At 59.0% G+C, this 57,671-nt stretch carries 47 protein-coding genes and 1 pseudogene (2 of these 48 running past the window's edge); 24 read left to right on the forward strand and 24 right to left on the reverse strand.

Annotated elements, in window-relative coordinates:
- Positions 1–241 carry the 5' portion of a putative Ig domain-containing protein gene (locus ASD01_RS07270; RefSeq protein ID WP_082584587.1) on the reverse strand. The gene continues 6,275 nt to the left of window position 1, outside the view, so 241 of the gene's 6,516 nt are visible here — the first part of the coding sequence; its start codon is at positions 239–241; its stop codon lies off the left edge, out of view.
- A 240-nt stretch (positions 242–481) separates the two neighbouring features.
- On the opposite strand from ASD01_RS07270, the gene ASD01_RS07275 reads away from it, so the two are divergent.
- From ASD01_RS07275 to ASD01_RS07290, 4 genes are read left to right on the forward strand one after another with little or no spacing between them, the layout of a single operon-like run.
- The gene (locus ASD01_RS07275; protein ID WP_060643771.1) at positions 482–1,003 is read left to right on the forward strand and encodes a phage tail protein; all 522 of its coding nucleotides are present in this window, start codon (positions 482–484) and stop codon (positions 1,001–1,003) included.
- Between the two features lie 21 nt (positions 1,004–1,024).
- Positions 1,025–1,555 carry a phage tail protein gene (locus ASD01_RS07280; RefSeq protein WP_060643772.1) on the forward strand — a complete coding sequence of 177 codons (531 nt, stop codon included), beginning with the start codon at positions 1,025–1,027 and terminating at the stop codon, positions 1,553–1,555.
- A 33-nt stretch (positions 1,556–1,588) separates the two neighbouring features.
- A complete protein-coding gene (locus ASD01_RS07285; RefSeq protein WP_060643773.1) occupies positions 1,589–2,125 on the forward strand; it encodes a phage tail protein in 537 nt (178 codons plus the stop codon).
- Complete coding sequence (locus ASD01_RS07290; protein WP_082584588.1) at positions 2,122–2,688, forward strand: GNAT family N-acetyltransferase; 567 nt, start codon at positions 2,122–2,124, stop codon at positions 2,686–2,688. The genes ASD01_RS07285 and ASD01_RS07290 overlap by 4 nt, the downstream gene beginning before the upstream one ends.
- Positions 2,689–2,703: 15 nt before the next feature.
- Here the strand turns inward: ASD01_RS07290 and ASD01_RS07295 are convergent, their stop codons facing one another.
- The 7 genes from ASD01_RS07295 to ASD01_RS07325 form a co-directional block, all read right to left on the reverse strand.
- Positions 2,704–2,997: a DUF6916 family protein gene (locus tag ASD01_RS07295; RefSeq protein ID WP_060643775.1), complete on the reverse strand. Its 294-nt coding sequence runs from the start codon at positions 2,995–2,997 to the stop codon at positions 2,704–2,706.
- A gap of 184 nt (positions 2,998–3,181) precedes the next feature.
- A complete protein-coding gene (locus ASD01_RS07300) occupies positions 3,182–4,093 on the reverse strand; it encodes an NAD-dependent epimerase/dehydratase family protein (RefSeq protein WP_060529404.1) in 912 nt (303 codons plus the stop codon).
- Between the two features lie 724 nt (positions 4,094–4,817).
- On the reverse strand, positions 4,818–6,776 hold the full coding sequence (gene asnB / locus ASD01_RS07305) for an asparagine synthase (glutamine-hydrolyzing) (protein WP_060643776.1): 1,959 nt from the start codon (positions 6,774–6,776) through the stop codon (positions 4,818–4,820).
- Between the two features lie 722 nt (positions 6,777–7,498).
- Positions 7,499–8,722, reverse strand: a complete 1,224-nt coding sequence (locus ASD01_RS07310) for a glycosyltransferase family 4 protein (protein ID WP_060529406.1) — start codon at positions 8,720–8,722, stop codon at positions 7,499–7,501.
- Between the two features lie 39 nt (positions 8,723–8,761).
- Positions 8,762–10,972, reverse strand: a complete 2,211-nt coding sequence (locus ASD01_RS07315) for a polysaccharide biosynthesis protein (RefSeq protein WP_060529407.1) — start codon at positions 10,970–10,972, stop codon at positions 8,762–8,764.
- 696 nt (positions 10,973–11,668) lie between these two features.
- Complete coding sequence (locus tag ASD01_RS07320; RefSeq protein WP_244495206.1) at positions 11,669–12,949, reverse strand: HlyD family type I secretion periplasmic adaptor subunit; 1,281 nt, start codon at positions 12,947–12,949, stop codon at positions 11,669–11,671.
- Positions 12,950–12,987: 38 nt separating this feature from the next.
- On the reverse strand, positions 12,988–14,769 hold the full coding sequence (locus ASD01_RS07325) for a type I secretion system permease/ATPase (protein ID WP_060643778.1): 1,782 nt from the start codon (positions 14,767–14,769) through the stop codon (positions 12,988–12,990).
- 251 nt (positions 14,770–15,020) lie between these two features.
- Here ASD01_RS07325 and ASD01_RS07330 point away from each other — a divergent pair, with 251 nt between their 5' ends.
- Positions 15,021–16,214, forward strand: coding sequence for a calcium-binding protein (locus ASD01_RS07330; RefSeq protein ID WP_060643779.1), 1,194 nt, complete (start codon positions 15,021–15,023; stop codon positions 16,212–16,214).
- 90 nt (positions 16,215–16,304) lie between these two features.
- Here ASD01_RS07330 and ASD01_RS07335 read toward each other — a convergent pair whose 3' ends face one another.
- The 3 genes from ASD01_RS07335 to ASD01_RS07345 form a co-directional block, all read right to left on the reverse strand.
- Positions 16,305–17,003, reverse strand: a complete 699-nt coding sequence (locus ASD01_RS07335; protein ID WP_060529410.1) for an HAD family hydrolase — start codon at positions 17,001–17,003, stop codon at positions 16,305–16,307.
- 4 nt (positions 17,004–17,007) lie between these two features.
- Positions 17,008–17,979, reverse strand: coding sequence for an ATP-grasp domain-containing protein (locus tag ASD01_RS07340; RefSeq protein WP_060643780.1), 972 nt, complete (start codon positions 17,977–17,979; stop codon positions 17,008–17,010).
- An 88-nt stretch (positions 17,980–18,067) separates the two neighbouring features.
- The gene (locus ASD01_RS07345) at positions 18,068–18,973 is read right to left on the reverse strand and encodes a methionyl-tRNA formyltransferase (RefSeq protein WP_060643781.1); all 906 of its coding nucleotides are present in this window, start codon (positions 18,971–18,973) and stop codon (positions 18,068–18,070) included.
- A gap of 423 nt (positions 18,974–19,396) precedes the next feature.
- Between ASD01_RS07345 and ASD01_RS07350 the strand changes: the two genes are divergently transcribed.
- The 3 genes from ASD01_RS07350 to ASD01_RS07360 all read left to right on the forward strand — a co-directional run bounded on the left by ASD01_RS07350 (position 19,397) and on the right by ASD01_RS07360 (position 22,447).
- Complete coding sequence (locus ASD01_RS07350) at positions 19,397–20,482, forward strand: glycosyltransferase (RefSeq protein ID WP_060529413.1); 1,086 nt, start codon at positions 19,397–19,399, stop codon at positions 20,480–20,482.
- Between the two features lie 130 nt (positions 20,483–20,612).
- Entirely contained in the window at positions 20,613–21,272 is a 660-nt protein-coding gene (locus ASD01_RS07355; RefSeq protein ID WP_060529414.1) for a response regulator transcription factor, read from the forward strand.
- 71 nt (positions 21,273–21,343) lie between these two features.
- Positions 21,344–22,447: a glycosyltransferase family 4 protein gene (locus ASD01_RS07360; protein WP_060643782.1), complete on the forward strand. Its 1,104-nt coding sequence runs from the start codon at positions 21,344–21,346 to the stop codon at positions 22,445–22,447.
- A gap of 38 nt (positions 22,448–22,485) precedes the next feature.
- Here ASD01_RS07360 and ASD01_RS07365 read toward each other — a convergent pair whose 3' ends face one another.
- Complete coding sequence (locus ASD01_RS07365) at positions 22,486–24,123, reverse strand: glycosyltransferase family 39 protein (RefSeq protein ID WP_060643783.1); 1,638 nt, start codon at positions 24,121–24,123, stop codon at positions 22,486–22,488.
- 404 nt (positions 24,124–24,527) lie between these two features.
- On the opposite strand from ASD01_RS07365, the gene rfbF reads away from it, so the two are divergent.
- The 13 genes from rfbF (at position 24,528) to ASD01_RS07430 (ending at position 40,046) form a co-directional block, all read left to right on the forward strand.
- Positions 24,528–25,352: a glucose-1-phosphate cytidylyltransferase gene (rfbF, locus tag ASD01_RS07370; protein WP_060529417.1), complete on the forward strand. Its 825-nt coding sequence runs from the start codon at positions 24,528–24,530 to the stop codon at positions 25,350–25,352.
- A 3-nt stretch (positions 25,353–25,355) separates the two neighbouring features.
- The gene (rfbG, locus tag ASD01_RS07375; RefSeq protein WP_060643784.1) at positions 25,356–26,513 is read left to right on the forward strand and encodes a CDP-glucose 4,6-dehydratase; all 1,158 of its coding nucleotides are present in this window, start codon (positions 25,356–25,358) and stop codon (positions 26,511–26,513) included.
- Positions 26,503–27,753, forward strand: a complete 1,251-nt coding sequence (locus tag ASD01_RS07380) for a DegT/DnrJ/EryC1/StrS family aminotransferase (RefSeq protein WP_060643785.1) — start codon at positions 26,503–26,505, stop codon at positions 27,751–27,753. The genes rfbG and ASD01_RS07380 overlap by 11 nt, the downstream gene beginning before the upstream one ends.
- A gap of 2 nt (positions 27,754–27,755) precedes the next feature.
- Entirely contained in the window at positions 27,756–28,979 is a 1,224-nt protein-coding gene (locus ASD01_RS07385) for a class I SAM-dependent methyltransferase (RefSeq protein ID WP_060529419.1), read from the forward strand.
- Between the two features lie 84 nt (positions 28,980–29,063).
- Positions 29,064–30,062, forward strand: a complete 999-nt coding sequence (locus ASD01_RS07390; protein ID WP_060529420.1) for an NAD-dependent epimerase/dehydratase family protein — start codon at positions 29,064–29,066, stop codon at positions 30,060–30,062.
- Positions 30,059–31,072: a glycosyltransferase family 2 protein gene (locus ASD01_RS07395; RefSeq protein ID WP_060529421.1), complete on the forward strand. Its 1,014-nt coding sequence runs from the start codon at positions 30,059–30,061 to the stop codon at positions 31,070–31,072. Before ASD01_RS07390 ends, ASD01_RS07395 begins: the two co-directional genes overlap by 4 nt.
- Positions 31,044–31,466, forward strand: a complete 423-nt coding sequence (locus ASD01_RS07400; RefSeq protein ID WP_060529422.1) for a GtrA family protein — start codon at positions 31,044–31,046, stop codon at positions 31,464–31,466. Before ASD01_RS07395 ends, ASD01_RS07400 begins: the two co-directional genes overlap by 29 nt.
- A 277-nt stretch (positions 31,467–31,743) precedes the next feature.
- Positions 31,744–32,643, forward strand: a complete 900-nt coding sequence (gene cysD / locus ASD01_RS07405) for a sulfate adenylyltransferase subunit CysD (protein WP_060529423.1) — start codon at positions 31,744–31,746, stop codon at positions 32,641–32,643.
- Positions 32,643–34,541 carry a sulfate adenylyltransferase subunit CysN gene (cysN, locus tag ASD01_RS07410; RefSeq protein WP_060529424.1) on the forward strand — a complete coding sequence of 633 codons (1,899 nt, stop codon included), beginning with the start codon at positions 32,643–32,645 and terminating at the stop codon, positions 34,539–34,541. Before cysD ends, cysN begins: the two co-directional genes overlap by 1 nt.
- Positions 34,542–34,596: 55 nt before the next feature.
- Positions 34,597–35,436, forward strand: coding sequence for a 3'(2'),5'-bisphosphate nucleotidase CysQ (gene cysQ / locus ASD01_RS07415; RefSeq protein WP_063979500.1), 840 nt, complete (start codon positions 34,597–34,599; stop codon positions 35,434–35,436).
- A gap of 66 nt (positions 35,437–35,502) precedes the next feature.
- Complete coding sequence (locus ASD01_RS07420; protein WP_060643786.1) at positions 35,503–36,450, forward strand: sulfotransferase family protein; 948 nt, start codon at positions 35,503–35,505, stop codon at positions 36,448–36,450.
- Positions 36,451–36,599: 149 nt separating this feature from the next.
- Positions 36,600–37,964 (forward strand): O-antigen ligase family protein, encoded by a 1,365-nt coding sequence (locus ASD01_RS07425; protein ID WP_060643787.1) that lies wholly within the window; start codon positions 36,600–36,602, stop codon positions 37,962–37,964.
- Between the two features lie 99 nt (positions 37,965–38,063).
- The gene (locus ASD01_RS07430; protein ID WP_060643788.1) at positions 38,064–40,046 is read left to right on the forward strand and encodes a GumC family protein; all 1,983 of its coding nucleotides are present in this window, start codon (positions 38,064–38,066) and stop codon (positions 40,044–40,046) included.
- Positions 40,047–40,444: 398 nt separating this feature from the next.
- On the opposite strand, the pseudogene ASD01_RS37525 reads toward ASD01_RS07430, so the two are convergent.
- The 8 genes and pseudogenes from ASD01_RS37525 to ASD01_RS07465 form a co-directional block, all read right to left on the reverse strand.
- A pseudogene (locus ASD01_RS37525) lies at positions 40,445–40,539 on the reverse strand (DUF6429 family protein); the annotation flags it as partial.
- A 90-nt stretch (positions 40,540–40,629) separates the two neighbouring features.
- On the reverse strand, positions 40,630–42,084 hold the full coding sequence (locus ASD01_RS07435) for a hypothetical protein (RefSeq protein WP_060643789.1): 1,455 nt from the start codon (positions 42,082–42,084) through the stop codon (positions 40,630–40,632).
- A gap of 96 nt (positions 42,085–42,180) precedes the next feature.
- The gene (locus ASD01_RS07440) at positions 42,181–43,104 is read right to left on the reverse strand and encodes a sulfotransferase family protein (protein WP_060529429.1); all 924 of its coding nucleotides are present in this window, start codon (positions 43,102–43,104) and stop codon (positions 42,181–42,183) included.
- An 83-nt stretch (positions 43,105–43,187) separates the two neighbouring features.
- Positions 43,188–44,402 carry a glycosyltransferase family 4 protein gene (locus tag ASD01_RS07445; protein WP_156623628.1) on the reverse strand — a complete coding sequence of 405 codons (1,215 nt, stop codon included), beginning with the start codon at positions 44,400–44,402 and terminating at the stop codon, positions 43,188–43,190.
- A gap of 195 nt (positions 44,403–44,597) precedes the next feature.
- On the reverse strand, positions 44,598–45,227 hold the full coding sequence (locus tag ASD01_RS07450) for a sugar transferase (protein ID WP_200954144.1): 630 nt from the start codon (positions 45,225–45,227) through the stop codon (positions 44,598–44,600).
- 39 nt (positions 45,228–45,266) lie between these two features.
- Complete coding sequence (locus ASD01_RS07455) at positions 45,267–46,475, reverse strand: DegT/DnrJ/EryC1/StrS family aminotransferase (protein ID WP_060529431.1); 1,209 nt, start codon at positions 46,473–46,475, stop codon at positions 45,267–45,269.
- A gap of 37 nt (positions 46,476–46,512) precedes the next feature.
- Complete coding sequence (locus ASD01_RS07460) at positions 46,513–47,196, reverse strand: PIG-L deacetylase family protein (RefSeq protein WP_060529432.1); 684 nt, start codon at positions 47,194–47,196, stop codon at positions 46,513–46,515.
- 159 nt (positions 47,197–47,355) lie between these two features.
- Positions 47,356–48,603, reverse strand: coding sequence for a polysaccharide biosynthesis/export family protein (locus ASD01_RS07465; protein ID WP_063979501.1), 1,248 nt, complete (start codon positions 48,601–48,603; stop codon positions 47,356–47,358).
- Positions 48,604–48,904: 301 nt separating this feature from the next.
- Between ASD01_RS07465 and ASD01_RS07470 the strand changes: the two genes are divergently transcribed.
- Positions 48,905–50,254, forward strand: a complete 1,350-nt coding sequence (locus ASD01_RS07470) for an oligosaccharide flippase family protein (RefSeq protein ID WP_082572868.1) — start codon at positions 48,905–48,907, stop codon at positions 50,252–50,254.
- A gap of 284 nt (positions 50,255–50,538) precedes the next feature.
- Here ASD01_RS07470 and ASD01_RS36575 read toward each other — a convergent pair whose 3' ends face one another.
- The 4 genes from ASD01_RS36575 to ASD01_RS07485 form a co-directional block, all read right to left on the reverse strand.
- Complete coding sequence (locus tag ASD01_RS36575; RefSeq protein ID WP_244495212.1) at positions 50,539–50,748, reverse strand: group II intron maturase-specific domain-containing protein; 210 nt, start codon at positions 50,746–50,748, stop codon at positions 50,539–50,541.
- Positions 50,711–50,917, reverse strand: a complete 207-nt coding sequence (locus tag ASD01_RS36580) for a hypothetical protein (RefSeq protein WP_244495213.1) — start codon at positions 50,915–50,917, stop codon at positions 50,711–50,713. The genes ASD01_RS36575 and ASD01_RS36580 overlap by 38 nt, the downstream gene beginning before the upstream one ends.
- Positions 50,918–51,604: 687 nt before the next feature.
- Positions 51,605–51,817, reverse strand: a complete 213-nt coding sequence (locus tag ASD01_RS35950) for a hypothetical protein (protein WP_060643791.1) — start codon at positions 51,815–51,817, stop codon at positions 51,605–51,607.
- Positions 51,818–52,431: 614 nt separating this feature from the next.
- A complete protein-coding gene (locus ASD01_RS07485; protein ID WP_060643792.1) occupies positions 52,432–52,881 on the reverse strand; it encodes a winged helix-turn-helix transcriptional regulator in 450 nt (149 codons plus the stop codon).
- A gap of 95 nt (positions 52,882–52,976) precedes the next feature.
- Between ASD01_RS07485 and ASD01_RS07490 the strand changes: the two genes are divergently transcribed.
- Positions 52,977–54,242, forward strand: coding sequence for an MFS transporter (locus ASD01_RS07490; protein ID WP_082584590.1), 1,266 nt, complete (start codon positions 52,977–52,979; stop codon positions 54,240–54,242).
- 175 nt (positions 54,243–54,417) lie between these two features.
- Positions 54,418–57,671, forward strand: partial view of a response regulator gene (locus ASD01_RS07495; RefSeq protein WP_162250955.1) — the 5' portion only. It continues 454 nt past the right edge of the window; only the first 3,254 of its 3,708 coding nucleotides appear in the window; its start codon is at positions 54,418–54,420; the stop codon falls past the right edge of the window.

The raw sequence follows: 57,671 nt of genomic DNA on the forward strand, positions 1-57,671 counted from the left end.
CGAAGGTTAGACTGCCGTGGGACGGGTTGGTCACAGCCGGCTGGATAAAGCCCCACTCCGAGCAGGTGATGACACTTGTCCCGCCGGACTGCACTGTCACGTTCTGGGTTGTTCCGCAAAGACCAGCCTGCGCCGAAGACACAGGCACCATCGCCACCAGGAAAAGGAACGTGAGGAAAAAAAAGAACAGCGCAATGTAACCGCGCCCGGCGCCTGCCCGACAAAAGATCTGGTGAAACATGTCCTGCCCCTGTACGCACTGCGCGCTTCATGGACGCGGGTCCATCGCCACGATCAGTCCTTCCCAAGCCCAGCCACTGCTTGACACGAAAATTCGAGTCATACAACCCTGACTAGTGCGACTTCTGCGGGAATTTGGACAAGAAAGAGTCCGCATCCCCCCTTTCCAAGTTACGCGTTATGAGGGAGAGTGCGAAGAAGGCGCAAACTAGAGTCGTTGAGATTATCGGAAGGGGCAGCGATGACCGAGGTCTATGTCGGGCAGATCATGATGACCGGATTTGGTTTTGCGCCGAAGGGTTTTGCTCTCTGCAACGGTCAGGTGATGGCAATCGCCCAGAATCAGGCCTTGTTTTCCCTGCTGGGCACTTTCTACGGTGGCAACGGCACGACAAACTTTATGCTTCCAAATTTGCAAGGCCGCACGCCTGTGTCCTACGGCAATTCTCTCGATCCAAGCTGGCAACCTACCACCGCGATGGCGGAGATTGGCGGCGTGGAGACCGTGACATTAAATACGCAGCAGATCCCCTCGCATCTTCATCAGGGCAATGGAACGACTGCCATTGGAGATCAACGTGCGCCGTCGCTCTTCGGTACGACGACCCTGCCGATCTATGCGCAACCCGGTGGATCTCAGGTGCCTTTATCGTCCCAGACCATCGCGCCTGCGGGCGGTGGGCAGCCGCACGCGAATGTGCAACCCTTCAACGTCATCAACTTCTGCATCGCGCTTTCGGGCGTCTACCCCTCGCGCAACTGAACTCAGCCACCGGAGGTAAGCATGAGCACTCCCTATGTCGGGGAAATACGAATGTTCGGGTTCCCCCGGGTGCCCACCGGTTGGCAAGCCTGCGACGGTTCGCTGCTTTCGATCGCGGAATACGAGATGCTCTACACGCTGCTCGGGACCACCTACGGCGGAGACGGCCAGTCAACATTTCGTGTGCCTGACCTACGCGGCCGCGTGCCGATGCACTGGGGCACGGGTCAGGGCCTGACGACGCGGGTGCTCGGTCAGATTGCTGGCACCGAAAACGTGACACTGGTCAGTACCCAACTCCCACCGCATGGCCACCCGATAGTCGCAACGACGGCCACTGCCGACGCCACGGCTGTCGGGCCGGGTGTCATTTTAGGAGCTGTTGCCAGCGACACACTCTACGCAACGGACGTGAGCGGCCTGACCGGCCGAGCGACGTCGCCGAATTCGACCAGTCCCACAGGCGGCAGTCAGCCTCATGACAACACGATGCCAACGCTGACGACGCAATTCTGCATTGCATTATACGGCGTCTTTCCGCAGCAAAATTGATTCAGGCCTGTACTTCACAATAAGGGGATAAGAATGACAGAGCCTTTCATTGGCGAGATCCAGCTCTTCAGTTTTAATTACGCACCCTATGGCTGGGCGCTCTGCAACGGACCGTTGATTCCCATCCAACAAAATACTGCGTTGTTCTCGCTCATCGGCACGTCGTATGGCGGCAATGGTCAGAGCAATTTCCAGTTGCCGAACTTTGCCGGACGCGCCGCCTGCAACCAGGGCACGGGTCCAGGTCTTACGTCCCGGACGATCGGAGAGGTCTTCGGGACGCAGAATGTTACCCTGCTTTCAACTGAGATGCCGGCACATACGCATTCACTGACCATCTACAACCAGACAGACGGGACGAAAAGAGCAAGTACGCCGTCTGCCGGAAACTCACTCAGTCTGCCAACGGAGCACACGGTCATGGCGGCGAGCACTGCCCAACCGGATGCCCAGTTTGCTCCTTCCATGATCGGTCTGTCGGGTGGAAACCTCCCGCACGAAAATCGACAGCCTTACCTGGCGGTCAATTTCTGCATCGCGCTTAACGGCAACTTTCCGTCGTTCGGGTGACGCCGCACACTGACATTGCCGCGGTCGATTTTCCGATCCGGTCTAATCCACCGCGATTGGAGGTGCAGGGCACTTCCCTGCGCCATGCCTGCACGAACGACATTGCGTTCCTGCTCCAGCTTTACTCGTCATTTCGGGCGGACGAACTGGCGGCCGTGCCATGGTCGCCCGAGCAGAAGCAAGTCTTTCTCGAACTACAATTTATCGCCCAGCACCGCCACTACCGGTCGGTCTATCCGGACGCGGACTATCTCGTTGTCGATATCGGAGACAAGCCGGTCGGCCGGCTCTATCTGGACGCCGAAAAGGAGCGCTGGCTCATCGTCGACATCGGATTCCTGCCTGAGTGGCGCCGACAGGGCAAAGGCACAGCCTTACTGACGGCTATTCAGCGTGAGGCCACAACCTCAAAGGCGCGCGTTCTAACCTTGCATGTCGAGCAACGAAACTTTCGAGCCCAAGCGCTCTATCAGCGCCTTGGGTTTCGCGTCATCAACGACCTCGGCTCGCATATCAAGATGAAGTGGTCACCCGGCGATTTCGACGAAGCGGAGCGCCGCTGACCGCCCATTTCTACGTCAATTGAAAACGGCCTGGTAGACGATACCCTGCTTGTCGCGGGCAACCGGCACGAGAAAAATGTCCAGTGCGCCGAGCGACGCATTTTTAAGCCGGTAGATCTGTTGCGGCAGCACGATCGCTGAACCGCTGCGGAAGATCAGCGAAAAGGGCGCGCGAAGCATGCCCGGCAAGATCGGCGTCGTACCGGGCGTGGCCTCCGCCAGTGTCAACGGCACCGTGCTCTCGCCAAGGGTTAGATCGAACGCCTGACCAACGCAACCCGCGAAATGTTGAAGCGTCAGCAGTTCCATGCGCGGATCCCCTCGTGATTCCCGTTTGGGTCGTTTCCGGCGTTTCTACACCATGGAAGTTGAACAAAAAAGTCTCAAGGGCGTGGAATGGCACGCACCATGCTTTGAACAGCAAGAGGACGCCAATAGCGCGATCGCCCCCACTCCGCAGCTTGCGAGCATCGCGCCCGCTCTGCCATCGAGATCACTGCAGCAGTCGCGCGAGTCCGGCTCGAAGGTCGGTCACGCAGCGATAGGCCAGTTTTGCGTGGAGCGCTTCGACGCACCCCCGCGAGCGCCTGACTTCACCCGAAAGGCCGTCGATATAGGTGATATCCGAGCGGCTGCCGGTTTCCTCGATCATGATCCGCGCAAGGTCGCTGATCGATGTCTCGACGCCGCTGCAAACATTGACGATGCGCGCGCCCGTGTCCCAGCGGCCAAGCGCGTGCAGCACAGCCTCCACAACGTCGTCCACATGGACGAAATCACGGGTCTGACGGCCATCCCCATGGATGGTGATGTTTTCACCGCGCTCCAGCCGTTCGGCGAACTTGGCGATCACGCCGGAATAGGGAGACGATGGATCCTGCCCCGGCCCGTACACGTTGAAGAAACGCAGACCCAGGCTCGATATGCCGTAGACCTCATAGGCAGACCGCGCGTGAAGTTCGCAGGAAAGCTTGTCCGCACCATAAGGCGACAACGGAATGCAACGTCCGGCTTCCGAAAGTGGCAATTCCTGGCTTGCCCCGTAAACCGCAGCCGATGAGGCATAGACAAGCGGAAAATGAGCCCCGGAGTGGGCAAGTTCCTCGATGATCGTGAGGAACCCCGTTATGTTGATTGCGTGCGATGACGTCAGTTGCCGCTTGCAACGCTCGACCGAGGAGATCGCCGCCAAATGGATACAGGCATCCACATTGGCGAGCGCGCGGCGCACGGCGTCGCGGTCGAGCACCGACCCCTCAATGAAGATCGCAGCCTGCGGGATGTTTTCTCGCTTTCCCGAACTCAGATCATCAAGGACGGTCACGTCATAGCCAGCCTTAATGAGCCGACGGACCAGGTGCGCGCCAATGAAGCCGGCTCCACCGGTAACCAGTATCCTTTTCAAGTCGTTTTCCCTCGCGACACCTCATCGCGATCGGAGGCGCCTGGATCTTAAGTGTAGGTGGATTCCTGAGCCGCCCAGCCGACCGTGGAGCGCGACCGGCACTCGGCCAGTGAGTCCGCGACCGGACCTTCCGTCTGTGTTGCAATCTTCCTTGTCGCCCAGACGCCGTCAAGGCTCCTGCCTCCAGGTTTACCGTTTCGCAGAGACTTGAGAAGGAACAAGGCTAAGGCTTGCGCTCGATAACCTATCGCGAGAGCATCAGGGCGACGGACAGCCCAGGATCAGTCTTCAACCTCCGATCCGGAACCGACGCGCATCAGCAGCGTGAACGTGCCGCCGGCACCCACTTGGAAAAGCGTGCCCCCGTTTTTGCGCTTCTCGTTCGTGCGGTCATGATCAGCAGGCTTCCGGCGCCGCACAGATTGGATCGAATGTTCGACCGGCCGATCGGATCTGCGCGGCAGAGAAGTAACTCCTGTTGAGAATGGTCGCGGGTCTGTCGAAACCGTCGACGGTCGTTTCAAACAGTTTCTTCCTGGCGACCTCAAGGCCAGAAGCTTCAGGCACGGCTTCCGCCCAGTGGGGGTGAGGCGCGCCAGCGGTTCTTCACTCGGGCACCGTTATTTCGCGACACAATATGAGACGGCTCTGCAACATGAGCAGAGCGCCCGACCCAAACGGCATCGCCCGGCTACTGCGGGAGGCTCAAATGTGAGCCCCACTGCTAGCTACTGGTCCAACGATCCATCCAAGAATTGAACATCAGGATCGTCCAGAGGTGAGGTCCCCAATCACGCTTGCCCGTTAGATGCTCTTTCCAACGCGCCTCGATCAGTTCCGAGCGAAATACACCGTCGCGACGCAGCCGAGATGGAGATAGGGTTTCGCTCGCCCAGGCACGCAGCGGACCGCGCAGCCAAGCATTAAGCGGGATGCCGAACCCGCGTTTCGGTTGATTCATGAGTTTTTCTGGCAACCGCCGCGCCAGCAGTTTGCGTAGCGCGAGCTTGCCTTGCCCCTGCGAAAAGCAGAGGGCCCGCGGCGCACGCCAAGCCAGTTCGACAAAACGGTAGTCGAGAAGAGGTGCGCGCATTTCAAGGCCGACAGCCATCGAAGCGCGGTCCAACTTAACCAAGATATCGTCCGGGAGATATGACACCATATCCCGATACATCATCCTGTCCACGGGATTGAGGGCAGCCGGAATTCGCTTGGACGACATTGCGGTGGGTGGTTCATGTCCGCCGATGACGACATCGGTCGCATCCGGCCACTGAGAGACGAAATTCAAGTATCGGTCGTCAGTATCATGGATCTGAAGCAGCTCGGCCAGCCGCTTCATGCGACTGCCGGTGGCCTCGTCCCGCAAGGCTGCGGGAAGAGCGCGGCGGCCAAGTGGCGCTGCGACATCAAGCAACCACCCCGGAGTGAATTTCACGGCTCGAAGGGCAATCGGGGGCGCCATTTTCGCCAGACGATCAAACGTCAACATTCGTTGATATCGCTTGTAACCGCCGAAAAATTCATCGCCACCGTCCCCCGAAAGTGCAACCGTTACGGTCTGTCGCGCCAGTTTCGAAACCAACAGAGTCGGGATCTGCGATGGATCGGCGAAAGGCTCGTCATAAACATCAGGCAGGTCGGATATCAGCTTGAACGCAATCTCCGGTTCGGCGGTAATTTCCGTGTGATCCGTCTTCAGGTGGCGAGCAACAGCCGACGCAGCATCCGCCTCGTTATACTGTTCTTCCATGAAACGAACCGTATAGGTCTTAACGGGAGAGGTAGAGACTTCCTGCATCACAGCCGACACCAGCGAGGAATCAACGCCACTGGAAAGCAGCGCACCTACCGGCACATCCGACACCATGCGCTCGCTAACGGCTGTCTTCAGACAGTTGTCGAGTAGTTCCAAGGCTTCCTCTTCGGATTCGATCGGACGCGCATATCCACGTTCGGCCACATCAAACGCGTCCCAGTAGAGCTTCGTCGAGGCGAGCACCGCGGCAATTGAGGACGGAGGTTCGTCAACAGAGATGCTGACCGTCGATCCATGCGGCAATTTGAATATGTTACGAAAGATCGAGTAGGGAGTGGGAACGTAGTTGTACCGCAGGTACAATGCGACTGAGCCGCGATCAATTTCCGGCGAGCGGAACGACGGATGTCGCCTGATACTCTTCAGCTCGGATCCGAAGACGACTGCCTCACCGGACAATCCGATGTAAAGGGGCTTCTTGCCAATCCTATCGCGGGCAAAGATGACTTTGCGCTCGACGCTGTCATAGAGAGCGAAGGCGAACATCCCATTACAGCGCTTGAGCGTGTTTTCCAGACCATATAGCTCGACCGCTTCGATAAGAACCTCCGTATCGGAGTGGCCGCGAAATCGAACTCCCCGCGTCTCCAGTTCGGCCCGAAGCCCAAGAAAGCCATAAATCTCGCCATTGTAGACAATCGAATAACGCCCGCTGGCGGAGTGCATTGGCTGCGCTCCTCCGGGCGAGAGATCAATAATCGACAGCCGACGATGGCAAAGGCCGACATGCCCGTCTTCAGCCAGCCAGATCCCGCCGGCGTCGGGACCGCGATGGGCAAGTGCCTCCGCCATTGATCGCAGCGTGGCGTTCGATCTTTCCTGCTGGCGTCCCGCGTAGTTTATGAGGCCTGCAATTCCGCACATCACTGGTCCCTCACCGAATGGTCATTCTTCTGATAGCGTCATGGATGCGATTTGCATTCGTGCGCGCTACGAGCGTTCGCCCCGTTCGCCGATTAGACTCAAGAGACACCCGATGCGTCAGGCGCAGGATCGTTTGGGCGCCGGTAGAGGCTTGCCGACACCGGGCACCTCGCCACTCGATCCGTAACATGTGCGGGCTAAGTCCTTGAACTTTCTTCAAACGAAGCGAAAAACACGACACGTCGCCGATATCCGCAGCCGCTCGACAAGTCGAGTGCTCGTCACCATGTACCGCGCACATCCTGCATCCGTCCTTGACTTCCGCGGGGACGTTCCAAACCCGTAAGAACTATTCATGAAACAAACCATGCCGCCGCCGGCCATGAGAGCTTTAAACATAAAAACCTTAGTTAAGTATCCGACCGACAATAATGAAAAATGATAACACTTCCGTCAAAGGAAATCCAACTTCGATCCAATTCTTGTTTTGAGTTCTCAGCATCCGGCGCGCGACTTCTTCCATCGACGGTGGTGGTTCCTGAGCATGAAGCATATGGGGCGAAAGACCAGGCCGTTTCTAAGCGAGCTTTCATTCCAGTTGCCGTCGAATCCTGATCGCAGATGACGTGATAGGCGACATGGTTCGATCGATAGGCACCCCGCGCCGCAGCGCACGCGGGCCATGCGACCAATGCTGATGGTTGTTCGAAAACCTTGATCCCTCAGATAAGCGCCATGCGCTCGAGAAGAATCTTGTTCACGGCATGCACATCAAACTTGGATTGGGCAAGTTCCCGAGACCTGAGACCCATGTCTGTGATCAGCGAAGGCGCCCTGAGGAAGCGGCACATGGCTTCGGCCAGTTGCTTGGCGTTGCGCGGCTCCACAAGGTAACCGTTGAGCCCGTCGACCACTGTCTCGTCGCAGCCCGGCAGATCGGTTGTGACGATCGCGCGCCCCGTCGACATCGCCTCGAGAATGCTGCGCGGTATGCCCTCGCGATAGTAGGACGGAAGGACGAAGACGCTGCAATCGCTGAGATGCGGGCGCACATCCGTGGTTTCGCCGAGATAGTTCAGGCTGCCGTCCTTGACCCATCCATCGATGGTTTCAGCGGAGATCGCGGCCGGACTCGGATCGAACTGCCCCAGAAGACGAAATTCGGCCTCCGGGAATTGCTGGCGGACGAGGCGTGCGGCCTCGACATACTCGCTGATCCCTTTGTCCTTCAGCAGGCGGGCGACGAGCAGAAAGACCGGGCGCCCGCTGGGCGGGCTCGAAAAGGCATAGTGGTCGAGGTCGACGCCAGAGCCCGGCACGAGCGTCAAGTCGCGCTGATCGGAAATCAGCCTGCAGCTCTCGATATCAGCCGAATCCGCGCGATTATAGGCAAAGACCCCGCCTGCCCCCTTTAGCGCCAGTCGGTAGAGCAACACGCTCAGTTGCTTGATGCGGCGCCCGACCCACCGCTTTCCTGCGGCTTCCGAATAGACGTGGCCAAGGCCGGTCACGAGAAAATACCGTCGCTTGACGCCAGCCAGACGAGCGGCAATGCCGCCGTAGACGATCGGCTTCATCGTATAGGGGATCACGACATCGATCTGCCGCGAGCGTAGCAGCCGCGTGTAGGACCAGAGCGTCGCGAGATCCGTCAGTGGGTTGAGCCCGGTGCGGCTCATGGGCGAGCGGACGAACTCTACACCGATCGCGGCAAGCTGCCGGACGACGTCCTCGTCCTGCTCCGGCCCGACGGCCAGGACCGAATGGCCGGCCTCCACCAAGCGTCGCAGCAACTCCAGGCGAAAATTGGTGAGAGAGCGACTGTAGCTCGAAAGTACCGCGATACGCTGTTTCGGAACTACGCTGGCAACCGCCGATCCCGCGGCGGCAGCCGCCCGCTGTGGCGGCAGCCTGACCGCAGAATAGTCGCTCGCGTCAATCAACATGCGGGAAGCTCCATACGAGCGTTAGAAAGATCGCACTGGTCACATCGGCATCGGCGTCGAAGGCGGCCCCCGCCTAAGGTTCGACAGCGCTGCTTGCAGGACATCGTCGGTGGGATGCGCGGCATCGGCGTCAGCGGCCCCATCCTCCCCGTCGTCCGACGAGGCAGCAGCCGCGCCTTCAGCCGGGTGTTTGTCGAAGCCCGGAATGAGGCTGTTCATGATCGCAAAGACCATCGCCTGATCACCGAGTTCGGCAAATAGCTTCAAGCGCGCGAACATCTCCTTGAGCGTCGCCAGGGGCACGGCATTCGGGATCGCGCCGAGCACACCTGGAATAGGTGAACTTATGCGTTGCTCGCCACTGTCGAACAACTCCTCATAGAGCTTTTCGCCGGGCCTGAGACCGATGATATCGATATCGATGTCCTTGCCCGGCGTCAGGCCGGCAAGCCGGATCATCCGCTTGGCGATGTCGATGATCTTGATCGGCTCATTCATGTCCAGAACGAAAATCTCGCCCTTGCCGATTTCGCCTTCCAGACCATAGGCCGAAGCCTGCAGTGTCAGTTCGACGGCTTCGCGAATGGTCATGAAGAAGCGCGTCATGCGCGGATCGGTAACAGTGAGCGGGCCACCCTTGGCGATCTGCCGCTTAAACAACGGGATCAGCGAGCCGCTCGATCCGAGCACGTTGCCGAAGCGAACAGTCATGAAGCGCGGGCCGGAACCCTTCTTCAGGCAATGAAGGTCGAGCGCCTGGCAATAGAGTTCGGCCAGCCGTTTGGTCCCGCCCATCACGCTGGTCGGATTGACGACCTTGTCGGTCGACACCTGCACCATCGCCTGCACCTTGAAGCGGCGGGCGGCGTTCGCGACGTTCATCGTGCCGATCACATTGGTCAGTACACCCTCGCAAGGGTTAAGCTCCACCATCGGCACATGCTTGAGCGCGGCGGCATGGAAGACCAACTCCGGCCGGTACTTGGCAAAGACGTCGTTGACGCGATTGGCCCGGCGTACGTTGCAAAGGTTTGCGGTCCGCTTGACGGCCGGATAGCGCTCGCCGAGTTCCATGTCGATCGCATAGAGATTGTATTCGCAGTTCTCGACCAGGATGAGTTCGGCCGGTTCACGCGCCGCCACCTGCAAGGTGAGTTCGCTGCCGATCGAACCACCGGCGCCGGTGATCAGGACGCGCCGACCGCGGACGAGGCGAAGAATTGCCTCGTTGTCGAGGGCTGCCTGCGGGCGCTCCAGAAGATCCGTCAGCTCGATCGAGCGTAGTTCGAAACGGCTTTCCTGCTTGGCGCTCTTGAGTTCCGTGATCTGCGTCAGGCGCGATACGGTCATGCCACGCGCTTCGGCGCGCCGCATCACATCCTCAGCGGCTTCGCCGAACGCCGAAAGCGATTCGGTAAAGACGACATGGCGCGGCAGCTGTCCATTTTCTGCGAGCGCGCAGACCACAGTTTCGAAATCGCTGAGCGCGCCAAGGATCGGAATGCCGCGCAAGGTCATGTCCGTATGCTCCGGCGTCACTTCCAAGCAGCCGACCGGCTTATGGCTGCAATGTGGATCGCGGCGGAGCGCTCTCAGATAGAGATCTGCCGCATGGCCGCTGCCGACGAGCAAGGTCGGGATGCGGTCGGCATTGTCCTCGGCGATCGGCTGCCGCCGCGTTGGGCGCAGCGCCAGTTCGTCGAGCCGGAAGCTCAGTCGCGAAGCCGAAAGGAATGCGGTCAAGAGCAGCGCCTCGAGCGGCACAACGCTTCGCGGCATATCCTGGAGCCGGTTCGCAAAGAACGACATCAACACCAGCGCCGCCGAACTGATCAAGACGGCCTGAAGGATTGAGCGCAGGTCCGAGACGGAGCAGTAGCGCCAGTCGCGAGCGTACAATCCCGCAATCGGAAAAGCGAGCGCACAGGCCAGAAGATATTGCGGTCCGGTCGTTAGCAGCGCCCAGATAAGCTCCGGTCGCGTCGACATGGCGTCGAAGCCATAGCGCAGAAAAAAGGCGGCCACGAGCGCCAGGGCTGCAGACGCGATGTCCATCGCATAGAGCACGCGCGATCGACGAACCTGCTTGACCGACGATACGGCGGTTCTTGCCGCCAAGCGCAGAAGCGCACGTCCGACGGCGGCAAACCAGGCGAGTATGGTGAGGAACCTTGCCCAGTATCTCGCCACAGACGGCGGAGACGGAGCGACGGCTTGCGTTGGCTGGGCAGCGGCCTCGTTGCGATGCATGCGACACCCTTCGATCGATAGAACGCCATTCAATCGCCGCGCCGATAACGGACGGACGAGTGATGCGCCTTGAGACGTCATGTCTCGTTGAATGTGTTTGGAATAAACTTCTGATACCGATCAGATCATACAAATTTACCTGAAATCTATTTTATCTATGCACTGATACAAGTTTTGGTCTTCGCAATAAAATACGCCAACTTCGCCGAAACTCTCGCACACCAAGAACCGCGTGTAAATTATCTTTTCGTTTTATTGGAAGAAATTTACCTAATTATATTAGAACTCAATAGTATCACTGCAAACTAATCCGTAATACTTTAGGATTAACTAGCGACCATTCCACCACACGGATGACAGAACGCGCCGTTCAAAACAAAGAACTAAAACATAAAAACTGAACGCAAATCCGATATTTTTACATTAAACGGTCGTTATTTTTCGCATGTAAAATAACCGATAGAACAACCGAAATAATAACCGAAGATATACATCAGATAAATCTTAGCGCGGCTGGAAACGGCGCTTCAATACCCTCCCGCGCGCTGGAACGCTCTCGGTTAAGGATCGAGGGACGCCGACAAGTGCTCCTTAACCACCGGAAACGGACCCGCCAACCAGGCCCCGGAGCGCGTCCCTGGAACATCGGAGTATACCTCGGCCAGTGCAATCCTGCGCTGGAAGGGCCTTGTGGGATCATTCCCCCGCAAAGGCGCGTCGATAGGAGTCAGAAATCGGCCGGATCAGATACTCAAGGAAGGTGCGGTCGCCGAGTTCGATAAAGGCGTCTATCGGCATCCCCGGATGCAGCTGCTCCATGCGCACGCCGGGCGGCAGCGGCGTATCCAGGCGCAACACGGCCCTGTAATAGGGCTCGCGCGTCGCCGGATCGGTCAGGCGGTCGGCCGAGACATGGGCAACCGTCGCAGAGACCTCCGGCGCCAAGCTGGTGTTGAGCGCCGAGAGGCGGACCCTCGCCGGCTGACCGATATGGACGACGTCGATGTCCTGCGGATGAATACGCGCGTCGACGACCAGGTCCCCTGTCGGCAGGATCTCCATGATCTTCTCGCCGGGACCGACGACACTGCCGACGGCATTGTAGACCGAGGCGACGACAACGCCGTCCACCGGCGCTTTGACGACGGTGCGCTCGAGCACACGGCGCGCGGCCTCGACTTGTTCTTCGATGTCGGCAAGCCCGGCCTTCACCTCGTTCATCGCGGTCACCGCCTGCTCGACGCGCTGGGTCTTCAGCCGTTCGATCTGCTCACGCGCTTCTGCGACCTGCGTGCGGCTCGACGAGGCTTCCGCCTGCAGCATGCCGACCTGGCCGAGCAGGTCCGCTTCGACGCGAAGAAGCTGCGTGTACTCCGTGCGGTTCGTCAGCCCCTTTTCCAGGAGATTGAACTTTCGCTCGGCTTCACCGCGCACGATCTGCGTCTGCTTCTCGACCGCCGCCTTCTGCGCGCCCAAGCCATCGAGCGCATCGTTGAGGCTTTCGACCCGTTGCTGCAGAATAACGGTCTCGGAGGTGAAGCGGGCAAGCCGGGTCTGGAACTCCTTTACCTGCTCTTCCGTAAGGTCACGGCTTGCGGAGGACATCGTGGCCGGCGCGTTGCCGATCGCGATCGTCAGGTCCCGCCGGCCGTCCCGTTCGGCGGCAAGGCGCGCCTCCCGCGCTTTTAGCGCCACCCATTGCTTGGCAAGGCGGTTGAGCTGCGTGCGGGCGACGGTGTCGTCGAGGACCACGAGCGTCTGCCCCCTTGCGACCGCATCGCCCTCGCGAACCGCGATTTCGCTGACGATCCCGCCTTCCAGATGCTGCACGAGAACATTACGGCCCGTGGCCGTGATCGTGCCGGAAGCGACCGCAGCACCGGAGAGCGGCGCCGTTGCCGACCAATAGCCGAAACCGGCAAGGATGAGAACAAGCGTCCCATAGCCGAGCCGGGCGACCAGCCCGGTATCGGTCACGATTGTCTCCCGCCAGGAGCGCCGAGTACCCGCCGCCGTCATGGGCGATCCCCGGTTCTGCCAGGCAGGAAGGCGGAAATGTTTGTCGGCGGAGGGTTCGCCTGTCGCTTGACAGCCGCGGCCTTCGCGGCCCGGTCAGCCCTTTCGGACTGCGCCCGACGCGCCACCTCGTCTGTCGGGCCGAAGTCGTCGATCCGCCCATTCTTCATCACCAGGATGCGGTCGCAGGTGGTTGCGATCGAAATGCGGTGCGTGACGATCACGACGGTGACGCCGCGCGCTTTCGCGTCTCGCAGCGCCCGTCCGAGTGCCGCTTCCCCTTCGCCGTCGAGGTTGGCGTTCGGCTCGTCGAGAACAAGGAGCCGCGGGGAGCCGTAGAAGGCGCGCGCAAGCCCGATGCGCTGCCGCTCGCCGCCGGAGAGATTGTTGGAACCCGGCCCAATCGGGGTCTGATAGCCCTTCGTCTGCGACAGGATGAGATCATTGGCATGAGCCGCACGCGCGGCCGCAACCACCGCCTCGTCGGCTGCATCCGGCTCGAAGCGGGAGATGTTGGCAGCGATCGTGCCCGGCAGCAGCTGCACGTCCTGTGCGAGATAGCCGATCAGACTGCCGAGCTGCGTCGCGTCCCAGGTTCTCAGATCCGCACCGTCGATGGTGATCGAGCCCGCCGTCGGGATAACGGCGCCGGTCAGAAGCCGCGCGAGCGTCGATTTGCCCGCCCGGCTCGGTCCGACCACAGCAACGCTCTCACCAGCAGCGATCGTGAAATTCAGCCGTTTCAGGATCGGCTCAGGGTCGGCTCCGGCGTCGGGCGAAACATAGAGCAAATCACGCACGGCGATATCGCCGGCGGGGTTCGGCAGCAGAAGCTTGCGGCTATCGACACTGCCGGCCTCGATCACCTTTTCGAACCGCGACCAGGCGCTGCGCGCATCCATTGCCTGCTTCCAGATCCCGACCAGCTGATCGAGCGGCTGCAGCGCGCGGCCCGATAGGATCGACGACGCGAAAATCATGCCGGCAGTCATCTGCCCCTTTAAGACAAGGGTCGCGCCAACAGCGAGGATCGCCATCTGCAGGATCATTCTGATCGATCGCGATATGCCGCCGAAGATGGCGTTGACGACGAGGCTTCCGTCCGCTGCCGCGGTCGCGGCAGCAAACTGTCGGCCCCAAACCTCGCTGACATTGTTCGTCATGCCCATCGCACGCACGGTCTCGGCATTGCGGCTGAACATCTGCGCCGTCAGATTGGCGCTGGTTATACGCTCCTGTGCGAACTGCGACGCCTTCTTGTTCATGTACTGATTGAGGAAAACCAAGAGCAAGATCACGATCCCGCCGATCGTCGTCATCAAGAAGAGCAGCGGATGAAGGAGATAAAGGAGTGCGGCGAACACCGGCGAGAACGGCAGATCAAAGAGGACCGGCGTGCCGCGTGAAGCGACAAAGCCTCTGATGGTCGCAAGATCGCGCAAGGGCTGGATGTCACCTGGCTCCCGCCCCGTTGCCGTGACCACGTTCGCAAAGGCGGTCGCCCCGAGCTCGCTGTCGAGTTTGGCCGCCATGCGCACCGCATAGATCGTCCGAATCACATCGAGCAGGCCGAGGAATGCGAAGGCAAGGAACGCGATAATCGTGAGATAGACGAGCGTTTCGATGCTCGAAGAGGGCAAAACCCGATCATAAACCTGGATCAGGAACAGCGGCGAGGTCAGGGCCAACACGTTGACGACCGTCGAGAACAAGCCGAGATCAATGACGCTGCGCAGGAACGCAGAGCGTAAACTGCCGCTTGTGATTCTTTTGTCTACCATGCTGCAACGACGCCGTTTCTAGGAATTTAAGTGGGGCCGTATCGATGGAAATGTTCCGCGATGTCAACATGCCGGGGGTTGAGTAGGTACTATACATCTGTTGTAGGGGTTGCTTATAGATGCTATTTTAAGCCCCCACCATTTAACGCGACAGATCACAGTTTTCACACGCTGAGGTCGCTTGCTGTCTTTGCGCAGCGGTCGGTAAAAGCAACGGCGCGTATTCTGCCCCACTAATAAAGGATGGAAACATGATCGTTAAGGGAAGACCCGTAGCTGACACGCTTTATGGCACGAACGTAGCTGACACAATTTATGGATATGGCGGCGACGATAGCCTTTGGGGCTATGCCGGAGACGACTATCTCGACGGTGGCGACGGCAACGACCGGATGTATGGAGGCGACGGCAACGACTTCTTCAAGGCCGGTCCAGGCGACGATTATGCTGAAGGCGGCGTCGGCAACGACTCCTTCGATGGCGGCCTTGGCAACGACCGCTTCGTGGGTGGCCTGGGCAACGACATCTTCGACGGTGAAGATGGCGACGACATCCTCGACGGCGGAGATGGCCATGATCACATGCTCGGCGGTGGCGGAAATGACACATTCTATGGCGGCGCCGGCGAGGAATACATCGACGGCGGGTACGGGAACGATATCATTCATGCCGGTGACGGCAACGATGGCTTCGTCAATCGCGTCGATCCCGCAACCGGCAAGGTGACCACACAGGCCGTCAGCGGTGGCGCCGGCAACGACTACATCTATGGCGAAGGCGGCAACGATGCGCTGAAGGGCCAGTCGGGGAACGACCACGTCTATGGCGGCATCGGCGATGACCGGGTCGACGGCGGCGACGGCGACAACTATCTCGACGGCGGCGACGGCAACGACATTCTCGATTCCGAGAACGGCCGGGACGAGGCGCATGGCGGGAGCGGTGCCGACAAGATCGCTGTCGGCGCGGGTGACGACCTCGTCTACGGCGACGGCGGAAACGACAGCATCAGCGGCGAAGACGGCTCCGATGTTCTCAACGGCGGCGACGGCGACGATTTCTTCTATGCCGGCCTCGGCAACGATACCGTCCGCGGTGACGCAGGCAAGGACACGCTCATCGGCGAGTCCGGCTCTGACACGCTTTGGGGCGGTGCTGATGCCGACCGCTTCGTCTTCAAAGGCGCCGGCGCGATCGATGGTGGTCGTGACGCCATCATGGACTATCAGGATGGCCTCGATCGGATCGTGCTCGAGAAGCTCGGCATCACCCGCTACGCCAACACCGGTGGCCCCGGCACGGTCTATGCGTATGACGACCCGAGCGGCGACGTGATCCTGAAGGCGCACGATTCGGCCGGCCACGCCTTCCAAATCGTCGTCGACGATCCGTACGGTACCCTGTCTGCGGCCAACTTCAGCGCGGCGGACTTCACCTTCGCGTAAAATACCGGCGGCCGCGAGTTTGAATACGCGCTCCGCGGCCGCCACTCCCACCCGTTCCCGCCCATGTTGGCAGTCCTTCTCGCGACAAGCTCACCGAGAGACCGCTTCACCAGCGGCGAGTGATCGCAATGCGTCGTCCAGTTCGTCGAGATCGCTGATCCGCCTGTCGGCTTGGTGCGCCTCGTGCGGCGCCGCTATGCGGTGAACCCGCTCTTCGCGCGCCACCATCACAGTTTTCCACCCGCGCCGGCGCGGCGTGACGAAATCTTTCACCGGATTGTCGGCGACGTAGACGAGATTGTCGGGTGTGAGCTCCGCCCAGGCCTCGATCGCCTCATAGGCGCGTGCATGCGGCTTCCAGAATTCTCTCCCCCAAAGATCAGTGAAGATTACTCGGTCCACCAGGGCTTCGAGCCCCAGCGCTTTGACCTTAGCCTGTTGCGTGGCCGCTGGCCCGTCTGTGATGATCGCCCTTCGGCCGGCGCGCGCACGCTCCAGATAGCGGCGAGCATCGTCGGCGAGGGCTATTTCCGGCCGGTGTCCGCGATAGACGCCGACCAACTGGGTTACCAACACCTCGTTAACGGCAATGCCCATCGCTGCCAGAGCTGTATCGAAAACGCGTCCACTTTGCCCGCTCGCAGCAGCTGCCTCGCAAAACCCGGCAAAGCCTTCCGCGCCGATATGGTTCGCCAGCCAAGCATCGGCGGCCTTGAAGCCGCTCAAGGCAAAATCCCGCTCCAGATAAAGCGTGTCGTCGAGATCGAAGACAAGCACCTGCTCGCCCATCCGCCTATCCCCTGAAGACCGCCGCGTCGTATCGCAGCATCAGCACACCTTCTCGCCAATCGTCGTGCGCCGTTCTCGGTAGGCCCGCCACTTCCTCCAGCAGCCATTGGGCAAAGGTCGCGCCGGCATGATCCAGAAGCGGATAGCCTCCGCCGAAGCGGGCGTTGATTTCGATCACCCGCGGGCCGCTGAGCCGATCGTCGATGACCTGGAAACAGAACGCGCCGCGCAAGTCCGGCAACGCTCGTAAAATACCCTCAGCCATAGCCCGATGCGGCGAATGGCGCTCGGTGACGCCCTTTTCAACCTCGCCCGCCCTTACACGCAAGCGCCGATGCGAAATGACCGACTGCAATGTGCCGCCGTCATCGACGAACGCATTGACCGTATGCTCCGGACCGTCGAGATATTGCTGCAGGATCATCGGCTCTGCGGTCGTTTCAGGCAGATCGGCCATTGAGCGCACCATGCTGATCGAGCGGCTTGCGCTCCCTGCATTGGGCTTGAGGAACAGCGGCCAGTCCCAGCGGGAGAGCTCGCCGCGAACCTCCTCCAGCATGCCGGTTCGCGGGACCGGCACCCCGGCCGCGTCGAGCACGCGCATGGTTTCGAGCTTGTCGCGCACAACGTCGATGACCGGCGGAGTGCTCACATGCACGCGGCAATCGAAGCGGTCGAAATCCCCCGCCGCTGCCGCAAGCGGCACCAGTTCGGGATCGATCGTTGGTACGAGCAGGCGCACATCATGCGCCCGCGCGATCTCCGCCAGGCGGCCCGTGAACTCCGGGTGATTGTAGGCCGGTACCGCGAAAGCCCGGTCTGCAACGGCACAGGCCGCGCTCAGGTCAGGATCAAGGTCGCACGCCAGAATCTGGATATCGATATCAAGCGCGCGCGCTGCCCGGCGAAAACACTCGATCAGGCCAACACGTCTTCCTGCGGAAGAAAAGAGGATCTTGAACGATCGGTACGCCATACACGCCTTCTCCTTGACTGTTAGGCCGACGGGCAAAAGCAATCGCCGTGGCCCCGCCTGACTGAACCCTTTGCCAATGCCCGCGCGACTACGCGCCCAACTTGCTGTGCACCGGGGGGCGCCGGCCGTCGGCCGTGCGCCACGCGGTTACCTCGATGCACTCAAGGTCTCCACACATCACGGTAAAACCATTCGCCGTATGGGTCTGAACTTGCGCGGCAAGGCCGATGTAGCGGAAGGACTCCGCGAAGACCCGCGCCGCATCGATATGGATGACCTTTCCGTCCTGGCGCGAAAAAGCGCCGGGATAGGGCTCGCCGACCGCCCTGATCAGTCGCAGCACCTCCACCGCTGGGCGCTGCCAATTGATCAGGCCGTCCTCCGCGACACGCTTTGCACAATAGTTCGCCAGGCTGTGGTCCTGCTCGACCCGCGGCGCCTTGCCGGCTGCGGCCAATTCAACGGCCTCCGGCACCATCTCCGCCAGATTGCACACATGCTTGCCGTAGAGACTACGCGCCGTCTCATCCGGCGCGACGGAAAAAAGGCGCTGCAGGATGATGGGGCCGGAATCCGTGCCCTCGTCTATCCAGAAGAGCGACGAACCCGTCGTCTTTTCATCAAGCAGGATGGTCCAGGGGATAACACCCCTGCCTCTCAGACGTGGCAGCGCCGACGGGTGAAACCCGATCACGCCCAGGCGCGGGATGGCACGAAAGGCCTGACGGCAGATCTGCGACCAGCCGAGGACCAGGATGAGGTCCGGGGCGCTCGCGCGGATGGCTGCAAGCGTCTCTTCGGCGTTCACGTTTGTCGTATGGCAGACCGCGCTGGCTGCCGCGCGCGCCGGCGTCGTCAAGTCCGCGAAATCGGAATGGCGATCCGCAGCCTCCGGCGGCAACGTAACCACCAGGGACGGCAGCATCCCCTTCGCCAGCAGGGCATTGAGCGCGATCAGGGATCCTTCGACGGCACCAACCAGAGCAAAACGCATTTTGGTTCTCAAATGCACAATGTGTCAGAGCGTAATATACAACTCGGATCACAACCAAGGGAAGAAATAACCCATCCGGGCGATATTAATGTATTTCAAGTATGATATGACGGGATGCTATTTCAGAGCCGGGCTATACTGCAAGAGAATAATTGCATGACAGTGTCTGCCGTTGTATCTTGAAACCACTGCTTTTCTGGGGTGCGCCCTGGAAGGCCAATTTAGAGTACGAACCTATTTCAGAATAATCGCGTCCGACGTGTCTAATCGAGGCAATAGGAAGTTGATTTCTTGGCGTGCACTGCGACGCCCAGGAATTTAATGCTTGTGACCAGCGCCGGGACGCACACCAGTGTGCCCTGTCGTCAGGCTCAGGGAATGCGGAGGAAGGCCCAAGCGGCGGCGCAACTTCGGATCCACGGTATGATATTGCATTTGATCACCAATTTCAGCGCAAGCGCCGGAGCTGAGACGATGCTCGCGCGCCTGCTCAAGGCGTCATCTGACGAACGCGTCATGGTCGTATCGCTGCTCGATGTCTCGGCGCGAAACCGTGACCTTGCGGACAATCCGCGCGTCGAGTATGTGGCGCTCGGCGCGCACTCGCTCCCGGCCATTTTGCAGGGCACGATGCGGCTTGCCAGCATCATCCGCCAGGAAAAGCCGAGTGTCATGCTCTGCTGGATGTACCACGCCATGGTGGTCGGCACGGTGGCTGCTAAACTTGCGCGTCGCGCAACGCCGGTCATCTGGAATGTGCGCCAGTCGCTGGATGATGTCGCCTCGCTGTCGCGAAGCTCGTATATGGCGATCGCCGCTGCCCGGGCGCTCTCCGGCTCGGCCTCCGGCATTATCTACAATTCGTCGCGCGCCTGCGAAATGCACCGCGCCTATGGCTACCGCAACCTGAATTCGGTCGTCATCCCGAATGGCTTTGAAATTCCGGCGGTTTCGGCAGGCCATGAAGCATCGCCCCGACGGATCGGAATCGTCGCGCGTTTCCACCCGCAGAAGGACCACGCCACGTTCTTTCGCGCCGCCGCTTCGGTGTTGCGCACCCATCCCGACACGCGCTTTCTTGCCGCCGGACGGGGGTTGGCCTGGGACAATCCCGAAGTCGTGCGGCTGATTGCCGACGCCGGATTGCCAAGCGAGGCCATCGACCTTAGGGGCGAAGTCGCGGACATGGAGGATTTCTACCGAAGTATCGACATCCTCGCTCTGTCCTCCAGAACCGAAGGCTTTCCAAACGTCGTTGCCGAGGCGATGAGCTACGCAAAAATGGTGGTGGCAACGGACGTCGGAGACGCAGCGGAGGTTGCCGGCAATGCCGGGATCGTCGTGCCCGCCCGTAATCCCGAGGCCTTTGCCGACGCCATGCGCAAGGTGCTCGACCTATCGCCGGAGGAATATGCCCGCTACGCGCATCTTGCCCGAGATCGTATCGAAAGCGAATACACGCTGCACCACATCGAACGGCGCTACTCCAACTACCTGAGGAACTTCTAGCAGCCACCGCACGGCTAAAGCTGCGGAACGAGAATTCGGAGAAGGGGGACCGACACGTGAACCAGAACAAAAAGAGGACTCGACCTACGCGAATGCCGGCGGACTTGGCGCCGACAGTCAGGCGGGCATCATGACGACGCCAATACGCGCAGTCATCATCGACGACCATCCGCTCGTCATCGTCGGCGCCCGCACGACGATTGAGACGACCAACGATATTGTCTGCGTCGGCTCGGCCGGAACGGGTGCGGATGCTCTGGCACTGATCAAGGAGACCGGGCCGGAGGTTTCGGTCATCGATATTGCCCTTCCCGACATGAGCGGCCTTACGCTCGCGGAGCAAATCCTCCAGCAGCAGCTTTCGGCCTATGTGGTGGTGATGACGATTTACCCGGAGCGCTCCTACGCGCAGCAGGCGCTTCAGATCGGCGTGAAGGGCTTCATCCAGAAGTGCTCTGGGCCCGAGCACCTGCTGCTTGCAGTTCGCTCCGTGACGCATGGTGGGCTCTATCTCGATCCGCCAACTGCCCAGGAACTGACCCGCTTGGCACCAAATCCAGGGTCGCGCGCGATGAAGACAGCCGGTGTGCCGGGGCTGACCCGTCGCGAGCAGGACGTTCTACGCCTCGTCGCCCTTGGGTACTCCAACAAGGAAATTGGCGCGCGCGCCAATGTCAGCGTCAAATCGATCGAAACATACAAGGCCCGCGCGACGGAGAAGCTGCAACTCCACACGCGGGCGCAGATTGTCCATTTCGCCTTGACCCACGGCTGGATGAGCGCCGTCTAGGCCGTGGGCGGGTCGGGCGCAGGCGGGACGTCCGCCTGCCTCAATCGAGACAGGAGCCGCCATTGCGAATTGTGTTTGTGCTTTCGGGGCTTGGTGCGGGCGGCGCTGAAAAGGTCGTCAACATTCTTGCGCGCCATCGCTCTGCCCGCGGTGACGACGTGCACGTGCTCGCGCTCAATGCTGAAACCCCGGAGACCTACTTTGCCTATGACAGGTCCGTCCGTGTGGAAGCGCTCGGCGGCGGCTCGTCGGTGCCTGTCTTCAGGACGGCCGAGCGTGTCGCCCGATTGCGCGCGCGCCTGCGCGCCCTGTCACCCGACCTCGTCATTTCTTTTCTTACGAAGGTCAACATCATGGTCGTACTTGCCAGCCGCGGCCTCCGCCTGCGGCTCGTCCTTTCTGAGCGAAACAACTTTAAAACGCAGGACATGAACAAGCTGTGGCGATTGGCGCGGCCGCTGGCGGCTCGCCTGGCGGAGCGGCTGGTGATGCAGACGACGGAAGCGGTCAATTCGCTGCCGCCGGCCCTCAAATCCAAGGCGGTGATCATCCCCAACCCGATCACGCTTCAGCATGTGCGTGACAAACAGTCAGGTACCAACACCCGGGTGCTAGCCGTCGGCCGCCTTGACAGGCAGAAGGGCTTCGATCTGCTGATAGACGCCTTTGCCGATATCGCGGGGCGCACGCCGAACGTGACGTTGACCATCTACGGCGAAGGCCCGGAACGGCCCGTGCTCGAGGAACAGGTCCGACGCCTCGGCCTTTCGAACCGCGTTCGTATGCCGGGCACGACCAAATCACCGGTCGAATGGATCAACGCCGGCGATATCTTCGTCCTCAGTTCGCGCTTCGAAGGCTTCCCAAATGTGCTGCTGGAGGCGATGTCCGCGGGCCTTGCCAGCATTGCGTTTGATTGTCCCTGGGGGCCGTCGGAAATCATCGACACGCCGGCGGTTGGCATGCTCGTTCCGAAGGAAGACACTCGCCGGCTGGCAGACGCGATAGCCCGCCTGGCGGCCGACGCGATACTCCGGCACCAGATCGGCGCCATGGGCGCACGCGCGGTTGCCGCGCGCTACGCCATCCAGTCGGTCCTTCAGCAATGGGACAATGTCATTGCAGCGCCTGAAGAGACCCAGACGCTTTACCCGGCAGCGCGCGTCTCGACCTGATACGGCACCGCCTTAAGAAGGCGAGGCCGGATCCCCGATCACGATCCGGGCGTCGTTGCTGGCTTCAGATAGAGGGTCGGAACCCCATATCTGTCCTTAAAGCCGAGAGAGGCGGACTGCACGTAGCCGTGGCTTTCCGCAAAGGCACGCATCGGCTTTTCCAATTCTTCTTCAAAGCCAAGTAGAAACGCTGCCGGCGGGTCTTTCTCGAACAGAGCTTCAATCGTCGATGGCGATGTCATCTTATAGTACTTCGCCAGCTCGGGGCTCGTCATGTCGGCGGTGCGGTAGGCAAACGGCCCAGTCGCCAACTCGGCATAGACATCGAGGCCGCCTTCCATCGGATAGATAGGCGCGAGCGTCGCAACCTTGCCGGTGACGCCGGCAGCCTGCATCCTCTCAGCAATCGTCACTCCTGCCTCATGCACGCGCATTGTCGTCCACTGCTGCGGATGGGTCGCGTTGCCGAGGTATTGACCAAGGCGCGGCGCGTTGACCGCAAGGACGACAAGTACGGCCGAGAGCAGGATTGGCCGCACCATGGGGAGCGCGCGCGGCCCGAGTGCCTCGAGCAAGAGACCGAATGCCAGCGGAAGGCAGACGAGCGGTGGTGCAAAATACTGCGGGAACCCGGGCGTTGGAACGAAGCTCAGCACAATGCTGCAGAAGAGCACGCCCGCAAGCACCAGCAACTCCCCCATGCGCAGCTTTGGTTCGGCTGTCACATTGTCGGGGCGCCGGGCAAGAACGATGAACGCGATGGCGACGAGCGCCGCAAGCGCCACGGCCACGGCCGGCGCAAGCCATATATCCTGCGCCATGACCAGCTTCTGGGCGAGCGACATCGCACCGCCCTCCCCGTCGCCGCTCATCAGCCGCCAATACTGCGGATGCGGACCGGTATGGTAGCGCACCACATGCGCCAGGAAGAGCTGGGGATCCCTGACGAGATAGAAAAGGATCGGCGCCCCGCCGACAAGTCCGCCGACCAAAAGCGGCGTCGCGACCTTTACGATACGATCCTTCAGCGCCAGCGATCGCGGCAAAAGGAATGCGGTCACGGCCACGGCCGGGATGAAGGCGATGGCGCTCAGCTTGAAACACACGGCCAAAGCCAGCAGAAACCCGGCCAGCGCCACCAACAACGAACGGCGCTGTTCATTACGCAGGGCGAGAAGAAAAAGACTGAGGCCGAGAAAGGCCAGCGGCCACGGCAGAAAATTGTTGGTGGCGGTAACACCCGTCTGCGTCAGGAACAACTCGTTCACCAGCGACAGGATGCCGACACAGACAGTTGCCCAAGCCGAGCGCGTCAACACGTACACCACGCCACCGACAGCAACAGTCAGGAGGACCCAGGCTAGGAAAACACCGAGGCGACCGCTTAAGAGCAGGTCGCTCGACCCGGTCAGCTTGCTGATGCCGTAGAAGTACCACGCGGAGGCCGGCGGATGATTGTAGAAGAAGTCGGCGTAGAGCGCATTTTCGCTCAAGAGCCTGGCCGGCGGGACATAGAGCTGCTCGTCTCGCCGTAAGTCGAAATTCATGATCCGAAGAAACAGAAAATAGAAAACGAACAGGAAGAACAGGGCCACGGCAACTTGATAGAAAATCCCGACTGATTTTCCTTCCACCGAGTCCTGCCTTTCGGAAGAAACACTTACTGGATAGGTCATTCAAAAACTCCGAACAAACTTAGACGAAGTATAAAACACAGGCTCGCGACGGGAACGATGCAGTCGCACATGGCTTCAAATGCATCACACAGGATCGTAATGCGCAGCGACGCATGGCCTAGCGGGACAACCCCGACAAGCGTGCAAGGATAAACCTGACACATAAAAAGGCTTGCGGCCAAGCAGAATATAAGGTATTTCTTGTATATTAGTTACTTAACATAACGGAAACCCTGGGACTTATCCAGACATATTCCGTAGCCCGCAGGTAACCTCCTGCCTTTATTGTCGTGCATTTTTATCAGTTATTGAAAACACTCAAGTCGCGCATTGGATCGCGATTGCTCATGAATAAAACCTGAGACGTCAAACACTATCCCAAACATATATTCTTGGAGACCGCTATGAAAGTCGTTCTCTTTGCGGGAGGGCTTGGCTCGCGCCTGGCCGAGGAAACCACGCGTATTCCCAAGCCAATGGTCGAGGTTGGTGGCAAGCCCATCATTCTTCACGTCATGGATATTTACAGCCACTGGGGGCACCGCGACTTCGTCGTTGCCGGCGGCTATAAATGCATGTCTATCAAAAGCTTCTTCCATAACTTCCATCTGTCGACCGCGGACTTTACCGTCGCGCTGGGAAGCGGCTCAATGGTGCTGCACCCCAATCATCCGCTCGACTGGAATGTCTCTGTGGTGGACACGGGCCTGTCGACGATGACCGGAGGGCGGCTCCTTCGACTGCGCGAATGGCTCGACAACGAGCCCTTCATGGTGACCTATTCGGACGGCGTGGGAAACATCGACATCGAGGCCCTACTGGCGTTTCACCGCTCGCACGGGCGCCTTGCAACGGTCACCGCCGTGCAGCCGCCGGCCCGCTTCGGCAACCTCGAGATCGAGGGCGACCAGGTCGTCGAGTTCACCGAGAAGGTGCAGAAGAAGGAAACCTGGATCAACGGCGGCTTCTTCGTCTTTGAACCCGGCGTCCTCGACTACATCCCGAGCCTTTCCGAACCGCTCGAAATGTCGCCGCTGACCAATCTCGCCAGGGACGGTCAGCTGTTTGCCTACAAGCATCACGGCTTCTGGCATCCGATGGATACGATCCGCGATCGCGATTACCTGAACGGGCTTTGCGAAAGCGAAGATCCTCCGTGGCTGCACTTTGAACGCGATCATCTGGCCGCGGCGACAGCCGCACCCTCCACCCATCACGTACGGATGTAGGACATGGCTTTGATCACCAGCGAGGTTGACCTTGCCGAGGCGATCCGTGGTCGAAAGATCCTGATCACGGGACACACCGGCTTCAAGGGAGGCTGGCTCTCGCTCTGGCTAAGGCGACTGGGTGCATCGGTTGTCGGCCTCTCGCTGCCACCGTCGATACCGTCCTTCTACCTGGCGACCGACCTTGGCGACTTCGTCGACGGCCGTGAGGGCGACATCCAGTCTGCCGCCGACGTGGCGCGGGCAATCGACGGACAGGATTTCGATCTCGTCATTCACATGGCCGCGCAGGCCGTCGTGCGGGCGTCGTTCGAGAACCCGGTCGACACCTATGCGACCAATGTCGTCGGCACCGCCATCGTGCTCGATGCGGCAAGGCGCATGAAGTCGCTGAAGGGCGTGATCGTTGTCACTAGCGACAAGTGCTACGAGAACCGCGAATGGGTCTGGGGCTATCGGGAAAACGACCCGATGGGCGGGCGCGATCCCTACAGCTCATCGAAGGGCTGCGCTGAACTCGTCGCATCGGCCTATCGATCATCGTTCTTCAACGATCCCAAAGGCCCACAACTCGTCAGCGTGCGCGCCGGCAACGTCATCGGCGGTGGCGACTGGGGCGCTGACAGGCTCGTGCCCGATCTGGTCCGGTCGGTGGAAGGCGGCAGCCCCGCGCGGCTGCGCAATCCGTCGAGCGTCCGGCCATGGCAGCACGTCTTCGAGCCGCTTCGCGGTTACATGATGCTGGCGGCGCACCTGCTTCACGGCAGAACAAGCTTTGCCGGGGGCTGGAACTTTGGCCCCGACCAGGAAGCGACCGTCAATGTCGGAACGCTTGCCGACATGGTCGTCGACCAATGGGGCGATGCACCACCGAAATACATCGTCGAGCCTCGGGTGGATGCGCCGGCGGAATCGACCATCCTGCGCCTCGACAGCACCAAGGCCCGCACGGAACTAGGCTGGAAGCCGGTGCTGCGCCTGCGCGACACCGTGGCCATGACCGTCGCCTGGTACCGCAAGTACAGGGAGGATCCGAGAAACATCCGGTCGTTCTCGGAGCATCAGATCGAGCAATACGCCGCCGCCTGGAAACAGGAAGCCGAACACGAACCAAAACCATTGCCATTGCGCGACATCGGAGATTGGAAAGATGCGAGTTAATTACGGACAGTCCGTTTACGGTCAGGAAGAGATCGATGCCGTCGTGGCAGTCCTGCGCTCATCGACACAGATGGGCACGGCCGTCAGGACAATGCAGGAACGTGTCGCGATGCTCTTTGCGAAACGGCATGGCATCATGGTGAACTCCGGTTCGTCCGCGAACCATCTCGCCATCGAAATCGCCGACCTTCCGAAGGGATCCGAGGTCATCACGCCCGCATTGACCTTTGCGACGACCGTTGCCCCGATCGTGCGCGCCGGTCTTATCCCGGCATTCGTCGACGTCGTCGAAGGCACCTACAATATCGACGTCGATGCGATCGAGCGGATGATTACCAGGAAAACGAAGGCGGTGATGATCCCGTCTCTGATCGGCAACCTGCCCGATTGGGATCGCATTCGCGCCATCGCAGACGCGCACAAACTGCTGGTGATCGAAGACAGCGCCGACACGTTGGGCGCGACGATCAGGGACACCAGCACCGGCGCACGGTCCGACATTAGCACGACCAGCTTCTACGGCTCGCATGTCATCACCGCGGCGGGCAACGGCGGTATGGTTTGCGTCAACGACGACGAACTGGCGCGAAAGGCGATGCTCTATCGCTCCTGGGGCCGCACATCCTCGCTCTTTGTCGAATCCGAGACCATCGAGAACCGGTTCAACATCGACCTCGACGGCTTCGATTACGATGCGAAGTTCGTGTTCGAAGTGTTGGGCTTCAACATCGAACCGTCCGAAATGGGCGCAGCGTTCGGGCTTGTCCAGCTCGATCGGCTGCAGCAGAACATCGATGCGCGCGAGCGCAACTTCGCCAAGCAGCGCGCCTTCTTCGAGACCTACGAGGACTGGTTCGTCCTGCCGGAGCAACTGCCGCTTTCGCGAACCGGATGGCTGGCGTTCCCGATGACCGTGCGTGCCGATGCGCCGTTCACCCGCCGGGAGATGCAGATCTTCCTCGAACAGCGCGACATCCAGACCCGTCCGGTGTTTACCGGAAACATCCTGCGCCAACCGGCGATGATTGGCGTTCATAGCAAGGTCGAGCCGCGCGGCTATCCGGTCGCCGACGACGTGATGCGTGGCGGCATCCTGCTCGCCTGCCACCATGGCCTGACGCAGGCGCACCTGGACCATATCCACCAGTCGTTCCGCGATTTCGCCACGCAATTCGCGAGCTCGGGCGCCAGCAAGCGCCGCCAGCAGCAAGCAGCCTCCTTTGAGCAACCTGGAGCTTGAAAATGACACGCCTTATGAGATGCCGCGCCTGCCTTGCAGCCGACCCGCTGACGTTTCTCTGCATGGGCGATCACCCGCCGGCAAACAGCTTTGTGCGCCCGGAAGATGTGCCCGAGAAACAGCCCATGTATCCGCTAGACTCGCAGGCCTGCCTGACCTGCGGACTGATCCAGGTTTCCGACCAGGTTCCCGACGGATTCTTTGAGCACTATCTCTACGTCCCATCGAGCGCCACATCCATGCATGACCATTTTGCAGGGCTGGCCGGGATCTTGAAGAAGGCCGCCGGCGATGGGCTGATCGTCGACATCGGCTGCAATGACGGCCTCCTGCTTTCGGCGTGCAATAAGGCGGGCGGAAAGACGCTCGGCGTCGACCCGGCGGCAAACCTGGCCGAGATCGCCCGCTCGCGCGGTGTCAACGTCGACGTCGGCTACTTTACCCACAGCGGAACGGCCCGACTGATCAGTGAGTACGGTTCGGCAAAAGCGATCGTCACCACGAACACGTTCAATCATATCGGCGATCTTCATGACTTCATGGCTGGCGTCAAGGGCTGGCTGGCCGACGATGGTGTCTTCGTCATCGAAGTGCCCTGGGCGAAAAATCTTCTCGAAAACAACGAGTTCGACACGATCTATCATGAGCATGTATCCGAATTCAGCCTCCTCTCGCTCGTCAAGCTCGGCGAGTACTTCGATCTCGACGTCGTCGATGTTCATCGTCTCGGCGTGCATGGAGGCTCGATGCGGGTTTTCCTCAAACACGCTGCCACGGCCACGCCCCCGACGGCGATCGTCAGCGAGATGCTTGCGGAAGAGCTCGATGCAGGGATGCTCGAGGCGGATACCTATCTTGCCTTTGCCGAGCGCATCCGAAGGATCGGCGTCGATCTCATCGCCATGCTGGACCAGCTTAAGAAAGACGGCGTCACCGTCGCAGGCTACGGCGCCCCGGCCAAGGGAAACACCTTGCTCAACTATTTCGGCATCGGTCCGGATAGACTCGATTATCTCGTCGACCGCAACACACTGAAGCAGGGCCTATATTCGCCGGGCATGAAGATCCCAATCCGCTCTCCCGAGATATTGAAGGAGAACGCGCCGGACGTGTTGCTGGTGCTCGCCTGGAATTTCTTCGACGAGATCCGGTTGCAGCAGACGGACTTCGCCGCCCATGGCGGCCGGTTCCTCGTGCCGCTGCCCTATCCGACTATAGTCAACTAAACGTTCGCAACCGGTGTGCCCGTGCCGTCGGGCGCGGGCACACCGATCGCTCCAATCCGATCAGGCGCAGATAGGAAAAGGCGCATGTCGAGAGTACTGATCACCGGCGCGGCTGGTTTCATCGGCTCGCATATGGCGCGGGGCTCGCGGGATGCCGGCCACGAAGTTCACGTCGTGGTGCGGCCGGGTTCGGACGACAGCCGACTCGATGGCCTCGAAGCTTCGATCATCCGGCACGACTTCGACCTTCAGTCCGAAGACGCGATGAAGCGCTGCCTCTCGGAGGTGACGCCGGACATGGTCTTCCATCTCGCCGCCAAACCGAGGCGGCGCGAGGAAGCGGAACTCGCCGATGTAAAGGCCGGGACCAGCGAACATCTCAGCGCCCTGTTGAACTTGCTTGGCGCTGCAAGCAGCGTCGCTCGTCCGCCACAGAAGATCATCAGGACCGGATCCATCGCCGAGTATGGTATCGCAGCCACGCCCTATGACGAAGATGTCAGGGAAATGCCGGTCACGGCCTATGGCGCAGAGCTTGCCGCTGCGACCCATCTGGTCGGCGGGCTGCAGCGGCGCCTGCCCTTCCCCGTCATCACCGCCCGTTTGGCACTGGTCTACGGTCCTACGCAATCGACCGAATTCATGGTCCCCCTGTTCATCGAGCGCTGCCTCGCCGGTCAGCCTTGCATCGTTCACCAACCGGACGACCGCCGTGACCTGCTGCATGTTGGCGACGTCGTCGACGCCCTGCTGCGCATTGCCGACGCTCCGATCAGCACGCGTATCGTCAACATTGCAAGCGGCATCGCTCCGACCATGCGCGAGGTCGCAGCGCTGATCGTCGAGCGGACCGGCGCCGATCCCAACCTCATCGAACTCCGGGAGGGAAGGCCGTCGACGGGCAGGCGGGAATTGCGGGCTTCGGTCGCGCGCGCCAAGGACCTCTTCGGCTGGAGCGCGCGCATCCCGCTGCCGCAGGGGATTTCCCGTACCGTCGAATGGCAGAGGCAAGCGGTCGCGCCGCCCAGCGCAAGCAGTGCCGCGACAGCAAAAGACGGCCTAAAGGTGGTGGCCTCGCAATGAACAAGAGACCGAAAATCTCGATCCTGGTGCCTGCCTTCAACGAAGAGGCCAATGTCCGACGCGCTCATGAGGCAATCGTCGACGTGTTCCAAAGGTTGCCGGGATACGACCGCGAGGTGATCTTCACCGACAACCACTCCACCGACCGGACCTTCGATATTCTTTCGGAGATCTCGCGCGAGGACCCGACGGTCAAGGTCATCCGCTTCAGCCGCAACGTTGGCTATCAGAGGTCGCTGCTGGTCGCATATAAGAATGCGACAGGGGATTGCTCTGTTCAGATCGACTGCGATCTCCAGGACCCTCCGGACCTCATTCCGGGCATGGTCGACCTGTGGCTTCAGGGACATCAGGTGGTCTATGGCATCCGCCGGACCTTGAAGGACGGGTGGTTGACGACGCGCATTCGTCGCGCATTCTACTGGTGCATCAATGCGCTCAGCGAAGACGACCTGCCGCTCAATGCCGGCGAATTCCGGCTCGTCGATCGGCGCATTCTCGACGAGTTGCGCAAGGTCGACGATACGTCTCCTTATCTGCGCGGACTGATCAGCGCGATGGGATTTAAGCAGGTCGGCTTCGAATACGACCGCCAGGCCCGTGTTGCCGGCGAGAGCAAGTTTCCCTTCCGTGCCATGCTGTCGCTCGCGGTCGACGGCATACTAAATCATTCGCTGACACCGTTGAGGCTCGCCTCAGTGGCGAGCCTCGTCATGGGCACGGCCACGCTGCTGATGCTTCTCGGCTATCTCATCGGCAAGCTTCTCTTCGGCCAGGATTGGCCGGCGGGCTTTGCGACGACGACGATCCTGCTGCTGATTTCGATCACCCTGAATGCGATCTTCCTCGGCATCATGGGCGAATATGTGGGTCGCATCTTCATGCAGTCGAAACATCGCCCCACACCGATCATCGAGGCCTCGTTGAACGCTGAAATACATCGTCAGCCGCCGACGGCCGTACCGGAATGGAGGCGCGCGAATGTCGCGACCGACAGCCAACGGCAGTGAGAGGGGCCCTCGCGCTCACGCAACGCTGGCACGCTTCGCAGCCGTCGGGGCCGTGACGACGCTGCTCGATCTGGCGTTGTTCAACACCCTCTTTTTCCTGGGTGCACCGCCTTCGCCCTCCAACCTGCTATCCTATTCCTGCGGCATTGCGCTCAGCTACGTCCTTAACCGCACGTTTACCTTCCGTGCTGCCCATAACTACGTGCAGGCGGTAAAATTCGTTGTCGCGACGCTGGCCGGCCTTGCAATCTCGACAGTATTTGTCGCCAGCCTGGCAATGCTCATTCCTGCCCCCATAGCCAAGTTTGTCAGTATCCCCGTCGTCTTCTTGTGGAACTACCTGACGGCGCGGCTGTGGGTATTTCGTCATGCATCGGGGGAAGTCGCACCCTAGCCCGGCATGAACCGATTGTCGTCAAATAAAGCCACGGCGATATTTACTATATACGAAATTTAGAATATAAAGAGTGCTGGTAGTAAACAAGCTTTTCTGCGGTGCAGCGAAAAGATAGTCTGCAAACGAAATATAAATATAATTACAATTTTGCGATTTTTTATTTCACAAATACAATCTTTATAATCTTCCGTATGCATGAACTTGGAAATACTAATAAGGGTAAAATAGTTAAATCGTAGAAGTTTTCGTAAATAAATTTCGGAGTAACAATTTCATGTCGCTAACTCATTTGCAGCGCCTTGAAGCAGAGGCGATTCACATAATCCGTGAAGTCGCGGCGACTTTCAGCAAGCCGGTCATGCTCTATTCGATCGGCAAGGATTCCTCTGTAATGCTGCATCTGGCGATGAAGGCATTCTATCCTGCAAAGCCGCCCTTTCCCTTCCTGCACGTCGATACGACCTGGAAGTTTCGCGAAATGATCGCGTTCCGCGATTGGATTGCAGCGGAGCTCGGCATCGACCTCATCGTTCACATCAATCGCGACGGCGTGGAGCGTGGCATTGGTCCTTTCAGCCATGGCTCAAACGTGCATACGCACGTGATGAAGACGCTGGCACTTCGTCAGGCACTCGACAAGTATGGCTTTGACGCCGCCTTCGGCGGAGCCCGGAGGGACGAAGAGAAAAGCCGCGCGAAAGAGCGCATCTTCTCCTTCCGCAACAGCCAACACGCGTGGGATCCCAAGAACCAGCGGCCGGAAATGTGGAGGAGCTATAACACCCGCATCGGACCGAACGAGTCTATCCGGGTCTTTCCCCTGTCGAACTGGACCGAGCTCGACATCTGGCAATACATCCTCAGGGAAAAGATCCCGATCGTTCCGCTTTATTTTGCGGCGCGGCGCCCGGTTGTCGAACGCGACGGAGCGCTCATCATGGTCGACGACGACCGCATGCCGCTGGGCGAGGGCGAGAAGATCGAACGGCGAACGGTTCGTTTCCGCACACTCGGTTGTTACCCGCTCACGGCAGCAATCGAATCGACCGCCGCAACCCTTGAGGACATCGTCGGCGAAATGTTGACCGCCCGGACATCGGAGCGGCAGGGCCGGCTGATCGATTCTGACGAAACAGCGTCGATGGAACGCAAAAAGCGGGAAGGATACTTCTGATGACAGCCTTCAGCGCACGCGCAACCCCCAACAATGTCGCCGAGTATCTGGCCAAGCAGGAGAAGAAGTCGCTCTTGCGTTTTATGACCTGCGGCTCGGTGGACGATGGCAAGTCGACGCTCATCGGGCGGCTGCTCTACGACAGCAAGTTGCTCTTCGACGATCAGCTCGCCGCACTCAAGCGTGATGCCCATGGCCGCGTCGCCAGCCGCATCGACATCGACTTTGCCTCTTTGATCGACGGGCTCGAGGCCGAGCAGGAGCAAGGCATCACCATCGACGTCGCCTATCGGTTCTTCGCCACGGCGCGGCGCAAATTCATCGTCGCCGATGCTCCCGGACATGAGGAATACACGCGCAACATGGTCACGGCCGCCTCGACGGCAACGTTGGCCGTCGTGCTCGTAGACAGCCGAAAGGGTATCCTACGCCAGACGCGCCGTCATTCTTTCATCGCCTCATTGCTCGGCGTCCGGCACATCGTGCTTGCCGTTAACAAGATGGACCTCATGGGCCACGATCAGCGGGTGTTCGAAACGATCGTGGCTGACTACACGGCATTCGCGCAAAATCTCGGCTTTGCGACAGTGACGGCCATCCCGATCTCGGCCCGCTTTGGCGACAACATGACGAGCCTGTCACCGAACATGCCCTGGTACAACGGCGTCACTCTGCTCAATCATCTCGAAACGGTTGCGATAGATGACGACGAGGGAGAAGAAGAAACGCCGTTTCGCTTTCCCGTACAGCTCGTTATGCGCCCCAATCTCGACTTCCGCGGCTTTGCCGGCCAGGTCGCATCAGGCAGCATCGATGTCGGCGATCCCATCGTGGTGGCGAAATCCGGCCAGTGCTCGAAGATAAAGGAGATCGTAACATATGACGGCAAGCTCGGGCGCGCCGTCGAAGGCCAATCCGTAACGCTCGTGCTGGAGGACGAACTAGAGGTCTCACGCGGCAACATGCTGGTGCGACCCGAGGAACGTCCCCACGTTGCCGATCAGTTTATGGCCCATGTCATTTGGCTACATCCGGACCCGATGCTTCCCGGGCGCAGCTACGTCCTGCGGACCGAAGTGGACAGCGTCAGTACGACAGTCACCAGCCTGAAGCACCAGATCGACGTCAACACGTTCGCCGAAGAAGCTGCGAAGTCGCTCGGCATGAACGAGATCGGCGTGTGCAATCTGTCAACCCAGACGCCGATCGTCTTCGACAGCTACCGGTCCAACAGGACCACGGGCAATTTCGTGCTGATCGATCGTTTCACCAATGCAACCGTCGGCGCCGGAATGATCGACTTTCCGCTTCGCCGTGCGCTAAACGTGCATTGGCAGGCACTGGATATCAACAAGCGCGCGCGTGCAGCCCTCAACGAACAGCAACCGCGCGTTCTCTGGTTCACGGGCTTTTCAGGCTCCGGCAAATCGACGATCGCCAACATCGTGGAAAAGATGCTGCACGCCAAGGGACAGCACACCTTCCTTCTCGACGGGGACAACGTGCGGCATGGCCTCAACCGCGACTTGGGCTTTACCGAAGAGGACCGCGTCGAGAACATTCGTCGCGTCGCCGAGGTCGCTAAGCTGATGACGGAAGCGGGCCTGATCGTGCTCGTCTCGTTCATTTCGCCCTTCCGCTCGGAACGGCGCATGGCGCGGGAGCTGTTCGAGCCCGGTGAATTCATCGAGATCTTTGTCGACACCCCCATCGAGGAATGTGCTCGACGCGACCCCAAGGGGCTCTACAAGAAGGCTCTCGCTGGCGAAATCAAGAATTTCACCGGCATCAGTTCGCCTTATGAGCGGCCGGAGGCACCGGAGATCCACCTTCAGACCCTCGGTCAAGACGTCGAGATACTGGCGGGAGAGATCGAGGTCTATCTGCAGCAACAATAACGTCGCCTCTCATGGCGCCGGGCGCGTGGCGAGAGAGAACAGTGGGAGGGCGGGAATGATCGATACGCTGACAGCAGCCGCCATTGAGGCGGGCAAGGCCATTCTCGACGTCTATAGTCGCGATTTTGATGTCGATGAAAAAGCCGATAGCTCTCCGGTTACCGAAGCCGATCGACGTGCCGAGGAGATCATCCTTGCCATACTGGGGCGTGCCTTTCCCGAAATTCCGGTCATCGCCGAAGAGTCCGTGGCCGCTGGCGAAGTGCCCGATATTGGCGGGCAGTTCTTTCTGGTCGATCCGCTTGATGGCACAAAGGAGTTCATCAATCGAAGGAGCGATTTTACCGTCAACATCGCACTGATCCGCGAAGGCGAGCCCGTGAGTGGAATCGTCTTCGCTCCGGCGCGCAAGGTCGGGTATACCGCCGAAGGCGGCAAGGCGACCAAATTCCATGTGGCCGATGACTTCGTCGTCACGGAGATCAAGGAGATCCGCTGCCGGGAAAGACCTGAAACTCTGACGGCTGTTGCAAGCCGTTCCCACGCCTGCAGCCAAACAACCGATTTCCTCAAGAAGAACGCGATCATCGACTGCACGTCTGTCGGGTCATCGTTGAAATTCTGCCTCGTCGCCGAAGGGCTGGCCGACGTATATCCGCGATTTGGCCGCACGATGGAGTGGGATACGGCGGCAGGTGACGCAGTATTGCGAGCGGCCGGCGGCCGCGTAACCACAATCGACGGTCAACCATTTCTTTACGGAAAGACACGCCAGCCCAACGATTGCGACTTTGCAAACCCCGGCTTCATCGTTTGGGGACATGATTGCCGTCCGTTCTTCGCGGAAGCAGATCGCCCCCCTCTGGGTGAAGGCCTGGCGGCAGTCGGATCCTAGAGGCGACCGCCGCAAACATGTTATCTGCTGCATTCATAACGTATCGGTTGAAGGAGACTGCCAGCCATGAGTGCGACCATTGATCTGTCGGTTTCGGACAGCACACCGAAAGATCCTGCCTCCGTCCGGCCGACTGACGCCGGCGGATCGGTCAAGGCCCGTAGCGTTGACTTTTCGTACATCGACTTTCTGATCATTGGCGCCACCAAGAGTGCGACCACCTGGCTCCAGCGATCGTTGCAGCAGGATCCCAGCGTCTACATGCCGGATCCTGAACTGCACTATTTCAGCCGAAACTACGACCGCGGTGACGATTGGTATCTGTCAAATTTCAATGGGCAAGGTCATAGGCAGTTGCGCGGCGAGAAGTCCAACTCGTATCTGGACGTGCCGCAGGCGGCGGAGCGCATAAAGGAAAAGATGCCACACGCTCGTCTGATCGCGCAATTGCGCAACCCGGTGGATCGCGCCTATTCTGACTATTGCATGCTCTATCGTCGCGCCGAAGTGGACCGCGATATCGCGAAGTACCTGGACCCAAGACAGGCGGCCGGTGGACGCTTCCTCAATGGCGGTCTCTATTTCGGGCAATTGCAAAACTATCTGGAAAGATATTCCAAGGAGAAGCTTCTTGTACTCTTTTACGAAGATCTGAAGACCGATGCTGGCGCGCAACTCAGTCGGGTCCGCAACTTCCTCAACCTTTCGAACGAACTGCCACCTTACCCGCTGACGCGGAAAGTCAAGGACAAGTCGGAGCCGGTCGTCAGCCCGCGCCTGCGCCGCATGTTGAACTCGTTGAAACCAATCGTCGCTCCGTTGCGGCAAACCAGGGGCTTTAAGAAGTTGCGCTCATTCATAGCGGGCGAAGTCCAGTATACGCCGCTGAGTGACGATTTACGCGAAAGAATGACTGAGTACTACGCCAGAGAGACGGAAAACCTAAGCGCGCTCGTGGGACGAGATTTGACAGGGTGGCTGAGAGGCGAAGCGATCAGACGTGACCACATATAACCGAACAACGCCGACGGTGACTGGTTGCTTTATGCGCCGTTTGCATTGGCGAAAAAAGAAGGATGCTGAGAGGATGGAACACTCGCAGAACTCATACAACTGCGTTGTCAATTGCATAGCTTCGCTGCATTTTCGCGAGTGAGGCGAGAATGACAGAATCCAATCATTGCACGGCGCCTCATCCCTGTTTCCCTAGACGCGCTCGTACCTTGGACATCCACCTGTCCGCGATCGAGCGCGGCGTCGTGTACTTGGCCGTCTTTCTTGCGCCTTATGCAACCTTACGGATTTCCGATCTCTTTTTTACTGTCAGCGACCTTTTGTTCTGCGTAAGCTTATTTTTGCTCATCATTCTGCGTAAGATCAGCAAAAGACCCCTCGACAATTTGACGGGTCCTTGGATTTTCGCGTTCATGCTTCTATTGATTGGGATGATGGTCGGCAGCTTGGTCCACGGTCGGCCCGATCGTGGAATAGTCGTTATGGCGCAGTATTTCTTCGCCTATCTTATCTTAATGCTCGTCCTCATCCGAAGTGACACTCGAGAAACCTACCGCCTAGCTGCAATCTTTCTTTTCAGCGTGCTGCTGATCGATCTTCATGGAATAATCACGTTCTACACCGTGGGTTACGTTCCCAGCGATGGAAAGGGAGTGGTAACTGGAGGAAAGCGCCTCGCGACCATGCTTCGAAATCCCAATCTTGCAGCTGCGATAAATGCGTTGACGCTTCCAATTCTTCTTTATTTCTGGTCTTCCGGACGCCTGAGGTATTGGATTGCCGTCCCGGCCGTTGTGCTCGTAGTCGGAACCGTTGTTTTGACAAGCTCCAACAGCGGTCTATTCGTAACTGCAATATCGCTAATTGTCTTTGTCGCGCTGATCTCGACTCGTCGGCTGGTTATGCGATTGTCGCTAACAACGGTCCTGGTCGTTGCGGCGCTAGCAATCTTCGGCAGTAAAGATATGTTGCCGCAAACATTTCAGAAGCGTGTGTTGGGCGCTCTTTCCTCAGGTGACATCGCCGAAGCGGGAACCTTCGCCTCAAGAGCTGAGCTTATGCAAGAAGCGCTTCAAATCGTTTCCGACGACAAGATCTGGTTGGTTGGCATTGGGGCGGATCAGTTCCGTGAGAGAAGCGTGCAGGATGCTCCTGTCCATAATCTTTACCTCCTTCTTTGGGCTGAGGGTGGTCTGGTTGCGCTCTTCGGCTGGTTGATGTTTGCCGCGGTAGGCTTCCTCCTATGGCTGGCAGTGAAGCGCGGGGGCGGAGATAAGTATGCCGCCGCCGCCGTGCTGACCACCATCGCTGCGCTGCTCACGATCGCTCTGTCCAACCCGCACATGTATGCAAGATATTGGACTATCCCGGTATTTTTAACATTTGGTCTGGCATTGGTGCGCCTTAAGCGCACCCATCCCCGGCCCGACAGGAGTATTTGGATGGCGACGGGCGAGACTGCTTTGACAAGCCCCGGCAGACAGCCTCAAGGTAAAGGGCTTCTTAATCCCTAACTCTTTCAAATACTTCTTTACCAAGAAGCATGTTAAGATCAAGGATTTCGTAGCCATACTTTTATCCATTAAATTGAGTTCATAAACGGAGTTGGGCCAATGACAACGTTCGTTCTTGATGACAGCGGAACTGGTCGCGCCCGCTATCGCGAAAGTGTGGAGTCTGCCATCCATCGAGACGGCCAAACTATGGGCATCTCTGATGCGCGGGCCCTGCTAAAACGACGCCGCTGGCTCATTGCCTCCGTCATAATCGGTTGCACGATGCTGGCAGCGATTGCGTCCTTTACTCTGCCGAAGAGTTACACGGCGAGCTCGCAGGTTGTCTTGGAGCGGAAGGATGTACGGCCATACGCGACAGATGCGGCCTTGACATCGATCGACCGTGACCGCTCGGCGGCGGAAACCGAAATGGACGTTCTACAATCGCGCCAGTTCGCTGGACGCATCGTTGATCGATTGAATCTCGTCAAGGACCCGAAATTCAATGCCTATGCCCTTTATAAGGAAAAGCCGCCGAGCACGAGCGAGCGGTTTCTCAGATCCCTCGAGAGCGCCACGGGCCTCGTTCTGCTTCCAACGGATGGCGCCAAGGTTGTTCCCGGTCTTAAAGAACAGCGCGATCGTGCTATATCTGCGCTGCTTTCTCAGTTCAATGTGAGCCGCACTGGGGAAAGCCTCGCCGTGCGCATTACGGTGGTCAATCCGGATCCAAAGCAGGCTGAAGAAATTGCAAACACCATCGCGTCTCTTTATGTGCAAACCTCGCTCGAATTTAAGCAGAACGAACGCATAGCAGATACGCAACGGGCCCTTAACACCGGAGGCGCTGTAGCATTCCTCCGCCAAAGCATGACGCAACCGCTTTTGATTACGCTGCGCAACGAAGAGGCCCGTTTGCAGCAAGAAAGGGCCGAACTTGCATCTAAGCTGGGAAAGAGCCATCCGCAAATGGTGGATGCGGACGCACGAATTGCGGGTGTCCGCACGATGATCGAAGACGAAGTCCAGCGGATTCTGTCGGACCTTGAAGCAGAATCGCTAAAGCCTAGTGCACGAATCGTGTCGATGGCTGAAACACCAAACTCACCGTCATTTCCTCGACCGGGCGTGATCATTCCAGCTGCACTAGTTGGCTCCACCCTTCTAAGCCTTTTGCTGGCGCTCTTGGTCGAAATCACGGATACCCGGATCCGCAGCGGACGACGCGTTGCGGAGCTCCTTGGGGCCCCCAACCTCGGCTATGTTCCAAAAGGATCGAAGCAACTATCGCAGGGTGTTCAGCGGCCTTCCTCAATTGCGGACTGGACCAGGTTCTCATCCGCGGAAGCAGAACGGTCCGTCTACATGACCTGCCGCTTTTCGGACGCAAAACAATCTCACCGCGTCCTGATGATGACTTCGTGCCACGATAACTCAGCCAACGCCTCGACGGCTTGGGGCGTCGCAACGGCGGCCGCCGCCGACGGCCGCTCCACCGCATTCTTGAATCTGGACTCGCGGCCGGACATCGGACCTCCACAAGGTACGGAGTCCTCTCTGCGACCGATCGAACGGTACCTCAGGAACGAAGCGTTGTTGTCGGAGGTTGTCCAGACCGTCTCGACCTTGCCTGGCTTTGGGTTCATCGATTTGACACCGTCAAGGGCGGGTCCAGTCAGATCTTTGGACTCGAACAAGCTCCGCGACCTGATAGCAGATCTCAAACAGAACGGTTTTGACCTGATCATAATTCATGCCCCACCGGCGCTAACGTCTGGCGATGCCAATTGGCTCTCTCCCTTCGTCGATGGTGTCGTCTTGATGTTGAGCTGGGGCGAAACGACTGAACAGCAGCTACTGGATGCCGTGGTCCAACTGCGCTTGAATCATGCCCAATTGATCGGAACGGTTATCCATCAAGTGGATCCCCGGATTCACCTCAGCCATCAGTACGGGGGGGTGGTGCTGACATCCAACCGTGTCCCCGCTGCTCGAAACTGGAGACCAACGCCAGTACGCAAATGGACCGGAAACCCACTCCCACCGCAGGCAGCGTTCAAACCTTCTCCCGAACAGAGACAGGCCCCAATCGATGCTTGACGCTTCGGCTGAGGAATATCGAGCGCGAACAACAATCGGAGTTGATTTCAACCCGGTGAGGGAGTGCCCATACGTTCATCACATCGCGGGATAAAACGGCATGGCCATGATTCAACGTACTCATCCGAGGTGGGCCGCCTTGTCAGAGGTGTCGGATTTGGCACTGACTGTCCTTATTGACGTCAATAAGGATAGTGCGGAATGGAACGGCTTGAGATTATCGATAGCGGCCGGCGGCGACGCTTCAGCGACGACGCAACATCCAGTTGCCACGCTCGTGCGAGCCGGCGCCATTCATATAACTGCGAACCTCTCGGCGACAATCTGCAGTTCGTCTCTGTGAGCTATTCGGAACCCGGCTTGTGTGCGACGACGGCGCGGCGACCTGGGATATCGAGTGCCCAGTCGAAGCCCGCCCAGGCCCAACGCTCGTTATGCAGCGTCAGCCATAACAGCGCCAAAACGGCATGGTCGATCTTGTGTCCTCATCGATCTCCCTGAACCGACGTTACCACGCGCGGCGCTCAAAATCATGCGGCCCCCTCGGATGGATACGATCCAATTCGGGAAAGTTATTCGGAAATCAATCCTTTGGAGACTCCAGATCGCCGGCTAGGTAATGAAGAAACTCCTCCAAATTTGTCCATCCGTCGCCATCGGCATCCTGTTTGCCGTCCTCGGTCACGGATGGATTTAGCTGGTTTGCAATCTCCCAGTCATCAGCGATGCCGTCCCTGTCGTTATCGTCGTAAGGCACGCCCGCTGCAAGTTCCGGCCAGCCGCCGACGTCGCTTGGGTCTGTCTCCAGCAGATGCCCCTCCCGCTTGCGGACCTGTTCAATGATACGCTGATCAACGGCGTCGCGTCGTGGTTTCGTTGCGCCGGCGTTTTCAAGAACCTCGTCATAAGCTGTCGACGATGGGGAGGCGCGAACAGGAGGCGCATTAAATGGTTTGGTTGCTACGTTCCCCCTGTGCTGCTCCGCAATTACGAGATTTTCGGGTTGTCCGGCATCTACGCGGTAAGGCTCGTCATAGTTATCCTTCAGGTAAATCGAGTGCCCAAGGCCACTTTCGTCAAAGAGATGCACCATGTGGTCATCTCTTAATTTTCTTCCGCCGATCTTGTAGTTGCCGACAACATTGGCCCGTGTTCGAGCCCACTCGTCGCCAAAACTCACGACATACTGCCATTCTGGCGAATAAAACACGTTGTTCACCACATCCGCCACAGCACCGGGAATTTTCATCTTTATCTGCGGATTCCTGAATTTGCCAAAGGCGAAAAGAGTGTGATGTACGGTGACATTGCCCCCCTTGGTGAACAGCATATTCCGAGCCCGGTTCTCTTTCTGCGGGCCTCCTTGCAACAGTGGCTCGCTCGCAATTCCCCACTGCCACGTGAAGTTGGTGGCGTCTTCTGAATCGACTATCTCATCCGAACCCCAACTTACCGAGATATGGTCGAGCATAATGTTCTTTGCCCCCTCTGAATACATTCCGAGCGCTCCTGAGCAGCAGGAATAGACCGCGTGGGGACCGGGTCGTAGGCGAAGGTGCCTGATGATCACATCATTCGTCAGAATTTCAATCGAGGGCCGGATTTGTTTCTCGCCGTTGCGCACGGCAATCCCGCCTCCTGGCGCCGTCTCTCCAGCGATTGTCAGGAAGGGGTTGCGAACGACCAGCGATTTCCGCCGCAGGGTGATCGTCCCACCGGTTCGAAAAATGCAGGTGCGCGGACCGACGGCATCTATACACTCCCGCAGAGAGCCCGGCCCCGCCTCCTCGGTGTTCGTTACGAATATCGCCCGGCCGCCTCGTCCTCCAACGGCGCCCGCACCGAAACCTTCAGCCGTTGGAAAGGCGCGCTGGCGACTATCTGACAGCTTGGGCGGCAATGGCTCACGCATCGCGCTACTTTCCTGGGCCATTGCCGCTGGTGGCAGACCCCACGATGCGACAAAGATGCCAACATACAAGAGCCACTCAGTGAACCTAAAACGAAACTCGCCAAAATCGCCTGCCAGCCTTTTCATCAAAAAATATCCATGGACCGTTACAACATAGAATCTGATGCCGGCAGGCCCTCTACGTCGACGAATCGCTGGACCTCGGGCACCCGTAGACCTTGCTTAAAGATATCCGTACCGCTTCAGCATCCACCCACCCAAACGTTGAAACGAGAGCTGTTGACCGACAGGCATCCGTGTTCTCCAAGACTCATCTTTTTGCAAAGTAATGCCTGCATTCATCCGCAATCGATTCCCGGCAACCTGATGCTCCGGATCCAAAGGCTCTCCGGCTCCAAGGGATAATCCAATCTGGTGCAAATCCAGGTCGAGAAATGATCCAATTTGCTGCATCACGGCAGCAGGGTTTGATGCAAAGTCCTCATATCTCACGCGCAGAATTCGCTCGGTACCAAGCTTGCGGGACAAATACTCGACCGCCAGGTTGACCACGCTCCATCGCAGCGCCGTCCTGAGAACCGATTTGGCACGGATTTCCTTCTGAAACCCGGACTTTGCATCTCGACCGTAGCTTCTCGACAATGACCAAGCGACACCACGCCCATCACGCACAAGGTGAATAACGCGCATGTCAATCCCAGGTATTTGCGCGAGCGCCATCGCTCTACCCGGCAGCTTCGAAGAATCTACGATCAATTTCTGGCTGGAACACGACGCCATTATTTCAAACAAGCGCTTAGTTCGAACCGAATATTGCTCGAATGATCTGCCCAGGCCGATGTTGCAGACTAGTTTTATCAGAACCGAAAGCCCCTCGAACTTTTTCTGAAGGGCGCGGTATTCGGCCAACATCCTGGTATCGTCATCGTCCGACCATTCCTGGCAGACCGCGCTCCAGAAAGAGCAATCGCAAATGGGATTTCCGCAAGCACAATACTCGTTGTGAGCCCAAACATGCCGTGTCAGTGCCGATATTTCGCCCGCACCGACAATATCCTCATGTTGTCCAAGCGCTATATCGAGTATTGTTGATCCGCTGCGGCCATAGCCGGCAATATAAACAACGCGAATTGGTTGAGTTCCCATAGATGGAAGCCTTCCTTTAACGAGGCTCTCACTTTATCGTCGTGAGCTGGACCAGATACGTTGCATAGCCACGTGTACCACAATTAATGATTATGCAGTAGTGTGCAATACAATTGACTTATGCCATCTATGTGAGTTTTCTTGCTATATTTGTTCAAAGAAGATGTTCTTGCTTTGGCGCTGATCTCGCGCCAATGCTCTTTGTCCAGCAACAGGCGTTCCATCGGCACAACGAACGCCTTGGGATTTTCCGGCTCTACCAGATAACCGGTGAAGCCATCTTCAATCGCCTCCGGATTTCCTCCATGATCAGTCGCGATTACGGGGGTTTCCAGCAGCATGGCTTCGATCAGTGTCCGCCCGAAAGGCTCGTTCACAGCCGGCACCAGCAGCGCGTCCAAGGCGCTCATACAGGGCGCGACCGGGGTCCTAAAACCCATCAAATGGATTCGGTCAGAGATACCAAGCGCGTGCGCGCGTTGACGAACCCTCTCGTCCATATCAGGGTGTTCGGGTAAAGCGCCTCCGAAAAGCAGGCCGGCAAGCGGGAAGTCTGGATGACGCTCTAGGAAGGCATGCACTGCTTCCACGAAACGAACGGGCCGTTTGCGATCCACCAACCCACCGACATATCCGACGAAGCGGGTCTCCGGAGCGAGGTGGAGTTCGTCGATGAAACCCTTCCGGCAGACCTCTCTATCCGGTAAGGTCGGAGGGTGCTCAAACGGACTGTGCAGCACGGTAAACTTGTGCGCGACGGGAAGTAGCGGTTTCGCAGGCTGAACAAACCTTGAGACGCCCACGATATGATTGGCCAGAAGTGGCGCGACGGTCCTGACGCCCTGGGCCTTCGGATCTCCGCGGTGATGCCACACGAGTTTGCTGCCGGAAAGCCTTGTTGCCAGCGCCCAGGTCGCGTGCATCTGGCCGTCATTGGTGTGCACGATGTCTATCGAGTTGGCACGCAAGAACCGAACAAGAAGCGCGGTGGTGCGAACTAGCGCCCTCGCGCCCGCCAAACCGGCCGCCAGGCCCCCGCCTCTTGCGGTCGGCAAAAGACTGACATCTGGCGCCAAGATCGGCGAAAGCCCGCACTTCCTCAAGTATTCCTCAAGAACGAGACCGCTTCGGTGAACCACGACAATCGGCTCGAATTTCTCCCTGTCGAGCCCAGCGATTAGACCTACAGCAGAAATATGGCTCCCCCCCAATTTGTCACCGCCAAAAGGAAAAGCGATTATAATCTTGCGGGAGGAATTATTGGAACTTTGCGCTGACACCTTCATTTGGACACGCACGACGCCCTCCCCTCAACAAATAATAAACTAAATATCTTATAAAATATACTACAGATATTATGACACTTATCGTCAATCAGCAAATGAATTAAACAGGTTCTCATCCGAATACATTCTCTGAACCATCGCCCGGCGTTAACTTGCAAAACGGCGACCTTCTGCTTGCCTCAACAACGTCTTCCGCATCGAATGCCGCTACACTTTAGGTGTACTCTGTCGTGCGGCCCACAATCGTCGCTCGCTGATCCGATCGCCCAAAACCATTACCAGAACCGTTTCAACAGTGATCTTGAGGTCAAGCCAGAAGGATCGGTTGGCAATGTACCAGAGATCGAGATCGAGCTTGTCGTCGTTCGAAAGAATGGCATTGCCGCTGATCTGGGCCCAGCCGGTGAGCCCCGGACGGACGCTGCAGCGACGAACCCCGCGCTCACCCAGCGCATCGATCGTCTCCGGAAGAATCGGCCGCGGGCCGATGAGACTCATATCGCCGATCAGGATGTTCCAGAACTCGGGCAACTCGTCCAGACGCGTCCGGCGAAGCAGAAGCCCGAACCGCCCTGTGCGCTCGGCGTCGCTGAGGAGACGCCCTTCGGCGTCCCGTGCATCCGACATCGACCGAAACTTCATCATGCGAAACGGGCGCCGGTCGAGCCCCGCCCGGGTCTGGTAAAACAACACGGGCCGCCCGAGCCAGATGGCGACCGCAATCCCGACCACCAGCATGATCGGCAGGCTCAATAGGCCCGCGATCAACGCAAAGACGATGTCAAAGCACCGCTTCATCTGCAACTCCCATGCACGGGTCGGCACATAGCCGGGCAACCGCGTCCCGGCTACTCGACCTTTTCCGAAATCGCGGCTTTATGCCCGCGCTTCCATTTTAATCACCAGCGCGCGTTGACCTAGAGCGGGAAGAGACGCTTCGGTGACGACGGCATGCAAAATGCGGGCGGCCTTAGTCATCGCCTCTTCGCTCTGCGCCGGATCAACGAGAAGCGCGATACTGGTTTCGCCCAGCCGGCGTGCGACCGGGAGCCGCTCGGAGGGCGAAAGCCCAAGATCGGTAAAGCACTTCTCCCGGTAGACCTCCGAGCAGCTTCCGGAAAAACACGGCACGCCCGCCGTATTCATCGCCGCGACGATCCAGTCGCGGTCGTGTCCGGGCTTCAATGCCTCCGGGCGAACGAAAGCGTAGTAGCGGTAATAGGCGTGGTGATATCCCTTCGGCAACGTCGGCACGCGCAACGCTACAAGCTCTAGGGCCACCTCGTCGAGGATCGCAGCGTTGCGAGACCTTGTCGCGTGCCATCCCGGAAGGCGCACCAATTGCCTCGAGCCGAGAACGGCCGAAAGCGATGTCATCCGCCAGTTCGTGCCGATCGTTTCATGCAGCCAGCGGAAACCCGGCGGGTGCTCTCTGAGGAATGCTGCGTCATAGGATTTGCCGTGGTCCTTACGGCTCCAGGCCTTCTTCCATAGTGCCTCGTCGTCAAGAGCGATGAGGCCACCCTCGCCGCCGGTCGTGATGATCTTGTCCTGGCAAAAGGAGAATGCGGCGATATCGCCGAAACTTCCGACCGGCTTGCCGTCAATCTCCGCTCCGTGGGCCTGCGCGCAATCCTCGATCACCCATAGTCCCGCCTGTCTGGCAAGGGCCATGATTTCCGGCATGTCGCAGGGAAACCCGGCCAGGTGGACCGCGATGATGCCCTTTGTCCGGCTGGTGATCTTCGGTGCGATCGTTGCGGCGCTGATGTTCTGGCTATTCTCGTCGACATCGGCAAAGACGGGAACGCCGCCGCAAAACGAAACACACGACGCTGAGGCGACGAAGCTGCGCGGTGTCACGATCACCTCGTCGCCGGATTCGAGACCGAGCGCGAAAAGCGCCAGCTCCAGCGCAAGTGTACCGTTTGCAAGCGCGATGGCGTGCTTGCGCCCAAGTGCACGGGCATAGGCTTCCTCGAAGGCTGCGACGTGCGGCCCGGTCCAGGCATTCACCTTGCCCGACCTCAGGACCGCGGCAACATCCGCAATCTGTTCCTCGTCATATACCGGCCACGTCGCCACAGCTTGCTCCCTCGCTCGACTGAAAACTCCGGAAATATCAGATGACCTGCCGCACCATCACGAAGGCCTCGGCGGCCGATTTCAGCACGGTTGCGCCGCGCAATGTGGCGAGCGCGTTCAAGGTCTCGAGGCTGCGCTCATGCGGCGGCGCCCGAACCTGGGACTTGAACGCCTTCATCGCCGCAAGCTTTCGAGCGATATGGTCGCTGATGTCGACAAACACATTCGGTGCGAAGCCCGGCGTCACATAAGGCGCGTTCCAGTTGGTTTCCGACAGCGTCTCGTAAGCCAGGATCACCTTGGGATAACCGGGCTGATGCGGCCTTGAGGCCACCATCGACGACAGGAAGATCAATTGATGATCGACATGCATGTCACCGACAAAGGGGATGATCAGCGTCTGCGGCGCGATGGAGCGCACCAGCTCAAACAGCGCGGCGTTAAGAGCCGAATGGGAGGTTTCGGAAAGGGCTGCGGCGGGAAAGCCCAGCCAGCGCGTTTCCTTGACCCCGAGAATCCGATGCGCCTCATGGGCTTCGGCCTGAACGGCTTCCACCGAGGCGCGATCATAGGCCGGTGGTTTTCCCTCCGTGACAACAGCCACGAAGACGTCGCTTCCTTGCGCCGCCAGCCGCGCCATCGTTCCGCCGGCGCCCAGAACCTCGTCGTCGGGATGCGGTGCGATGACTAGCGTTCGTCCGAGCGTCTCCATCAGGCTCATCTTACGGCCTTGGTCGTCACAGCGCTCAGGTGTGACTTCGCCACCTTCGACTGCCTTACATTACAAGCCGAGGCGGTGTTTCCTGGCTGCCATCCGCCTTCAATTCTACGCCTCAAACTACTCTCCTGTTCACGATACGAGGTATGGCGGGCGCTGCGATTACATTCCCGCGATCGAAACGACGATCACATCGCCTGGCAACACGTCGGTGAGAGCGCTCGCCTTGATACTCGTTCGCGCCTTGACCGGACCGCGGCGGATCTCGTAGACGAATGAAATCTCATTCTGCTTTTGCGTATCGGTGTCTGCTGCGGCCAGGAGCAAATACTGCTCCTCGGTAGTCCGTCGAACGGTCTCCAACTTCTTGAGCGTCGCTTCCCTTTCTTGAAGCAACGTCAGGATTTCCTTCTCGCGGTTGGCCTGTAGAGTCGCGAGCTGCAGTTTGAGATTTCCGAGTTCGCGGTTCTGGCGACCGATTTCCGCATAGATTTCAAGCAGTCTCGACTTCTCATTGGAGGTTGCGGTCTTTACGCGAGAAAGCTGCGACTCCGTGTTCAGTTCGCGTTTTCTGAGCGTGATGGTACGTACCACCTCCTGCTCATTAAGAGCGACCACCTCCTCCTGCTGTTCCTTGAGCTTACCCAGAATTACGAGGCTTGCCTCGGTTTGCGTCACCCCCTGCTTGAGGATTTCACTCTGGTTCATCGTCGACACCAAATCCGTCTTCAGGATTTTCTCTTCGAGCGAGATGATTGAAGCGATCGCCGCGTTGTCAATGTATTTCTTAACGCTTTGAGGCAAATCGGTGAGGTCGACCTTATCCGAGCCACGCAACTGTGCATAGAGGCGCGCTGTATAGATCCCCTCGCGCACGATCTCGACATCCGTTTCGTCAAGACTTCCGCGCAGCTTGGCTAGTGCTATGATCCGGTCCGCAGGATTTGTGGCGGCGGATTGCGCACCGCCGGCAAGGCCAACGGCCTGTTCGACTATCAGACCCGGATAGTACGGGAATGAGCCCGGGGCCCTGACCACGCCGACAACAAAAACCGGACGATAGGTTGCTACGCTTAGCGAAAGTTTCGGATTCTTAAGGACCTGACGCGCCAAGAACTCGTCGTGGAGCGTCTTGATCGCTCCAGAGATCGTTTGTCCCTCGATCTTCACGGCACCGATAAAAGGAAAAGCCGCCGCTCCATCGGCGCCAATCGTCAGCGAGACTGGCAGCTCTGCGTCGTCAAGGATGTCGAACGACAACACATCCCCGGGGGAAAGCTGATACCCCGCCGAACCCGCCTGCGCCATTGCTCCAACTGCGAAGGTCGGTATTGCCAAGGCAAATGCGGCGAGCAGGATTGAAAAAAGGTGTCTCGCGAATTGAAGCATTGATTGAGCCGGAAACCTCATGATTCCCTCTGAACAATGAATGAAACGGACTGAAACAACTAACGAATTACTTGGTTCAAAACCATAAATAGTAAGACACAACGCCAAAAAAATGTCGCCACAGCCTATTTATTCTATATGGGCTCATGACGGGCATTTGCAATCGAAAGAAATAAAGCTATTAATTTCTTCTCATATTTGATTTTACGCTACAAAGAAGATTTCACTCCAACATCTGCGCAAAAATAGAACTTTAAGCAATTGATCATTTATCATTTCATAAAATAGAATTGATTGCAACCTCAAGGCAGGGTGTAATTTTGTGAAGTTACTGAACATATTGCGAAAAAAAATAAAAAAGGTTCGTTCTGGATGGCATGCCGAATCGACGCTACGTGGGCGGTTAAAGAACATTACCCACTTGTTGACCGGCAACTTCGCGAGCGCCTTCATCGGTCTAGTCGGTTTCGCGCTTACAGCGCGCGCGCTCGGGCCCGCCGACTATGGTCTCTTAGCGCTATCGTTTGCCTATGTGCGAGGGATAGAGCGGTTCGTCAGCTTCCGTTCCTGGCAGCCACTGATAAAGTATGGCGCCCTCGCGCTGGAGACCGGCGACTCCGAGAGACTTAAGGCTCTCTTCAAGCTCGGTTTGCTCATAGATTTGGCGACAGCTTTTTTGGGATGGGGGCTTGCGGTCCTGATCGTACTGCTGGCCGGCCCGCTTTTCGGCATCTCCGACGAAATGAGCCGCTTGGTTCTCATCTACTGCGCGGTCCTGCCGCTCCAAGTGACGGGTATGCCAACTGCCGTCATGCGGCTTTATGGTCGATTTAAGATCCTCGCCTACGGGCAGGTGGCAGCGAGCAGCCTACGGACTTTGCTATGCATCGCCGGCGTGTATCTCGGATGGGGGCTATTCGAGTTCCTCGTTCTATGGATGGCCTCACAAATCTGCGGCAGCATCAACAGAAACCTCTGGGCCTTTCGCGAAATTCGGCGGCAGGGCTTACACGATGTAATGCGCGTACCGCTGGGCGACATTAGAAGCCGGTTCCCCGGCTTCTGGAGCTTTTCTTTTCAGTCCAACGTGGCGCCCATCATTCAGGCCTGCGCCTTTGAGTTCGATACGCTACTTGTCGGCTATCTCGCCGACCCGGTATCGGCGGGTCTCTATCACATTGCCAAACGTGTGGCCAAGATCGCGCAGCAGGCAGGGGAACAGGTCCAGGCGGTTCTCTACCCCGATCTAGCCCGTGCCTGGGCTACGCAAGAAATTACCGAATTCAGAAAGACAGTCAACCAAACCGGCTGGCTCCTGTTTGGTTTCGGGCTTTTTGCTTTATTTACGGCCCAGTTATCGATCGAGTGGATCCTTCGCATGACGGCCGGGTCGGAGTTCGTCGCCGCCGCACCTCTTGTCGTAACCCAGTTCGGAGCCGTCATCATGTTGTTGTGCAGCAGAACTTTGTTTTCCGCCTTGCTCGCCATGGGACATGAAAAGGCCGCTCTACAGAGCATTCTTCTGTCTGGCATCCTTTTTCTTGTCACGGCCCTCATGCTGCTTCCTAAGATTGGTGCGCTGGGTGCAAATGTGGCACATATTGTGATGTCAAGCACATGGTTCGTTCAGATGGCCATCGCGTATCGACGGCGATTGACTCGAGGGTCGTAGTCCTACTGCAATCGAGTGGAAAGTGCGCACCCAAGCTAGCACAGGTCCTCCTTGACGTGGTCAGACCTGTCCGGGAAGTATTCAAATGGTGACGATGGAAAATGCGGCGAGTGTCAGCAAACGTTGTGTGCCGCGAAGGCCCGTAGACGCTTGCCCTTTGGACCCCAACCCCTCTCGCAGGACGTGTGAACCTCTCGATTCACACCGCTCCCATCAGGGAAACGTATTCGTTCCAAATACTTGCCAGTGCACGAACAGCCTCGGATTTTCCCGCGCCAGTTTTCTTAAAAGAGGTTGGCTCGGGTCTTATGAGACTGAAAGCGCTTGAACTTTCGCATGACCCAAGCCCTGAGCTTCCGATTGACGTAGTCAACCAGCGTGGACAGTGCCGAACGACTGAACCGGCCGCAGTATGCTATCCACCCGCGAAGGAGGGGATTGAGCTGCTTGGCTATTTCAGTCAGCGTCCCCGACGTTTGCCGCGGAATGTTCAAGCTTTTGAAGGACGTCGCGCAGCGGCGGCGGAAAGTAAGTCCTAGAGGATATCCGATTCCAGATCTTGTAGAGATTTCCCGCAAGGTCTTTCTCAAACATCTCCAGGGTCTGCCCATCCACCCCGGCTGCACCATGGTTGGATTTGACCGCTTTGTAAGCTTCGTACACTCGCCGTTTCTCAATTCGAAACGGCTTGTCTGTCGCACCTATCGAAGTCATCCTGTTCCCAGTTGTTCCAAGCAATACGACCACCTGATCCGCCCCCTTTGCTCCGACCCCATTACAAGGTCCTCAACGCTCATACGGGCCGGTCCGCCCCAGTCTCCTGCATATCGGTACTCTCGCCTTGCGGTTTGCTCCGCTTGAGCTTCTCCCTTTGTATCAGGAGCCTGGTTCCTGCAGTTCCGCGTGAAAGCCTATGTCCAACTCACGCCCCTTCTACGCCGGTCGCCGCCCGCCCGGTCATCAGGCGCCCGACGGACTTGTCCCAGGATGACGAAACGGTCCTGGTTTCGACGACACTTTAGTTCATAACGACGCGTCCTCGGAGGGTTCACTTTCGTTCGTCTTTGGACATGCACCTGCTCGGATCTCGTCCGAACGTTTCATCCGACGCTCACCACCACGGCTCTTTACCGCAGCAGCTCGGACTGGTTTGGGACCCTCTCCGGAAAGCCGATCCGGGAGGGCCATCCTCCATCATTCACGCAGCTTCACGTTACGGGGTTAGTTCATACTGAACTCCTTCCGCGCCTCTGCAGCACACTCTCATCGATAAATATGATACGGGCTTTCCACAAACATGTCCTGGCTGAGCTGCCGCCGGCGCTCGGCCTGCGGCCCGACGTTCGGTATCTAGTCTTCGGCAACCCTCGCAAACCGCAGCTCGAGAATGAGCGGCACCGCCACCAGGTGGACGGCGACGACCCATAGCCAGATTGCGTCTTGCCATTGCTGCCTGACGACAAAATAGAAGCTCGAAAACACAACTGGGCCAGCGACCGATACCAGCTCACCGCCGCGCAGCCGACGCCACCACACTCTGAAATCGCCCTCCTTGGCTGTCATCCACCAGCCGGGGCGCCAGAGACTCCAGGGCCGGCGCGCCAAGTACGAAAACTGGCATGACGGCGAAGTTCATCCACTCGGTCGCGAATGCCTTGACTCTAGCCGGCGCAGTCGCAGGCGACGCCGGCCAGGATCTTCGCGCGCTCGCCGAACCATTTTACCGCAGGACGGGGAAGGAACGCTTGGCGAGTGTCTGGCGGACGCCGAAAGCGCAGCTATAGACCACTCCAGGACCGTTCCAATGAAAGGCGTCGCTGCCCCACAGAGCCTAGCAGGTGTAAGCCTCGGCGGTCGAGCTGAGTGTGATAAACAGGACGATGATCGGCAGCAAACCCTTTTTCGAGAAGGCCCAACCGAGCGGACGGAGAGGATTGAGCGCTGCCGGGCCGACTTCCTGGGAACGTTCGATTCCGTCAGAGCGAATATGCCGGCGGCAGATTTCAGGTGTTCGGCATCGCCGCCATGAAGGGCAGCCGCAAGCCATAGTCGCCAAGCCTAGCGCCAAGACGGGGCCGACGATTAAGCCTGTGCGCGGAAGGACGAAAAAGCTGAATATTCGTCTAAAGTTAGAACGGTTCACTGCCCTGGGGCGCGCGGGCCGGCCTGAAGCGACATCACGCCTCTGGAACCTTGATCAGCACTGTCCCTGCCGCATCGATCGGCCTGCCATCCTGCGTTCGGATATCGAGCTTAACCGGCAGGCCCGTTTCCTTCTCAACGAGCAAAGAATGTTCCTCACCGGGCTGGAACAAGTGCCTTTCGCCGAACTGTCGCAAGGCGACCATGACCGGAAAGAGGTCGCGGCCCATCGCCGTCAACTGGTATTCGACCCTCACTTTCGCCTCGCCCGCCGGAACCGTTTCGAGAATGCCGCGCTCGACAAGCGTTCTCAGGCGGTCCGTCAGGATGTTCTTGGCAATGCCGAGGCTCTTTTGAAAGTCGCTGAAGCGGCGGACGTCATCGAACGCATCGCGCACGATCAGCAGCGACCACCAGTCACCGATCGCATCCAGTGATCGCGCGCTGGGGCAATAGTCTTCCTTCAGCCGTCTGCGGGCCACCATGCATGATCTCCATTTGGATTTTTGGTTGCATTATGAAACCAAAATGATATCCATTCCTTGGTTTCATTATTAAACCATAACAAGGAATACGTCCAATGGATGGTAAAATTGCTGCGGCGCCGGCCGGCGCTGCGAACGATGTCCCGTGCCCGGTCGCCAGCGCCCGCCCGGCATCGCGGCTGACGCGTCCGATGATGACGCTCTTTGCCTTCGCCGCCGGCCTCGCGGTCGCCAACGCCTATTTCGCCCACCCCTTGCTCGACGTGATGGCCGCCGACCTCGATCTGTCGGAAACACGCGCCGGCCTGATCGTCGGGGCGACCCAGCTCGGCTACGCGCTCGGCCTGATCCTGCTTGTCCCCCTCGGAGACCTTTTCGATCGCCGCAAGATCATCATCTTTCAGTCGCTGCTGTCGGTCGCAGCCCTTGGCTTCGTCGCCCTTTCAGCCACCGTCGAAATGCTCATGGTCTCCATCGCCGCAGTTGGCATGCTTGCTGTCCTCACGCAGGCGCTGGTGGCCTATGCGGCCAGCCTCTCTCATCAGGCGGAACGGGGTCGGGTGGTCGGATTTGTCACCAGCGGCATCGTCATCGGCATTCTTTCGGCTCGCGCCGTCGCTGGGTTTCTGACCGATCTGGCCGGCTGGCGGGCGGTCTATATTGTATCCTCTGTGCTCACCTTTTTGATCACTCTGTTGCTTTACAAGCTGCTGCCGGATCAGCAGCGGGAAACGAGCAAGCTCAGCTATCTCCGCCTGGTAGCCTCCACCTTCACGCTAATCGCCCAGGAGCCGGTTCTGCGTGTCCGTGGCATCATCGCCATGCTGATCTTCGCCAATGTGACGACGCTGCTCACCCCGCTTGTCCTGCCGCTGAGCGTGCCGCCCTTTTCACTGTCGCATACCCAGGTCGGTCTCTTTGGGCTGGCAGGGATTGCCGGAGCACTTGCGGCCTCTCGCGCCGGACACTGGGCCGATCTCGGATTTGGTCAGCGCACGACCGGCATCTCGCTGGCGTTGATGCTCGCTGCGTGGTTGCCGATTTCGCTGCTGGACCAATCGCTCCTGTGGCTCGTTGCCGGCGTCCTCGTCCTCGACTTCGGCCTTCAGGCCGTGCACGTGACGAACCAGGCACTTATCTATCGCGTCCGTCCGGAAGCTCAGAACCGGCTCACAGCCGCCTACATGCTCTTTTATTCGCTCGGCAGTGGGCTCGGATCGTCCTTTTCTACCATCGCCTATGCCTATGGCGGATGGCATGGCGTCTGCCTGATGGGCGCGGCACTCAGCCTCATAACCCTACTGTTCTGGTTGATGACGGAACCCGCAGGTCCACAAGGCGGCGCGATGCTGAACGGCTAGTTCGCCACCACCCGCACTGCGCATGGCCGCCCTCGGCGGCAGGCGGTCATGCTCTTGGCCCGCCAGCCCTCCTCCGCTTCGCCAGACGTCTCGACATCACTCTCGCCGACCCTACGGAACCCTTCCCCAAACCGGGCGTTTAGGTTGCTTGAGCGTCATATCGGGGATCAACGCCATGTCAGACGCCGAAAATACGTCCGACAGCGATGTAGTAGCCAAGCGAAATGTGTGGCCCGCATCTCACGACGAGATGCGGGCCCTGATCGATGACTTTGACTGGGCGCAGACCCCGCTCGGACCGATGGAAAAGTGGTCGCCGACGCTGAAGATTATGATCCCGTTCCTCCTGCGCAACCGGTTTCCTCTCCTGCTGTGGTGGGGGCCGCAATATGTCTCGATCTACAACGAGGCCTATCGCCCTGTGCTCGGCGCCAAACACCCCTGGGCACTCGGCAAACCGGTCAGCCAATGCTGGAGCGAGATCTGGCATGTCCTGAAGCCGCTGATCGATACGCCCTTCCATGGCGGCCCTGCCACCTGGAACGATGACATCGAGCTCGAAATCAATAGACACGGCTTCCTGGAAGAAACCCATTTCACCATCGCCTACAGCCCCGTGCCGGACGAGACCGCAGAAAACGGGATCGGCGGCGTGCTCGCCACTGTGTCCGAAATTACCGATAAGGTGATCGGCGAGCGCCGTATCGTCGTCCTTCGGGATCTTGCTTTTCGCTCGGGCGATGCACGATCGCCCCACGAGGCCTGCGTGATCGCAGCGGAAACATTCAAGACGCACGAGCGAGACGTGCCCTTCGCCCTTCTCTACCTCGTGGAGCCCGGCCGCAAACGAGCCCGGCTTTCCGGATGGGCAGGCCTTGAACCGAATCACGCGCTGTGCCCGGCAGAGGTGGAGTTGGCGCTAAAGGACAGTTCCGCAGGCTGGTATTTCGGTGCCGACCTGAAACCCATGCTTGTCGATGATCTCGGACGCCGTTTCCCGCCGTCCGCGAGCAAAAACCATCCCAATCTACCACATACGGCAGCCGTGCTTCCGTTGCCCGCGGCCAACGCCCGCGATGCCGCCGGTTTTCTCGTGGTCGGCATCAATCCTCGCCTGAAGCTTGACGAGCACTACCACGATTTCTTGCATCTCATGCGAGCGCAGATCGCCAGCGCCATCGCCAACGCCCAGTCCTATGAGGACGAGCGTAAACGTTCCGAAGCACTCGCGGAGATAGACCGGGCGAAAACCGTCTTCTTCTCCAATGTCAGCCATGAGTTCCGCACGCCGATCACGCTGATGCTCGGTCACATCGAGGACCTGCTGGCCCGTAACGGAGAGCGTCCGGACGATCACGACCGTCTGCTCATTGCCCATCGCAACTCGCTGCGCCTGCTCAAGCTGGTCAACATGTTGCTTGAATTCTCGCGCATCGAAGCCGGGCGCCTGCAAGCACGCTTCGAGCCGACGAACCTTGCGACGACGACGGCAGAGCTTGCCAGCGCCTTTCGCTCGGCGATGGAAATGGCTGGGCTGAACCTGACCGTCGATACGCCGCCGCTGCCAGAACCGGCCTATGTCGATCGCGAGATGTGGGAGAAAATCGTCCTCAACCTCCTCTCCAATGCCCTCAAATTCACGCTCAGGGGCGATGTCGCCGTCAAACTCGCGGACGATGGCGACAATTTCGTCCTGACGGTCCGCGATACCGGCATCGGCATTCCTGCCAACGAGATGCCCCGCCTTTTTGAGCGCTTCCATCGCGTCGAAGGCGCAAGGGGTCGCAGCCAGGAGGGCTCAGGCATCGGGCTCGCCTTCGTCCAGGAATTGGTGAAACTTCATGGTGGAACGGTCTCGGCCGAAAGTCGCCTCGACGAAGGCACGACCATTAGCGTGGCAATCCCCAAAGGTAGTCGCGCTCCTGCGCAGCACCGCAACGGCAATGGCGAGGATCGCTCATCGACGACCGTCGGCGCAGCGCCGTTCGTGGAGGAGGCGCTGCGATGGCTGCCGGATCATCCGTCCTCGGATGCGGGTCTGCCGGAGGTCGACCCGGCGCCGCATTCGCCGGAAAAACGAAATGGCAGCCGCCGAACCCTGCTGGTCGTCGATGACAACGCCGATATGCGCGACTATCTACGCCGCCTTCTCAGCGCGCAATACGATCTCAAGATCGTCGGCAACGGCGAAGAGGCACTCGCCGCCGTCGGGTCGCAAAAGCCGGACCTGATCCTCACGGACATCATGATGCCAGGCTTCGATGGGATCGAACTGCTCAGGCGCCTGCGCACGGACGCGCGTACCAACACCGTGCCGGTAATCGTTTTGTCGGCGCGAGCCGGTGAGGAGAGCCGTATCGAGGGCATGCAGGCGGGCGCGGACGACTACTTGATCAAGCCCTTCAGCGCACGCGAGCTTTTGGCCCGGATCGAGGCGCACCTGAAGATGTCGCAGTATCGCATGGAAGCCGCGGAGACCCTGCGCGCGAGCGAAGAGCGTTTCCGTGCTCTGGTCACCGCGAGTTCGGATATCGTCTACCGCATGGGTCCCGACTGGCACGAGATGCGGTTTCTGCAAGGCAAGGACTTCGTTGCCGACACGGACGAGCCAAGTGACAGTTGGCTCGAAACTTACATTCCGCCTGAAGACCAGACGCTGATGCTCGCGCGCATCGGCGATGCCATCGACAACAAGGCCGCTTTCGAAATGGAGCACCGGGTCATTCGCCGCGACGGCGGCCTTGGATGGACCCATTCGCGCGCCATACCGATGCTCGACATCAACGGGGACATAGTCGAGTGGTTCGGTGCGGCGCGTGACATCACCGACCGCAAGCGGGCTGAAGAGACCCGGAACCGTCTGCTCAGCGAGCTCAGCCATCGGGTGAAGAACATGCTCGCGTCGGTCCAGGCGATCGCCCAGCATACGTTGCGCTCGGCCAAGAACCCCGCCGACTTTGCCGCAAGCTTCAGCGGACGCCTGCAGTCAATGTCGCGCATGCACTCGCTTCTGACCCGAACGGCTTGGGAAGGGGCTGACCTCGGCGACATCATTCGCGATCAGCTCTTGTGGGGAACTGCCGACGCGCGCCGGGTCACGACCTCCGGACCACCGGTGCGATTCGATGCGCAGACGGCAACGCATGTGGCGATGGTCCTGCACGAACTCGGAACCAACGCAGTAAAACACGGTGCGCTTTCCTTAAGCGATGGGACGGTGTCGATCGAATGGAGCGTAAGCGGCGATGCACTTTGTCTCAACTGGACAGAACAGGGCGGACCACCACTCAAGATGCCGCTCGGTCCAGGCTTCGGCACCAGCCTGATCGAGAAGGTCGCGACGGGAGGCGGCGGAAGCGCCCACCTGACGACCGAGGCAGATGGCATGCGCTGGGAAGTGCGGCTGCCGCTCGAGGCCCATGTTCCGCC

Source organism: Ensifer sp. Root423 (genome assembly GCF_001426275.1).
Taxonomy (GTDB): domain Bacteria; phylum Pseudomonadota; class Alphaproteobacteria; order Rhizobiales; family Rhizobiaceae; genus Ensifer; species Ensifer adhaerens.

Excerpts from the sequence above, each read along its gene's own strand:
- ASD01_RS07275 (WP_060643771.1), top strand. The coding sequence starts at position 482 with ATGACCGAGGTCTATGTCGGGCAGATCATGATGACCGGATTTGGTTTT.
- ASD01_RS07280 (WP_060643772.1), top strand. The coding sequence starts at position 1,025 with ATGAGCACTCCCTATGTCGGGGAAATACGAATGTTCGGGTTCCCCCGG.
- ASD01_RS07285 (WP_060643773.1), top strand. The coding sequence starts at position 1,589 with ATGACAGAGCCTTTCATTGGCGAGATCCAGCTCTTCAGTTTTAATTAC.
- ASD01_RS07295 (WP_060643775.1), bottom strand. The coding sequence starts at position 2,997 with ATGGAACTGCTGACGCTTCAACATTTCGCGGGTTGCGTTGGTCAGGCG.
- asnB (WP_060643776.1), bottom strand. The coding sequence starts at position 6,776 with ATGTGCGGAATTGCAGGCCTCATAAACTACGCGGGACGCCAGCAGGAA.
- ASD01_RS07310 (WP_060529406.1), bottom strand. The coding sequence starts at position 8,722 with ATGTTGATTGACGCGAGCGACTATTCTGCGGTCAGGCTGCCGCCACAG.
- ASD01_RS07315 (WP_060529407.1), bottom strand. The coding sequence starts at position 10,972 with ATGCATCGCAACGAGGCCGCTGCCCAGCCAACGCAAGCCGTCGCTCCG.
- ASD01_RS07325 (WP_060643778.1), bottom strand. The coding sequence starts at position 14,769 with ATGGTAGACAAAAGAATCACAAGCGGCAGTTTACGCTCTGCGTTCCTG.
- ASD01_RS07330 (WP_060643779.1), top strand. The coding sequence starts at position 15,021 with ATGATCGTTAAGGGAAGACCCGTAGCTGACACGCTTTATGGCACGAAC.
- ASD01_RS07335 (WP_060529410.1), bottom strand. The coding sequence starts at position 17,003 with ATGGGCGAGCAGGTGCTTGTCTTCGATCTCGACGACACGCTTTATCTG.
- ASD01_RS07340 (WP_060643780.1), bottom strand. The coding sequence starts at position 17,979 with ATGGCGTACCGATCGTTCAAGATCCTCTTTTCTTCCGCAGGAAGACGT.
- ASD01_RS07345 (WP_060643781.1), bottom strand. The coding sequence starts at position 18,973 with ATGCGTTTTGCTCTGGTTGGTGCCGTCGAAGGATCCCTGATCGCGCTC.
- ASD01_RS07350 (WP_060529413.1), top strand. The coding sequence starts at position 19,397 with ATGATATTGCATTTGATCACCAATTTCAGCGCAAGCGCCGGAGCTGAG.
- ASD01_RS07355 (WP_060529414.1), top strand. The coding sequence starts at position 20,613 with ATGACGACGCCAATACGCGCAGTCATCATCGACGACCATCCGCTCGTC.
- ASD01_RS07365 (WP_060643783.1), bottom strand. The coding sequence starts at position 24,123 with ATGACCTATCCAGTAAGTGTTTCTTCCGAAAGGCAGGACTCGGTGGAA.
- rfbF (WP_060529417.1), top strand. The coding sequence starts at position 24,528 with ATGAAAGTCGTTCTCTTTGCGGGAGGGCTTGGCTCGCGCCTGGCCGAG.
- rfbG (WP_060643784.1), top strand. The coding sequence starts at position 25,356 with ATGGCTTTGATCACCAGCGAGGTTGACCTTGCCGAGGCGATCCGTGGT.
- ASD01_RS07380 (WP_060643785.1), top strand. The coding sequence starts at position 26,503 with ATGCGAGTTAATTACGGACAGTCCGTTTACGGTCAGGAAGAGATCGAT.
- ASD01_RS07385 (WP_060529419.1), top strand. The coding sequence starts at position 27,756 with ATGACACGCCTTATGAGATGCCGCGCCTGCCTTGCAGCCGACCCGCTG.
- ASD01_RS07390 (WP_060529420.1), top strand. The coding sequence starts at position 29,064 with ATGTCGAGAGTACTGATCACCGGCGCGGCTGGTTTCATCGGCTCGCAT.
- ASD01_RS07395 (WP_060529421.1), top strand. The coding sequence starts at position 30,059 with ATGAACAAGAGACCGAAAATCTCGATCCTGGTGCCTGCCTTCAACGAA.
- ASD01_RS07400 (WP_060529422.1), top strand. The coding sequence starts at position 31,044 with ATGTCGCGACCGACAGCCAACGGCAGTGAGAGGGGCCCTCGCGCTCAC.
- cysD (WP_060529423.1), top strand. The coding sequence starts at position 31,744 with ATGTCGCTAACTCATTTGCAGCGCCTTGAAGCAGAGGCGATTCACATA.
- cysN (WP_060529424.1), top strand. The coding sequence starts at position 32,643 with ATGACAGCCTTCAGCGCACGCGCAACCCCCAACAATGTCGCCGAGTAT.
- cysQ (WP_063979500.1), top strand. The coding sequence starts at position 34,597 with ATGATCGATACGCTGACAGCAGCCGCCATTGAGGCGGGCAAGGCCATT.
- ASD01_RS07420 (WP_060643786.1), top strand. The coding sequence starts at position 35,503 with ATGAGTGCGACCATTGATCTGTCGGTTTCGGACAGCACACCGAAAGAT.
- ASD01_RS07425 (WP_060643787.1), top strand. The coding sequence starts at position 36,600 with ATGACAGAATCCAATCATTGCACGGCGCCTCATCCCTGTTTCCCTAGA.
- ASD01_RS07430 (WP_060643788.1), top strand. The coding sequence starts at position 38,064 with ATGACAACGTTCGTTCTTGATGACAGCGGAACTGGTCGCGCCCGCTAT.
- ASD01_RS07435 (WP_060643789.1), bottom strand. The coding sequence starts at position 42,084 with ATGAAAAGGCTGGCAGGCGATTTTGGCGAGTTTCGTTTTAGGTTCACT.
- ASD01_RS07440 (WP_060529429.1), bottom strand. The coding sequence starts at position 43,104 with ATGGGAACTCAACCAATTCGCGTTGTTTATATTGCCGGCTATGGCCGC.
- ASD01_RS07460 (WP_060529432.1), bottom strand. The coding sequence starts at position 47,196 with ATGAGCCTGATGGAGACGCTCGGACGAACGCTAGTCATCGCACCGCAT.
- ASD01_RS07465 (WP_063979501.1), bottom strand. The coding sequence starts at position 48,603 with ATGAGGTTTCCGGCTCAATCAATGCTTCAATTCGCGAGACACCTTTTT.
- ASD01_RS35950 (WP_060643791.1), bottom strand. The coding sequence starts at position 51,817 with ATGACAGCCAAGGAGGGCGATTTCAGAGTGTGGTGGCGTCGGCTGCGC.
- ASD01_RS07485 (WP_060643792.1), bottom strand. The coding sequence starts at position 52,881 with ATGGTGGCCCGCAGACGGCTGAAGGAAGACTATTGCCCCAGCGCGCGA.
- ASD01_RS07490 (WP_082584590.1), top strand. The coding sequence starts at position 52,977 with ATGGATGGTAAAATTGCTGCGGCGCCGGCCGGCGCTGCGAACGATGTC.